We start from the raw sequence: 52,420 nt of genomic DNA, 5'->3' as shown, positions 1-52,420 counted from the left end.
CCCGGACTGGGAACCGATCATGAAGCGGGCCGCCGCGATCGTTACCGATCACGGCGGTCGCACCTCCCATGCGGCGATCGTCAGCCGCGAACTCGGCGTTCCCGCCGTCGTCGGCACCGCCGTCGCCACGAAGGTCCTCGACGACGGGGCCGAGGTCACCGTCTCGTGCACGGAGGGAAGCCGCGGCAAGGTCTACGCGGGCCTGGTGCCGTACGAGGAGACCGAGACCGACCTCGCGGCCCTGCCCGCCACCCGGACCCGCGTGATGCTCAACCTGGCCGACCCGTCGGCGGCGTTCCGCTGGTGGCGGCTGCCGGCGGACGGCGTGGGCCTGGCCCGCCTGGAGTTCATCGTCGCCCACCAGGTCAAGGTCCACCCCATGGCCCTGCTGCATCCGGAACGGCTGGACGCGGGCGACCGCTGCGCCGTCGACCAGCTCACCGAGGGCCGTCTCGACCGCACCCGGTACTTCACCGACCGCCTTGCCCACGGCATCGCCCGGATCGCCGCCTCCCGGTGGCCGGACCCCGTCATCGTGCGCACCAGCGACTTCAAGACCAACGAGTACGCCAAGCTCCTCGGTGGCCGGCCGTTCGAGCCGGTCGAGGCCAACCCGATGATCGGATGGCGGGGAGCCAGCCGCTACTACAGCGACGGCTACCGGGACGGCTTCGCCCTGGAATGCAGGGCGCTGCGCCGGGTCCGCGACGCGATGGGCCTGACCAACGTCATCGTCATGATCCCGTTCTGCCGCACCCTGAAGGAGGCCGACAAGGTCCTCGACGTCATGGCCGCCGAAGGACTCCGGCGGGGCGAGAACGGGCTCCAGGTCTACGTGATGGCGGAGATCCCCGCCAACGTGCTGCTCGCCGAGGACTTCGCGGAACGCTTCGACGGCTTCTCCATCGGCAGCAACGACCTCACACAGCTCACCCTGGGCGTGGACCGGGACTCCGAGGCGCTCGCCGACGTCTTCGACGAGAACGACCCCGCCGTCACCCGCCTGATCGGCCTTCTCGTCCCGCGGGCCCACGCCGCAGGCCGCCCCGTGGGCCTGTGCGGTCAGCGCCCGAGCGACGACCCCGGCTTCGCCGCCTTCCTGGTCGGCGTCGGGATCGACTCGCTCTCCGTGGCCCCGGACAGCTTCGCCGCCGTCAAGCAGCACGTCGCCGCGGCCGAGGAGCGGCGCCGCGACGGGGACCGAACGGCCCCGGTCGGGATCCGTCCGGCCCATGCGCAGCCGCCGCCGGCCGCGTGACAGTGGCATCGGCCCACACGGACGAGACGAGGAGGCCCCGCCATGACCGCCAAGAAGGTCCTGGTCGCCTACGGGACCCAACACGGAGCCACCGCGGGAATCGCCGAGCAGATCGGCAGGACCCTCCGCGAGGACGGCCTCGATGCCGTGGTGCTGCCCGCGGGCAAGGTGCACGACGTCCGCGCCTACGACGCGGTCGTCCTCGGCGGTTCCCTCTACGCCGGCCACTGGAGCGGCAAGGCCAAGCGCTGCGCCGAACGCAACGCGGAGTCCCTGAGGCACCGTCCCGTGTGGCTGTTCAGCAGCGGCCCGCTCGACCGCTCCGCGGAGGACCACGACATCCCCCCGGTCCCCGCCGTCGCCCGGCAGATGCAGCTCATCGGCGCGCGCGAACACAAGACGTTCGGCGGCAGCGTCACGGCCGGCACCCCCGGGCTCGTCGCACGCTCGATGCTGCGCCAGGGCAAGGGCGGGGACTATCGCGCTCCCGAGCACATCCGGTCCTGGGCCCACCACATCAGCGCCGAACTCGCGGCGGCCTGACCGGGCGGCCCGCCACGGCAGCCGTGCAACGCGGAGGTGAGCCATGGACGACGACCGGACGCCAGGGGCGGCCAATCCGCTCCGCAGGAAGGCCGACCGCACCCGCGTGCTCCTGCACGCCGCCTTCGCCGTCGCCTGCCTCCTCGCGGTGGTCTGCGGTATCGCCGTCGGCCGGGCCGTGTGGATCGACGCCGGCCATGCCGCCGAGACCCTGGCCCGGCACCGGCACGTCGTCACGGCCACCGCCGTCGGCGAAACCAGCTACCGGACCGGACCGCGCCCGGGCGACAGGCCCGTCGTGGTCGCCCCCGTCACCTGGCAGTACCCCGCCGACCGCAGGCATGCCGACACCGTCCCCGTGCCGGCGCAGACCCGAAAGGGCGACACCGTCGCGGTGTGGGTCGACGACCGGGGCGACGCCGCCACGGCGCCCCCTGTGACCGCCGACCTCGCCCTGCGTGCCTTCGGCTTCGGCGCCGCGGTGCTCACCGGGATCGTGCTGCTCGCAGGAGCCCTCGTCCGCCTGGGGATCCGGGTCGTCGACGCCCGCAGCGCCCGGGCGTGGGAATCCGAATGGGAAGAGGTCGAGCCCCTCTGGACCGGCCGTCTGCACCCCGGCCCCGGAGCGGACGATGGCTGACGGCCTCGCCGACAGGGGGCTCGCGCGGGACGTCGTGCCCGATCCCCTGGAGCCCCTTCCCCTGCTCCGCCGGGAACTCCACACGGGGCCCGCGGGGCTGTCGAGCCGGGAAGCCGCACGGCGGCTGGCGGTCTACGGGCCGAACGAGGTCCGCCCCGCCGCAAAGACCGGCGTCCTCCAAGAACTCCTGCGCCAACTGGCCCACCCGCTGGCGCTGCTGCTGTGGGCGGCCGCCGCGCTCGCGTTCATCGCCGGCATCGACGTCCTCGGCTGGGCGATCGTCGCCGTGGTCCTCGTCAACGCCGCGTTCGCGCTCGTCCAGGAACGGCAGGCCGAGAAGGCCGTCGAGACCCTGGCCCGCTACCTCCCGGCGCAGGCGCGGGTGATCCGCGACGGGCAGCCGCGGCACGTCCCGGCCCGGGACCTGGTCCCCGGCGACCTCATCGTCCTGGAGGAGGGCGACCGTATCGCCGCCGACGCCCGTCTGACCGAAGGCGGGATCGAGGCGGACCTGTCCATGCTGACGGGGGAGTCCACGCCGGTGGAACGGCTGGCCGGTCCCGGCCTGCAGGCGGTGCCGGTGCTCCAGGAGCCGAACCTCGTCTTCAGCGGAACCAGCGCCACCGAGGGCCAGGCGCGGGCGATCGTCTTCGCCACCGGGGACCACACGCAGCTCGGCCGGATCGCCGCCCTCAGCCAGCGCACCCGGCGCGAACCCAGCCCGCTGGAGAAGCAGGTCAAGAAGGTCGCCTGGCTGATCGCGGCGGTCGCCGTCGCCATGAGTGCCGTCTTCCTCGTGACCGGCGTCGCGGTGGGCCTGCCGCTCACCGACTCGATGATGTTCGCGATCGGCCTGCTCGTGGCCAACGTGCCCGAAGGGCTCCTGCCGACCATCACCCTCGCCCTCGCCGTCGGCGTCCGGGTCCTCGCCCGACAGGGCGCGGTGATCAAGCGGCTCAGCGCCGTGGAGACCCTCGGCTCCACCAACGTCATCTGCACCGACAAGACCGGCACCCTCACCCGCAACGAGATGCGCCTGAACGCCCTCTGGACGCCCGAGCACGGCACGGAGCCCGGGCCCGGCAGCACCGCCCTCGTCCGGGCGGCGGCCCTGTGCACCACCGCCGCACGCGAGCCCGACGGGCCATGGCACGGCGACCCGACCGAAATCGCCCTCGTGGACGGAGCGGCGCAGCGCGCCGTCCCGGCGGATCCGGCCGACCGGGACGCCCACCGCCGCGCCTGCTTCCGCTTCGATCCGCGCCTGCGCCTGATGTCGGTGGTCCAGGCGGCGGACCGGGGCCGCCTGCGGGTCATCACCAAGGGGGCTCCCGAAGCCGTCCTGCCCCTCCTGGCGGGCGGAGAGCCGACCCGGCGCGCGCAGGACGCGGCAGACACCCTGGCCGAAGCGGGCATGAGGGTGCTGGCCGTAGCCGAGCGTGACCTGCCGGACGGTGCCGGCGTGCCGTCGGGGCGGCAGCAGGCCGAACGGGACCTGCACCTGCTGGGCCTCGTCGGCCTGTACGACCCACCGCGTCCGGAAGTCGCCGCCGCGGTCGAACGCTGCCACCGGGCAGGGCTGACCGTCCACATCGTCACCGGGGACAACGGCGCCACAGCCGCCGCGGTGGCCCGGTCCGTCGGCATCGGCGTACCGCACCTGCGGGTGATCGCCCAGTCCGAGGCGATCGACGACCACGAGCTCGACCACCTGCTGCGGCTGCCCGGCACGGAGATCGTCTTCGCCCGCTCCTCACCCGAGACGAAACTGAAGGTGGCTGACGCCCTGCGGGCCCACGGGCAGATCGTCGCCATGACCGGCGACGGGGTCAACGACGCGCCCGCCCTCCACCGTGCCCACATAGGCGTCGCCATGGGACGCTCCGGCACCGACGTGGCACGCGAAGCCTCGACCATGATCCTGACCGACGACAACTTCGCCACCATCGTCACGGCCATCGAATCCGGGCGACGCGTCTACGACAACGTCCGCAAGTTCATCGTCTACATCTTCGCCCACCTCACCCCCGAGGTCGTTCCCTTCCTGGTGTTCGCCCTGTCCGGCGGCACCGTCCCCCTGCCGCTGACCGTGCTCCAGATCCTCGCCATCGACCTCGGCACCGAGACCCTCCCCGCGCTCGCCCTGGGCCGCGAGCGCGCCGAGCCGGGAGTCATGGCCCGCCCGCCCCGGCCCCGTACCGAGGGCGTGATCAACAAGGACATGCTCGTCCGCAGCTGGGGCTGGCTCGGCACCGTGTCCGCCATCCTGGTGATGACCGCCTTCTTCTACGTGCTGTGGCAGGCCGGATGGCATCCCGGCGACCCCACCGGCCCGGGCACCCCCCTCCACCACGCCTATCTCACCGCCACCACGGCCACCTTCGCCGGCATCGTCACCTGCCAGGTCGGCACCGCCATCGCCGCCCGCACCGACCACGCAGCCCTCCGCGACATCGGCCTCCTCACCAATCCGCTGCTGCTCGCCGGCATCGCCTTCGAACTCGCCTTCACCGCGGCGCTCGTCTACGCGCCCCCGCTCCAGCACCTCTTCGGCACCGCCGCCCTGCCGGTGGACGTCGTCCTCCTCATCGCCCTCTTCCCCCCGCTGGTCTGGGGGACCGACGAAATCCGCCGGTGGGCCCGGCGCCGCCGCCGCCCCACCTGAAGCACCGGAGGAACACCATGTCCCACACCATCGAGTGGAAGTCCCGCGTCTACCTCTTCGAGGAGGACGGCACCACCAAGGTCCGCGTCGAGCTCGACACCGGCTCCAACCGGCTCACCGGCCACGGAACCGCCCGCTGCAACCCCACGGACCGGGACGTGCCCGAGATCGGTGACGAACTCGCCGCCGCCCGCGCCCTGGAGGACCTCGCCCACCAGCTCACGCGGATCGCCCACCGCGACATCGCCGACTCCGGCGCACCGCCGCAGGGCTCCCTCAAGCCCTACGGCGGCTGGACGGACAGCTCGGCAATCCGGTGAGACGCGCCGGCCCACATCGCACCGCGGCACCGCGCACACCCCCGCGTGAGCCGGTGGCGGCGGGAGCACAGGCCCGCGACGGAGTCATGGACGACGTGCCGGCGATCGAGGTGACCGGCCTGACCAAGAGGTACGAGGACGTCACGGGAGTCGACGGACTCAGCCTGACCGTGCGCACCGGGGAGGTCTTCGGCTTCCTCGGACCGAACGGCGCCGGGAAGACCACCACGCTGCGATGCCTCACCGGCCTCCTGCGGCCGACCGAGGGCCGCGTCAGGGTGCTCGGGCTGGACCCGCTGGGCGAGCACCTCCGGCTGGCACCGCGGATCGGATACCTGCCGGGCGAGCTGCGCCTGTATCCGGAGCTCTCCGGAGCGGAGACCCTCGACCTGCTGGCAGCCCTCCAGGGCGCCCCGGTGCCCCGTCGCGCCGAATTGTGCGACCGGCTGGGCCTGACCGCGCCGATCCTCGCCCGCCCCGTCTCCGGCTACTCGCGGGGGATGAAACAGAAGCTGGGGCTGGTGCAGGCCCTGCAGCACGATCCGCGGCTGGTCGTGCTGGACGAACCGACCGAAGGCCTCGACCCGCTGGTGCAGGAGACGTTCTTCGCCCTGCTGGGGGAAGCCGCGGCCGGCGGACGGACCGTCCTGCTGTCCAGCCACATCCTGCCGGAGGTGCAGCGCACCTGCGGCCGGGTCGCGATCGTGCGCGACGGACGGCTGGTGACGGTGGAGAGCGTGGCCGGGCTGCGCGAGGCACGCGCCCGACGGATCCGGCTGACCTTCGACGACGGGCAGGGGCGCCGGCCGCTGGGCGCCGCCGAACGCTGGGCCCCGCAGTGGCAGGACGACCGGGTGGACCTGCTCGTACCACCGAGCGAGGTGGTGGGCGCTCTGCGCGGACTGCTCGCCCTGCGCGTCGCGGACGTCACGGTGGAGGAAGCCGGTCTCGACGAGGCGTTTCTCGACCTGTACCGCGACGGCGGCCCGGAGGAGGAAGCGTGAAGGACCGATGGCCCCTGTTCTGGCTCGCCCTGCACCGCCGGCGCAGGATGCTGGGGGCCCTGCTGCTGGGGATGGTCGCCTTCGAGGCACTGATCGTGGTCGTGGCAGGCGCCCTCGCTCCCGGAGATCTGTTCTCCTCCGGCGGGAAGGGCCCGCCCTCCGCCTACCAGGCGTTCAGCGGCTCCAGCGGGAACGTCTCCATCGCCAGCTACCCGGGCTTGCTGGGTGCCGGCCTCACCCACCCCTTCTGGATCGCCATGCAGCTCACCGCGATCGGTTCGCTCGCGGCGGCCGCCGTGGCGGCGGACGTGGAATCGGGAACGGTGGAACTGGTGATGGTGCGGCCCGTCAGCCGCAGCCGGCTGCTGGCCGAGAGGACCGCAGCGCTGCTGGCCGTGGTGCTGGCCCTGAACGCGGCCGCGACGGTCACGGTCGCGGCCGGGGTGGCACTGTCCCCCGGGATCCACCGGGCGGTGCCGCTGAGCGGGGTCTTCGCCGCCGGGTTCATGGGCATCGGCTTCGCCCTGTGCATGATCGGCCCGGCCATGGCCGTGTCGGCGGCAGGACGCCGACGCTCCCAGGTGATCGGCGCGACCATCGCCATCGCAGCGGTGGGATTCGCCGTCAACTTCATCGCGCTGGCCTGGACGCCGGCGGCGCCGCTGCGGTTCCTCAGCCCGTTCCACTACTACACCCCGGGCGACGCCCTGGCCGAAGGCGGTGTCCTGTGGCCGCAGTTCGGGATCCTGGCAGGGGTGGGGCTGCTCGGTCTCCTGCTGGCCCACGTCCTCCTCCGCCGTCGGGACCTCGCTCCCTGACCGGGACAGCCCTTAGGCCCGGTCGGCGGCGGCCGGGACGGAGGTCAGTCTGTTGTCGACATCGACGACGCCGTCGACGCTCTGGCACAGGCGTACGATCACGGGCAGCAGCTCCGCCCGGTGGACGGTGCCACTCAGCGTCACCAGCCCGTCCTCCACGTCGACGGTGACCGAAGAGGGCGCTATCCGCAGGACGCGGGTCAGGACGTCCTCCACGATCTCCTCCTGGATGGCGTGGTCGTGGCGGAGGAACAGCCGGATCAGATCGCTCCGGCTGAGCACGCCGGTGATCCGCCCGTGCGCGTCGACGACGGGCAGGCGTTTGACCCCGTGGCGTTGCATCACCCGGGCGGCGCGGACCACGCTCCACTCGGGGCGGGCCGTCACGGCCGGACTCGTCATGAGGTCCCCGGCGGTCGACGCACCGCCGGGGAAGCGCCGACGCAGGAGGTCGGCCTCGGACACGACGCCGACCGGGCACCCCGTCCCGTCCACGACCGGCACGGCGGTGATGTCGTATTCCTGCAGCAGCCGGGCGATCTCCTTGAACGCCGTGGCGGGGCGGACCGTGACGGCCGTGGGAGTCATCAGTTCGGCGACGCTGCGGTGCCTCATGAGCACAACCCCTCATGCGGAAGCCGGGACCGTGAAGTCGGCCTTGACGTCCACGACCCCCGGTACGGAGCCCACCGCGCGTACCACGACGTCCTCCAGCGCCGGCTCCGGCATGGATCCGTGCAGGTAGACGGTGCCGTTGTCGACGTGGACGTGGACGTCGGACGAGCCGTGCGGCAGCAGCCGGAGCCTGATCAGGTCCCGGATCTCGGTGCCGATGTCCGCGTCCGGGCGCAGATACACCTTCAACAGGTCTCCGCGGCTGACGACGCCGACCAGGCGGCCGTCGCGGTCCACCACGGGCAGGCGCTTGAGGTGGCCGCGCGCCATCAGGCGGGCCGCCGCCGGGATGGTGGCGGTCGTCTCCACCGTCACGGCGGGACACGTCATCAGCCGCTCAGCGGTGGTCGCCCGGTCCACAGCGGGGGCTTGGGTGCTGAGCAGCAGGTCGGCTTCGGAGACCACCCCGGACACGTGCCCGTCCTCGTCCAGGACGGGGAGGGCACTGATGCTCCACATGCGCATCGTCTCCACGATGTCCTTGAACACGGTTCCGCGGTCGACGGAGACGGCCGCGCGGGTCATGACGTCGGCCACGGTGCGCAGGTGTTCCATGACGCTCCTCGATGCCGGATCCGCAGGCGCGCGGACTTCAGGGATGGGCGACGACGGCGACCGGGGCGGCCGTGTGGTGGAGCACCGCGTGGGTGACGGGGCCGAGGTGCGGGCCGAGGGGCGAGTGACGCAGATGCCGGCCCACCACGACCAGGCCCGCTCCCCGGGAGGCCTGGACGAGGCGCTCGCTCGCGGATCCCTCGTACACCCCGGTCGAGACGTCCACGTCCGGGAACCTGCGCCGCCAGGGCAGCAGCATGTCCTCGACCGTTCGCGCCACGCTCCGCTGGATGTCCCGTTCGTTGTCGGAGTCGAAAAGGGGGACGTAGCTGTACGCGGGAGGCATCTTCCAGGTGTGTACGACCTGTAGCGTGCAGCCGCGGCGCTCCGCCTCCTCGAAGGCGAAGGTGAGGACCCGGTCGCAGGCCTCCTGGATGTCGATCCCGACCACGATGCCGGCCCCGGCGCCGGGCTCGGCCTCGGACTCGGAGGCCGTGTCCGGTTCGCCCGTGCTGCGGACGAGGACCACCGGGGTGTCCGTGGCGGCCACGGTGGACAGTGCCACCGAACCCACGAGGAAGCCGGTCAGGCCGCCCAGGCCGCGGGACCCCAGGACCAGCAGCGCGCAGTCGACGGCTTCCGCGGCGAGGGCGGCGGCGGGGCGCCCCGTCGGACAGCGGGTCGTGATCTCCAGGCGGGGGTGACGCCGGCGCAGTTCTTCCGCCGCCTCGGCCACGGCGCGGTCCGTCCAGCTGTCGGCGTCCTGCCGGCCGACGCCCGGGAGCACCGGGTCGAGGAGCCAGTCGACGGCGTGGACGAGCCTGAGCGGCACCTGGCGCACAACCGCTTCGCGCGCAGCCCAGCGAGCCGCCGCAAGGCTCTCGTCGGAGCCGTCGACCCCGACCGTGACGTGGTTCTTCATGCGTGTGGTCCTCCGATTCGGGCCTGGTGCGTCACCACGGCACGGACGTGTGAGCGGTACGGGTGTTCGCCGGGTCGTCGGAGCCGGCCGTGATGCGCGGTGCGACGGCCACGACCCCGTCGATCCGTTCGACGAGCGCGACGAGCAGGCGGACCCGGGTCGGATGGTGCACCGTGCCCTCCAGGGTGACGATCCCGTCCACCACATGCACCTCGACGGCTTCGGCCGATACGCCGGCGAGTTCCGCGAGCACCTCCTGGACGCGGCGGCGGATCTCCGCGTCCGGGCGGAGGAAGGTACGAAGGAGGTCACGCCGGGTGACGATGCCGACGAGGCGGTCCTCGACGTCGACGACGGGCAGCCGCTCGATACCGCGGAGGGTCATCAGCCGGGCGGCGGCTCCCGCCGTCTCCTCGGCGCGGACGGTGACGGCGGGGGCGGACATGAGGTCGCGCGTCGTGGGGGCCCGGGAGGGCGGCGCGATCCGTTGTCCCGGACCGGGCACCGCCGTGTTGCGGGCGAGCAGGTCGGTCTGTGAAACGACGCCCACGACGCGGTCCTCGTCGTCCACGACGGGCAGGCCCGAGACGTCGTACTGGGCCAGCAGCTTCGCGACCTCCTTGAACGGGGTGGCCGGCGTCACGGAAGCGACCTCGTCGGTCATCAGGTCTGCCACCTTGATGTGCTTCATGGGGCTCCTCCTGCGGTTTCCGAGCGCGTGAGGCCGATGCCCTGTGCGTGACAGTGAGCGTGTGCCCTTCACGTTCCGCCGGAGCGCAGGCAGAAGCGAGGGCCGAACGGCCCCGTCCGGGGACCGGACGGGCCACCCGGCCCACGGGCCGGTGCGGCCGTCCGACGATGGGGACCTTTGGTCCCCCGGGCGGCCCCGGGCGGCCCTCCTGCCAGGGCGCCCGGGCCGGTCACCGTGGGGGTGTCCCCATCGGCCTCTCGGTTGGGAGTCACCGTGGAAAGCACCATCCGTACTCCGGACAGCAGCTCGGTCACCGTCGGCGTCGACGGTTCCGAGCCCGCCCGCCACGCTGCCCTGTGGGCTGCGGGGGAGGCCGCACGCCGGGGCCGTCCGCTCCACATCGTCTACGGCGCGGACACCGACGGCAGGGCCTTGTACGTGTCCGTGGAGACCATCGAAAAGGTCCGGGCCGCCGGCCGGGAACTGCTGGACGACACGGCGAAGGCCGTGGCCGCCGAGTATCCGGGTCTCAGCGTGACCACGGAGTTCAGCCGCTCGGACGCCATCACCAGCCTGAAGCGGGCCGGCGGCCTCTCCAGCACGATCGTCGTCGGCAACCGCGGCCTGGGCGGGTTCGACTCGCTCATGCTCGGCTCCGTCGGCCTGGGCATCGCAGCCGCCGCCAGCACTCCCGTCATCGTGGTCCGCGGCATCGACGAGGCGGAGGAGCGGGGCACCGTCCTCGCCGCCGTCCGCGACGAGCACGACCTCGTCTGCGCCCGCTACGCCGCCCGCGAGGCCGAGCTGCGCAAGGCGTCCCTGCGGCTCCTGCACGTCTGGAACATCCTGCAGTCCGTCGGCATCGTCGTCCCCATGCTCGACACCGTCGACGCCATCGGCGGGGAGCACGCGGAGGCCCTGCGGGCCGTCACCGCCACCATCCGTGCCGAGTTCCCGGACCTGACCGTCGACAGCGACGGGGAGAAGAACTTCTCGGTGGCCGGAGTCCTGGTCGAGGCGAGCCGCCACGCCGACCTCCTGGTCATGGGCGGCCGCCGCCGTCCCACCCCGCTCGGGCTTTCCCCCGATCTCGGCAGGGCCACACACAGCCTCGTGCACCACGCTCACTGCCCCGTCCTTCTCATTCCACGGCTCCGCGCGGGATCCGGGAGCGGGTCATGACCGGCGCACGGGAGGCCGTTCGCGGCATCGTCGTGGGGATCGACCCGGACAGGAACTGGCACCTTCCCCTGGCCTGGGCGGCCGACGAGGCATTCCGCCGCAGGCTTCCCCTCCGCCTCGTGCTGGCGGTCCCACCCCAGCACGACGCCCAGCACGTCGACGACACCCCACGGCAGACCGCCCTGCGAGGAGCGGGCGCCGAGCGGCTGGAGCAGGCCCGGGACTGGGTCCGGGAACGGCATCCCGAGCTGGCCGTCGCCACCGACCTGCGGGGCGGGTTCCCCGCCCCCGTCATAGCGGCGATGGCGGAGCAGGCCCGCCTGGTGGTGCTCGGCTCCCGGCACCTGGGCCGCGTCGCGGAGGTGCTGAGCGCCGGATCGCTCGTGCTCCCGGTGACGGCGCAGGCTTCCTGCCCCGTCGTCGTCGTGGGCGACGCCGAGCACATCACGCAGCGGCCGCTGTACATCGTCGTCGGCATCGACGGGAGCAGCGCCTCGGCCGCAGCCCTCGAGTTCGCCTTCGACGCTGCGGACCTGCGCGGAGCACAGGTCCGGTCCGTCTCCGTGTGGCAGCCGCCGGTCTTCCTGCTGCACGACGAGGAAGCAGCCCTTCAGGCGCAGCGCGCCCTGCTGGCCGAGACCACCGCCGGCCTGTCCGAGAAGTATCCGGACGTACTCCTCACGCACGAGGTACTGGTCGGCCATCCCGTCGAGGAACTGGCGCGCGCGGCCGAGCACGCGCTGGCCGTCGTCGTGGGCCGCCGCGGCAGGGGCGGCTACACCGGCATGCGACTGGGATCCACCGCGCACGGTCTCCTGCACCGGGCGCACTGCCCGGTCATCACCGTCCCCACCGGATGAGGCGGACATGACCACCCGTACGACCGACGCACCTGCCGCCCGCGCCCCGGGCCACCCGGGGCTGACCCAGGCCGAAGCCGAACGCCGGCTGGCCCGCCACGGCCGCAACGAGGTACCGCCGCCCAGGCCGACACCCCTGTACCGCCGGGTGCTGGCACAGCTGCGAGACCCGTTGATCCTGGTGCTGCTGGGTGCCGCCCTGCTCACCATCCTGATCGGGGACTACCCCGACGCCGTCGTGATCGGACTCGTGGTCGTCGTCAACACCACCGTCGGGGTGGTCCAGGAGGTCCGTGCCGACCGTGCCGTCGCCGCGCTCACCGCCCTCTCGGCCCCGCACGCCCGCGTCGTGCGCGACGCAGCCGCCCACGAGATACCCGCCGCCCTCGTCGTCCCGGGGGACACCCTGCTGCTGGGTGAGGGCGACATCGTCGCCGCGGACGCCGATCTGGGCGACGCGTCCGCGCTCCTGATGGACGAATCCATGCTCACCGGCGAGTCGGAACCGGTCGACAAGTCCGCGGGGGAGACGGTGTCCGCGGGGACCGTCGTGGTCCGCGGTCGCGGCACCGCCACCGCCACGGCCACCGGTCCCGCCAGTGCCCTCGGCCGGATCGCCGCGCTGATGGACGGCAACGGCCACGAACCGACCCCGCTGCAACGCCGGCTGGCCTCCCTCGGCCGTATGCTCGCCCTCCTCACCATCACCCTGTGCGTGCTCTTCTTCGCCCTGGGCCTGGTACGGGGCCTCGCACCCAGCACGATGGCCGTCACTGCCATCAGCCTCGCCGTCGCCGCCGTGCCCGAATCCCTTCCCGCCGTGGTCACCCTCGCCCTGGCCCTGGGCGCCCGACGGATGGCGGCCAGAGGGGCGCTCGTCAGGCGCCTGCCGGCCGTCGAGACGCTGGGCTCGGTGAGCGTGCTGGCCACCGACAAGACCGGCACCCTCACCGAAGGCCGCATGGTCGTCCAACACCTGTGGACCCCGTCCGGGGCCGCCGACGTATCGGGCAGCGGCTACGACCCCCGCGGCGAACTGACCCGTGACGGGCGTCCCCTGACGGCCGAGCAGCTACGACCGTTCCAGGAACTCCTCACCACGGCGGCCCTGTGCAACGACGCCGTCCTCAAGCCGTCGGGAACCGGACCGGACGCGTGGGCCGCGGTGGGTGACCCGATGGAGGCGGCGCTGCTGGCCGCCGCTGCCAAGGCCGGCTGCCCCGACCCCGCCGAGCTGCACCGCGACTGCCCCCGGATCGCGGAAGCACCGTTCGACAGCATGCGCAAGCGCATGACCACCCTGCACCACCTGCCCGACGGGAACGTGCTGGTCTGCCTCAAGGGAGCCCCCGAGGCCGTCCTCACCGCTTCCGTGCTGGCCGAACCGCCCGCTCTGCTGGAGCAGGCCCGTGAGCGGGCCGCCGCGCTGGCCGGCGGCGGCTTCCGCGTCCTGGCGGCGGCCGGCACCGAGCGGCTCTGGCAGCCGCTGCCCGTGACCGGGGCGGAGCGGGAACTGCGGCTTCTGGGCCTGATCGCCATCAGCGACCCTCCGAAAGCCGCGGCGCCCGCGACCCTCTCCGCCTGCCGGGCGGCCGGAATCAACCCGGTGATGATCACCGGTGACCATCCGGCGACGGCACGAGCCATAGCCGAGCGCACCGGCCTCGTCCGGGCGGGAGAGACCGCCGAGATCCTCACCGGCGCCCAGCTGGCCGCCGCGCCCGACACCGACCTCACGGGCGTCCGGGTCTTCGCCCGGACCGACCCCCAGCAGAAGGTGGACATCGTCCACGCCTGGCGGGCCCACGGCGCCGTCACGGCCATGACCGGCGACGGCGTCAACGACGGCCCCGCCCTGCGCCAGGCGGACATCGGCGTCGCCATGGGCGCCCGCGGCACGGAAGTGGCACGCCAGGCCGCCGACCTCGTCCTCACCGACGACGAACTCGCCACCGTGGTCACGGCCGTCGAGGAAGGCCGCCGGGTGTACGACAACATCCGCCGCTTCCTCGTCTACGCCATGGCCGGCGGTGCCGCCGAGATCCTCGTCATGCTGATCGGTCCGCTGCTCGGCCTGGCCCTACCGCTGCGCGCCGGGCAGATCCTGTGGATCAACCTCCTCACCCACGGCCTCACCGGCGTGGCCATGGGGGCCGAACCCGTCTCGCCCGATGCGATGAGCCGGCCGCCGCGGCCGCCGAGGCAGCACATACTCGCCGCGGGGGTGTGGCAGCGCCTCCTCGTCCTGGCCTCCGCCGTCACGGTGGTCAGCCTGCTGGCGGGCCTCGCCGCCCGAGCCGTGGGCCTGCCCTGGCAGAGCGTGCTCTTCCTCGCCCTGCTCGCGGCGCAGCTCGGCGTGGCCCTCGGCCTGCGCGCCCGCCTGATGACCAGGCAGAACCTCTTCCTGCCCGCTTCCGTGGCCGGATCCGCCGTCCTGGCGGTGGCGGCCCTGCACGTCCCAGCCCTGCGGTCGCTGCTGGACACCGACCCCGTCGGCTGGACCGGCATGTGGCTCGCCGCAGCCGCCGGGGTTTCCGCTTTCACAGCCGCCCGGCTCCTGCGGGGCGCATTCCGTGGAAAGGCAAAGCCATGAATCTCTACGCAACCGAGCACGGATCCGGGATCCACGCCGAGGTCGGCGACCAGATCGTCGTCGGCGGGCCCACCGTGGGCCAGCCCGGCCGCGACGGGGAGGTCATCGCCCTGCATCACGCCGACGGCACCCCTCCGTACGACGTGCGCTGGTCCGACACGGGCCGTACGACGGTGTTCTTCCCCGGCCCGGACGCCCACGTCCGGCATCTGCACGAAGGGCCGGCGAACTGAACGACGCACCCGGGCGGCGTGCGGGACACCAGCGCGCACGTTCCGGCGCTCCCGCCCCGGGCCGAATGGTCCCGTAGCTGCCCCGACAGGCCCAAGCGGACCGCGAGCAGACGGGCCGACAGTGGTGGCAGAAACCACACGAAGGCGCCCGCCGCAGGCGTCGGAGATTCAGGAGCACCCCATGGCAGGCACGCAGATGGAGCGGAGGCGCAGCCTCTTCCCCGACTTCACCGACTGGTTCGGCGCCGACTTCCCGCGCTTCCCGATGTGGCGGCCGGCCCTCGACACCCACCCCATCCCGATCGAGGTGAGCAACAACGACGGCATGTACACGCTCCGCGCCGAAATGCCCGGGCTGGACCCGGAGAAGGACGTCCGGATCACCGTGGACGGCGACACCCTCACCGTCAGCGCCGAGCACACCGAGAGCAAGGAGGAGAAGGACCACTCGGAGTTCCGCTACGGGTCCTTCCGCCGCAGCGTCCGGCTGCCCGACCGGATTCCCAGCGAAGGGGTCGAAGCCGCGTACGAGGACGGCATCCTCACGGTACGGGTCCCGATGGAGCCCGAACCCCCCGCAGGGCGGCGCAGTATTCCCGTCAGGCGTCCCCAGGACCCGCAGACGGGTGAGCCGTCATGAACTCCAAGAGGGTGCTGGTCGCATACGGCAGCAGGCACGGCGCGACCGCCGGCATCGCCTCGGAGATCGGCAAGGCCCTCCGCGAGGACGGCTTCGACGCCGTGGTGCTCCCGGCGGACGACGTGGAGGACGTCCGAGGCTTTGACGCGGTCGTCCTCGGCGGGTCCCTGTACGCCGGGCACTGGAGCGGCAAGGCCCTGCACTGCGCCGAACGCAACGAGCAGTACCTCAAGCACCGCCCGGTGTGGCTGTTCAGCAGCGGCCCGGTCGACAGTTCCGCCGAGCAGCACGAGATCCCGCCCGTGCCGGCCGTGGCCAGGCAGATGGAACGGCTCGGCGCCCGTGAACACGCCACGTTCGGAGGCAGCATCACCGCGTCCACACCCGGGCTCATCGCCAAGGCACTGGTCCGGCACGGCAAGGGCGGGGACTTCCGCAACTCGGAGCGGATCCAGGCCTGGGCCCACCACATCGGCAGCGAACTCGCCGCGGCCGCCTGAGCGGCCGTACCCCGCAGCCGACCCGCCGACCGGCGGGCCGGCTGCGTCGTACGCCCGGGCCGTGGTGCGGTGAAGGTGACGGAAAGAGTCCCGCGAGGATGCGGGAGAAGCGGCTGACGGCCGTGCACCGCACCGTCAGGAACCGCGAGAAGCGGGTGGACTCTTTCCGTCCGTTCCTGCGGGTGCGCGTGCGCCGATCTCGTCCCGGGGCCCCGGGGGCTCCTCCAGGACGCTCCAGGCGACCGGCCCGAGCAGGTCCGCCACCCTGCGGAAGACGTCCATGAGCAGGTCGTCCACGGTCAGCATGCCCACGACTCGCTGCCCGTCCAGAACGGGCAGGCGCCGGACGCCGCTGGTGCGGAACGTCCGGTACGCCGCGTGGACGTCCTCGGCGGCGCCGACGGTGACAGCCGGAGTGGTCATGACCGCTCCCACAGGAGCGTCGCGGTCGAACCCTCCGGCCACGGCGCGCACCGCGATGTCACGGTCGGTGACGATGCCGCGCAGGACTTCTCCGTCCGTGACGACCACACATCCGACGCCGTGCAGGTCCATGCACCGGGCCGCCTCGCCGATGGTCGTGGTGGCCGTGACGGACACGGCGGGGGCGGACATGTATGCGGACACGTCCATCGTCCGGCTCCTTCCCACTCGATCCATGGGGCCGACCGTAGGCCCGAGCGCCGCAGCAGGCGAGGGCCGAGCGGACCCCCGTCATGGGACCGCATGGCCCTGTGCGGAGTCACCCCCGAGGGGGACCATGACATGCAGACAGCCGACATCCCTGCCTGTTCCGAGGTGATCCGAGATGGCATCCATGACATGGACCACCCCAGGTGTGTTCACCGGCTCCGGCGGGGTGCTCACCGCCGAGGCAGGACCTCTTACAGGGGAACTGACGGTCCGCACCACCTGGGAGGCGGAGCAGGCACACGTCGCCGTCCAGTACGCGGGCGATTCCAGGTGGTGCACGCTGGTCGGCAGTCCTGTGCCCTGTCCCTCCGAAGCGGCCCGCTCGGTGCACCAGTGCGCGGTGGACACCGTACGCGCCGGGGGACTTGCCCCCTTCGAGCCCTGGCCGCTCACCCCCGCGACCCCCCGTCGAACGGACGAGGTGCCGGCTCGCGCAGCCCACTGACTCAGCGACGTGTGTCGATGTCGTCCGTCTCCCACGCGAGTCGATCCGTGACGCTGACCACGCCGTCGACGGTCCGGCACAGTCGCTCGACGGCGGGGATGAGGCTCCGGAAGCGCACCACGCCGTTCAGGGTCACCTTTCCGTCGACCACGTCCACCGTCACGGCGGCGGGATCCAGGTGCAGGGTCCGGTCCAGGACGTCCCCGGTGATCTCGTGTCGGATGGCGTCGTCGTCGCGCAGGAAGATCCGCAGCAGGTCGCCGCGGGTGACGATGCCCACGAGGACGTCGGCGTCGTCGACGACCAGCAGCCGCTTGACCCGCTGACTTTCCATGAGCCGCGCCGCCTCCGCCACCGTCCAGTCCGGCCGGGCGCAGACCGGGGGCGCCGACATCAGCTCCTCGGCCTTCGTACCGGCGGCCTTCTCGCTCTCCCAGCGTTCGGGGTGCGGCAGTGAGCGGAACCAGTCCCCCTGATCGGCGGGCTTGGGCAGCAGATCGCCTTCGGAGATCACCCCGAGCGGGTGGCCGGCGGGGTCGGTGACCGCCACCGCGGACACCTTGTGCTCGTCGAGCGTACGGATGACGTCCTTGAACGTGGCCTGCCCGGCAACCGTGACGACGTCACGGGTCATCAGCTCGCCCACTTCTCTGTGCCTCACCGGAATGTCCTTTCTCGTGCGATGTCGGCGTCAGGCCGGAGGGAGACGCCCGGCGGTAACGGGTGCGACGCGTCGACCGGGACGACGGCGTGCGTCATGACGTCGTGCACGGTGCGCAAGTGCTTCATGGTTTCCTCCTGCCGCTGGGTTCCAGGGCTCTATCAGCCTGGCCGTACGGGCGCCCGGGGGAGTAGGGCCGACCGGGGCATGGGGCGGGGGCTGACCGGACCGGCCCTACGAAGGCGCCGCCGGCGGGCCTCCGGTGCGGGATGCCACGTAGTCCGCGCAGCCATCGAGGGTGGCGAGGGCGCCATAGTCCTGCTCCGGCAGGGCGAGCCCGGTCCGTCCGCCGAGCAGCTCGACGAAGGTGAGGAAATCCAGGGAGTCCATCTCCAGACGCTCCCGGAAGGGCTCGTCGGGCGGCACGGCCGCGAGGTCGGCGCCGGGGACGGCCTCCTCGATCACGGCCCTGATCATCGCGAGGGCTTCGTCGTGGGTCACAGGTCCTCCGGATGCTGGAGCAGGCGGTCGAGCGCGGTGAGGAAGCGGGCGCCGGTCGCGCCGTCGCTGGCCCGGTGGTCGGCGGACAGGGTCGCGGTGACGGTCGGGTGCACGGCGAGCATGCCGTCCACCGCGACAGGCCGGTCGGTCACCCTGCCGAGGCCGACCATCGCGACCTGGGGCGGGTAGATCACGCCGAGGACCGACTCGACTCCCTGGTCGCCCAGATTGGTCACGGTGAGCGTCGGGTCAGCAGTCTCCGAGGCACGGAGCCTGCCGCGCCGGGCCCGCAGGACGAGGTCCTTCATCGCCGCCATCACGTCCGCCAACGGCATGCGGTCCACATCCGCGAGGGCGGGCGCGACCAGACCACCTCCGCGCAGCGAGACCGCCGTACCGAGGCGGACACCCGCCGCGGGCACGAAGCGGTCCTCGCGCCAGTGGCCGTTCAGCTCAGGCACCTCCCGCGCTGCCCGAGCGACCGCCTTCAGGAGGAGCGCGGCCGGGACGAGTCGTTCCGTGACGGGGAGCGTGCTGTTCCGCCGGTGCATCCACTCCAGGGCGGCAGCGAGGTCGACGGTCGTCGACAGGTAGTAGTGCGGGATCTCCCGCTTGGCGCGGGACATGAGCCGGGCGATGGCGAGCCGGTCACCGGCAGGGCGCGCAGCGGGGGTCTGCGTGGCTGCGGGTCGCGGACCGGCCGGTTCCCCCACGGCGCCTCGACGAGCGGGCTTCCCGCCGCCGGTCCCGGCCGCGGCGCGGACGTCGTCGGCTTTGACGGCGCCCCTGCTGCCGGTGCCCCTCACGGTGGAGAGATCGACACCCAGGGACTCGGCGAGGCGTCGCGCGAGAGGCGACGCGATGACTCTCGCCGGCCCGGAACGGGCGGCCTCGGCCACGTCCGCACGCCTGATCCGGCCGCCCCTGCCGGTGCCGTGGACGGCCTGGAGGCTCACGCCTTCCACCGCTGCCTGATGCCGGACGAGGGGAGTGGCCGGCACGGCCTCGGCGGGCACGGCCTCGGCGGGGACGGGGAGGGGCACGGGCGGTCCGGGCGCAGGCGTCGGCCCCGCGGGGGCGATGACGGCCAGGGGCGTTCCGACGGCGACGGTCGTGCCCGGCTCGATCAGGAACTCGGTGACCGTGCCCGACTCGAAGCACTCCACCTCGATGGTCGACTTGGCCGTCTCCACGACGGCGATGACGTCACCCCGGGCCACCTCGGCGCCCCGGGTGACCAGCCACTCGACGAGCGTGCCCTCGTCCATGTCGGCGCCGAGGGACGGCATGGTGAACTCGCCCACCTCAGGCCACCGCCTTTCGGGCCGCCGCCACGATGGAGGCGGGCTGCGGCAGCGCGGCCTCCTCCAGCTGCCGCGCGTAGGGCATCGGCACCTCCTGGCTGCACACGCGGCGGAGCGGTGCGTCGAGCTCATAGAAGGACTGCTCCGTGATGCGCGCCATGACCTCCGCCGAGATGCTGCCGCTGCGCCATCCCTCGTCCACGATCACGGCCCGGTGGGTGCGGGCCACCGATTCCAGCACGGTCGCGTCGTCCAGAGGGCGCAGGGACCGCAGGTCCACCACCTCCGCGCTGATGCCGTCCTCCGCCAGCGTTTCGGCGGCGGCCAGCGCCTTGGGGAGGGACCCGCCGTACGTGATCACGGACACGTCGGTGCCCGGGCGGCGGACCGAAGCGGAGTCCAGGCCGACGGCGTCGATCGTGCCGTCCAGCACTCCTTCCGCGTTGTAGAGGCTGCCGTGTTCGAAGAGCAAAACGGGGTCGGGGTCGGCGAGGGCCGCTGCCAGCATGTGCCGGGCGTCGTCCAGGGTCGCGGGCGTGAGGACCCGGATACCGGGGATGTGGGCGTACCAGCCCTCCAGGCTGTGCGAGTGCTGGGCGGCGAGCTGGCGTCCCGCACCGGTGGTCATCCTGATCACGATCGGCACGTTGAGCTGTCCGCCGGACATGTGCAGCAACGTGGCGGCGTTGTTCATGATCTGGTCGAGGGCCAGCAGGCTGAAGTTGACGGTCATGATCTCCACGACCGGACGCATCCCGCCCAGCGCGGCACCGATGCCGGCCCCCACGAAAGCCGACTCCGACAGGGGGGTGTCGCGGATCCGGTCGGGCCCGAACTCCTCCAGCAGGCCGAGGCTCACGCCGAAGCAGCCGCCGTAGCGGCCCACGTCCTCGCCCATGAGGAAGACCCGGTCGTCCTGGCGGAGCGCCTCCCGCAACCCCTCGCGCAAGGCCTCCCGATACGTCGTACGGGTGGCTTCGGCCGTCCCGGCGGACTGACGGGTGTTCATCTCGTGCTCCCGGTCGTGCTCGTCACGAACCGCAGCAGGTCCGCGACCGGTTCGTACGGGGCGGCCCCGGCGGACCGCACGGCCGCGTCGATCTCGGACGTCACGTCCTCCTCCAGCCGCTTGGTCGCCGGGTCGTCCAGGATTCCCTCGGCGCGCATCCGCTGCTCCAGCTCCACCAGCGGGTCACGTGCCTTCCACCGCGCAATCTCGTCCTTGCTCCGGTAGCGGTCCGGGTCGTACATGGAGTGCGCCCGGAAGCGGTACGTCCGCGCTTCGAGGAAGTGCGGGCCGCCACCCGAACGCACGGAATCGGCCGCCCGTCGTGCCACCGCCTCGACGGCCGTCACGTCCATGCCGTCGACGGTCCAGGCGGGCATACCGTACGACGCGGCGCGCATCGCGAGGTTCGTTTGCGCGTGTTCCCGCGCCAGACTGGTCCCCATGGCGTACAGGTTGTTCTCGCAGACCAGCAGAAGGGGCAGCTGCCACAGCGCGGCGAGGTTGGCCGTCTCGTGGAATTCGCCCTCCGCGTAGGCCCCGTCGCCGAAGAAGCAGCACGTCACCCGTTCGGTGCCGCGCATCCGGTCGGCCAGTGCCAGCCCGGCGGCCAGCGGCAGTCCGCCGGCCACGATGGCGTTCCCGCCGTAGAACCGCCGTTCCGCGTCGAACAGGTGCATGGACCCGCCGCGCCCGCGGCTGCACCCGGTGACCTTGCCGAACATCTCGGCCATTACGGCATCGGACGGCACACCCCGGGCGAGGGCGTGGCCGTGCTCGCGGTACGTGGAGACGACGGCGTCCTCTTCCCGCAGGGCCTGGCCGACTCCGACGGCGACCGCCTCCTCACCGATGTACAGGTGGACGAAGCCGCGGATCTCCGCCGCGCTGTAGAGCTCGACGCAGCGTTCCTCGAAACGGCGGATCAGCAGCATCTGCCGCAGCACCTCCAGCCGATGGTCGCGGCCGGGCCGCGGCTCGTCCGCCGGTGGCCCGGACGGCCGACGACTCCCGCCCGCCCGCTTCGGACCGGAGGCTCGCTTGGTGGTGGTGCTCATGGTCGTGCCCTTCCTCACGTGCCGTCAGACCGGCTCTCCAGGGTTGACAGGTCGCCCTCGGGCAAGCCGAGTTCACGAGCGCGCAGGAGTCGGCGCATCACCTTGCCGCTGCGGGTCCGCGGCAGGTTCTGGTCGAACGCGATCTCGCGCGGTGCCACGGCCGGCCCGAGCCGCCGCCGGGTGAACGCCAGGAGCTCGCGCCGGAGGGCGTCGTCCGGCCGGCACCCGGGGCGCAGCGAGACGAACGCTTTCACCACAGCCCCCACGACCGGGTCCGGGCGGCCGATCACGCCCGCCTCCGCCACAGCCGGATGCTCCATCAGCGCGCTTTCGACCTCGAACGGTCCGATCAGGTGCCCGGCGGACTTGATCACGTCGTCGGCGCGCCCGACGAACCAGAACCACCCGTCCTCATCGCGTCTCGCCAGGTCACCGGTCAGGTACCAGCCGTCGGCGAAGCAGGCGTCGTACCGCCCCTGTTCGTTCAGGTAGCCGCGGAACATCGAGGGCCAGCCCGCCCGGAGTGCCAGTTCACCCTCCACACCCGGATGGGGGACCTGCCGTACGTGTCCGCCGGTGACCGCAGCGCGTCCGTCCTGCCCGCGTTCGAGGATCGCCGCCCGGACGCCGGGCAGCGGGCGTCCCATGGATCCGGGACGGATGTCGCCGGAGGCATAGTTGGCGATCATGATGGCGCCGGTTTCCGTCTGCCACCAGTTGTCGTGCACCGGGAGGCCCAGCACCTGCTGTCCCCACACCACGGCCTCGGGGTTCAGCGGCTCGCCGACACTGGCGACGAATCGGAGGGAGGACAGGTCGTACGGTCCCGGGAGGCCGTGGCCGTCCCGGGGCGTGGCGCGCATCAGCATGCGGATCGCCGTGGGCGCCGTGTACCAGATGGCGACCTTCTGGGAGTCGAGGATGCGGTACCAGCGGTGCACGTCGAACTCGCCCTCGTCCACCACCAGCGTGGCGCCGTGCGTGAGCGGGGCGATGATCCCGTAGGAGGTGCCCGTCACCCAGCCGGGGTCGGCCGTGCACCAGTACACGTCGCGAGGTCCCAGATCCAGTGCGAAGGCGGCCGTGGCGTGGTGTGCCACGACCGCCTCGTGCACGTGCACGGCCGCCTTGGGCGTGCCGGTCGTGCCGCTGGTGAAGTGGAGGAGGGCCATGTCCTCGGGGCCGGTCGGCGGCACGGAGAACACCGGGGAGGCCCGCGCCATGAGGCGGTCCAGCACGGCCGTGCCCGGTGGCGGGTCGGCGACGGGGCCGACCAGCAGCACGTGGGCCAGTCCGGGCAGCCGGTGGCGGATCTCCTCGACCTTGCGCCGGTACAGGGCCTCGGTGGTGACCAGGACCCGGGCGTCGCCCAGGGCGAGCCGCTGTCGCACCGGCTCGGGACCGAACGCCGAGAACAGCGGGCACAGGACCCGTCGTGAACGCAGTGTGCCGAGGGCCGCCGTGTACAGCTCGCGGCGCCGGCCCAGCAGCGTGAAGACCCGCTCCTGCGGGGCGGCGCCCAGGTCGTCGAGAACATGCGCGAACCTCGATGCGTCGGCGGCGAGGTCCGCGTAACTCACATGGGTCACGGAGTCGTCGGCGGCCACGCACCGCAGGGCCTCCCAGTCGCCGTGACCGGCCTCGACGTGCCGGTCGACCGCCTCGAAGCCCATGTTCAGGCCGCCCCCCGGCAAGCCGCTCATCCGGGACCGGGCCTCGTCCCAGGTGAAGGTCGCGCAGGTCCGGTCGTAGTCGGGAAGCCGCCAGGCGCCGTGTGGGTGACGCTGTGCTGCGATGATCGTGTAGGCCATGAGGGGCTCCTCGTCCACCCCGAGGTATCCGCACGGGTCAGGTGACGCCCGTGTCGGCGTCGCGTTACGCGCTTCCCTACGTCGGGGCCGTGACCGCCCCGTCGAGTTCCATGCGGACGTCGACGACCCCCTCCACGGCTCGGACGGCGCGGGCCAGCAGGGGGATCAGAGCGCGGTCGTGCAGCCCTCCCCGCAGAGTGACGACACCGTCCAGTACCGAGAAGTCCAAGGGCGCGCCGGGCGCGAGCTCGTTCATCACGGCCTGGCGGATCTCCTCCTGCAGTTCCTCGTCCGGTCGCAGGAACACCTTCAGCAGGTCGCTGCGGCTGACGACGCCCTCCAGCATGCCCACGCTGTTCACCACAGGCAGGCGCTTGACGTGCTTGCGGGCCATGATGCGGGCCGCCTCGGCGATGGTGGCACCCGGATGGACGGTGACCGCCGGGCTGGACATCAGATCCTCGGCCAGGACGGCGCCGGCTTTGGAGGCTTCGTCCAGCTGCTCCGGCAGGCGGGGCTCCTCGCGGCGGAATTCCTCTTTGGGCAGCAGGTCGGCCTCGGAGACGACTCCGACGACGCGGCCCTCACCCTCCAGGACGGGGACCGCACTCACCTTCCATTCGCTCATCAGCTCGACTATCTCCTTGTACGACGCCTCCCGGCCGATGGCTACGGCAGTGTGCGTCATGACGTCGCTGACGGTGTAGCGCGATGCAGGCATGACCAGCTCCTTCACAGCGTTCGGTCACGGGTACGGGCACTCGCCCCGTGCGACGTGCAGGTCTCCCCGATCGGACCCTTCTCCCATCCCAGCACTCGCGCGCACCCCTGCGCAGGGCCCTGTGGGCCAAGGGGGAGGTCCAAGTGGTCCCCGGCGCGTGCGTCCAGCGCGCTGCCGCCCGCGGCTACGGCCGGCGACGGCGGGGTCGCGCTGAGTCGAGGTCCGCGAGGGAGCCGGCCTTGCGGCCCCGTGGTCGGCGCTCCCGCTGTTCCGGCAGGGGGGCCGGCCGTCAGCTGACGGCCGAGGTGGGCAACTCGGCGGCGACCGGCGGCTCGTGTCCCGCCATGGGCAGCGTCAGGACCATGGTCAGCCCTCCGCCGGGAGTGTCCTCCGCGGCCACGGTGCCGCCGATGGCCTCGGTGAAGCCGCGGGCCACGGCGAGGCCCAGGCCGACTCCCGCGCCGCGCGGGGCGTCGCCATGGCGCTGGAAGGGTTCGAAGATGCGCTCCTTCGCCTCGTCCGGGATGCCTGGGCCCCGGTCCACCACGCGGAGTTCGACCCGGTCGTGCAGGGCACTGGCCGTGACCAGGACCGGTTCCCCCGCCGGGCTGTACTTGACGGCGTTCTCGACGATGTTGGCGACCGCGCGTTCCAGCAGCCCGCGGTCGACGGCGATCATGGGGAGGGTTTCGGGAATGTCGAGTTCGACGCTGTCCTCGGGTACGCCTCCCAGCGCCATCGGCACGACCTCGTCGAGGTCGGTCTCACGGATGAGCGGCACGACGGTGCCGGTGTTGAGCCGGGACATGTCCAGCAGGTTGCCGATGAGCTGGCCCAGCCGGTCGGCGCCCTCCTCGATGCCCTCCAGCAGGTCGGCCCGGTCCTCCTCGGACCACTCGACGTCGTCGGAGCGCAGCGAGCTGACGGAGGCCTTGATCCCGGCGAGTGGGGTGCGCAGGTCGTGGCTGACCGCCGCGAGGAGCGCGGTGCGGATCCGGTTCGCCTCCGCGAGCCGACGGGCCTCCTCGGCCTCTCCGACGAGCCGCTGCCGGTCGAGGACGACGGCGGCCTGGGCGGCGAAGGCGCCGAGCACCCGCCGGTCCTCGGCGGGCAGCACCCGGCCGGACAGGGCCAGGGACATGTTCTCGCCGACGGGCATGTCGACGTCGGCGTCCTCGGGCCGGCTGACCGGATGGCTGCCGACGCTTGCTGCGAGGGTCCAGGGTTCGACCTCGCTCGCGCGTTCCAGCAGCGCCACGGAGTCCATCGTGAAGGTCTCGCGGAGGCGTTCCAGCAGGGCGTCCAGGGAGTCCTCGCCGCGCAGGATGCTGCCGGCGAGGAAGGACAGGATCTCGGACTCGGCCCGCAGGCGCGCGGCCTGGTGGGTGCGGCGGGCCGCCAGGTCCACCACGGAGGCCACCGACACCGCGACCCCCACGAAGATCGCGATGGCCACGATGTTCCTGGGGTCGGCGATGGTGAACCGGTAGAGGGGCGGGGTGAAGAAGTAGTTCAGGAGCAGGGAGCCGAAGGCCGCCGAGGCGAGCGCAGGCAGCAGTCCGCCCAGGAGGGCGGCCGCCACCGTGCAGGCCAGGAAGAGGAGCATGTGGTTCGCGAGCCCCAGGTCGGGCAGGGCCTGGCTGAGCAGCAGGGTGAGCAGGGCCGGGCCGGCGATGCCGATCAGCCAGCCCCAGATGATGCGGGACCGCCCCAGCCGCGCCTTGCGCGGGATCGGCAGGCCGCGCCCCTTGGCGGCGGCGTCATGGGTGACGATGTGCACGTCGAGGTCCGGCCCCGACTCGCGCGCCACGGTCGCGCTGACTCCGGGCCCGAACACGTACTGCCAGGAGCGGCGCCGGCTCACGCCGAGGACGATCTGCGTGGCGTTCACCCCGCGGGCGAATTCCAGCAGGGCGTCGGAGACGTCGTCGCCTATGACGTGGTGGAAGGTGCCGCCGAGGTCCTCGACCAAGGTGCGCTGGACGGCGAGCTCCTTGGGCGAGGCGGTGCTCAGCCCGTCGCTCGCGGCGATGTACACCGCCAGCACCTCTCCGCCGGCGCCCTTCTCGGCCAGCCGGGCGGCCCGGCGGATGAGCGTACGGCCCTCGGGCCCGCCGGTGAGGCCGACGACGATGCGTTCACGGGCCTGCCAGGTGGTGCGGATGTTGTGCTCGCCGCGGTACTCCCGCAGGTACTCGTCGACCCGGTCGGCGGTCCACAGCAGGGCCAGCTCGCGCAGGGCGGTGAGATTGCCGGGGCGGAAGTAGTTCGACAGGGCGGCGTCGACCTTGTCGGCCTTGTAGACGTTGCCGTGCGCCATGCGGCGGCGCAGCGCCTGGGGGGACATGTCGACCAGTTCGATCTGGTCGGCCCGCCGGACCACCTCGTCGGGCACGGTCTCCCGCTGCCGTACCCCGGTTATGGTCTCGACGACGTCGCCGAGGGACTCCAGGTGTTGGATGTTCACCGTCGAGATCACGTCGATGCCGGCCTGGAGCAGTTCCTCGACGTCCTGCCACCGCTTGCCGTTGCGGGAGCCGGGGATGTTGGTGTGGGCCAGCTCGTCCACCAGGGCCACCGCCGGCCTGCGGGCGAGGATCGCGTCCACGTCCATCTCCGCGAACGTGGTGCCCCGGTACTCCAGGTCACGCCTCGCCACCAGCTCCAGGCCGTGCAGCATCACCTCCGTCCGCGGCCGGTTGTGGTGCTCGACGAAGCCGACCACACAGTCGGTCCCTCGCTCGATCCTGCGGTGGGCCTCGGACAGCATGGCGTACGTCTTGCCGACGCCCGGTGCCGCGCCGAGGTAGATACGGAGCTTTCCGCGTCCCATGATGGTGACTCTTCTTCTGCTCAGGGTTCGAAGCGGTAGCCCATGCCGGGCTCGGTGATCAGGTACCTGGGGTGAGAGGGATCCGCCTCGAGCTTGCGCCGTAGCTGGGCCATGTAGACGCGCAGGTAGTTCGTGTTCTCACTGTAGGTCGGCCCCCAGACCTCCAGCAGAAGGTGACTCTGCGAGACCAGGTGGCCCGGATGGGTGACGAGGATCTCCAGCAGGTGCCATTCGGTCGGAGTGAGCCGCACGGTGCGCTCGCCGCGCCGGACCTTCTTCGCGAGCAGGTCGATGGTGAACTCGTCGGTCGTGACCTGCGTGACGCCGCCTGCCCGTCGTCCCGGCTCCGCCTGTCGGCGGGAGGCGGCCCGCAGACGGGCCAGGAGTTCGTCCATGCTGAATGGCTTGGTGACATAGTCGTCGGCGCCGGCGTCCAGCGCCCGGACCTTGTCCTCGGAGGTGTGCCGGGCCGACAGCACCACGATCGGGACCCGGCTCCGGTCGCGCACGCTCCTGATGACCTCGATGCCGTCCATGTCCGGCAGCCCGAGATCGAGGACGATGACGTCGGGTTTGCGGGCCGCGGCGAGCCGCAGGGCGCTGCCGCCGTCGGAGGCGTGCTCGACATCGAACTTGCGTGCCTGGAGATTGATCCTCAGCGCGCGGACGAGCTGGGGATCGTCCTCCACCACCAGCACCCGGGTCATCGGTGCGCAGCCTTCCCTTCGTTGTGGGCAACACAGTGGCGAACCGGCGGGGCGCGGGACTCCCCGCCCCGCCGGTTCCGGGTTCACAGAGGACGGGCCATCACTTCCGGGACAGGTCCCTCAGAGCGGTGTTGAGCTCCAGCACGTTGACGCGGGGCTCGCCCAAGAAGCCGAACTGCCGGCCCTGCGTGTGGTCCTCCACCAGCTTCTCGACCTGCTCGACGTCGAGGCCGTTCCTCTCCGCGACGCGGTGGACCTGGAGTTCGGCGTAGGCGGGGGAGATGTGCGGGTCCAGTCCGGAGCCGGAGGAGGTGACGGCCTCGGCCGGCACGTCCTGCGGTGTGACCTGGTACGTCGCGGTGGAGTTGGCGGCGACGACGGCGGCCTTGGCGTCGGTGACCCACGTGACCAGCTCCTCGTTGTCGCCGGCCCGGTTCGTGGCGCCGGAGAGGATGAGGGAGTACTGCGTGTTGACGCTGTTGGAGCCGAGGCCGCCCGAGGGGCGCGGCTGGAACCACTTCAGGTCCGGCTCGGCCGCTTCCTCGGGGTCGTCGCCCGCCGTTGAATCAGAAGCAGCCTGCTTGGGCAGGTTGTAGGTCTGCCCGATGAGGGAGGAGCCGACGACGGTGCCGCTCCTGTCCTTGATCTCGGAGCCGTCGGCCTTGTCGTTGAACAGGGCCTGGGCGATGCCGGTGACGGCGAGCGGGTAGAGCACACCGCACACGAGGGTCAGGACGAGCAGGGCTCGCAGGCCCGCACCGATCAGGCGCGCCGTGCTGGCTACTGAGTTGTTCATGGTCGTCTCAGCCGATTCCGGGGATGAGGGAGATGAGCAGGTCGATGAGCTTGATGCCGACGAACGGGGCGATCAGGCCGCCGAGTCCGTAGAGCCCCAGGTTGCGGCGGAGCATCTTGTCGGCGCTGGTGGGCCGGTACTGCACACCCTTCAGGGCGAGCGGCACGAGCGCGATGATGATCAGCGCGTTGAAGATGACGGCGGAGAGGATCGCGGAGTTGGGGGAGGACAGGCCCATGATGTTGAGCTTGTCCAGGCCGGGGTGGACCACGGCGAACATGGCCGGGATGATCGCGAAGTATTTCGCGACGTCGTTGGCGATGGAGAAGGTGGTCAGGGCTCCGCGGGTGATGAGGAGCTGCTTGCCNNCTGCCGCCCGCCTGCTCCCGCTTGATGAGGGCCATCTTGTCCTCGGGCGTGGCCTCCGCGAGGAAGTCGTCGACGCCGGCCTCCTCGGCGATGGCCTTCGCGGTGAGGGGGTTGTCGCCGGTGATCATGACGGTCTTGATGCCCATGCGGCGCAGCTCGTCGAAGCGTTCGCGCATGCCGTCCTTGACCACGTCCTTGAGGTGGATGACACCGAGGACGCGGGCGCCCTTGTCGTCCTGGACGGCGACCAGGAGCGGGGTGCCGCCCGCTTCGGAGATGCGGTTCGCGAGGAGGTCGGCGTCGTCGGACACCTGGCCGCCCTGCTCGCGGACCCAGGTGATGACGGAGCCGGCCGCGCCCTTGCGGGTCTTCCTGCCGTCGACGTCGACACCGGACATGCGGGTCTGGGCGGTGAAGGCGATCCACTCGGCCTGCACGAGTTCGCCCTGGTGGCGTTCGCGCAGCCCGTACTTCTCCTTCGCGAGGACCACGATCGAGCGCCCCTCGGGGGTCTCGTCCGCGAGGGAGGAGAGCTGGGCGGCGTCGGCGAGTTCGGCCTCCGTCGTCCCCTTGACGGGGACGAACTCCGACGCCTGACGGTTGCCCAGCGTGATCGTGCCGGTCTTGTCGAGCAGCAGCGTGGACACGTCGCCGGCGGCCTCGACCGCACGCCCGCTCATCGCGAGGACGTTGCGCTGGACGAGGCGGTCCATTCCGGCGATGCCGATCGCGGACAGCAACGCCCCGATGGTGGTGGGGATCAGGCAGACCAGCAGGGCCGTGAGCACGATCATCGACTGCTCGGCGCCCGCGTAGATGGCGAACGGCTGGAGCGTGACGACCGCGAGCAGGAAGACGATCGTGAGGGACGCGAGGAGGATGTTCAGCGCGATCTCGTTGGGCGTCTTCTGCCGGGCGGCGCCTTCGACGAGGGCGATCATGCGGTCGATGAAGGTCTCGCCGGGCTTCGTCGTGATCTTGATGACGATCCGGTCGGAGAGCACCTTCGTGCCACCGGTAACGGCCGAGCGGTCACCGCCCGACTCCCGGATGACCGGGGCCGATTCACCCGTGATGGCGGACTCGTCGACGGAGGCGACGCCTTCGACGACGTCACCGTCGCCGGGGATGACGTCCCCCGCCTCGCAGACCACCAGGTCGCCGATCCTCAGATCGGTGCCGGGGACCTGCTCCTCGCCCGTGCCGTCGCTGCTCAGACGGCGGGCGACGGAGTCGGTCTTGGCCTTGCGCAGGGTGTCGGCCTGGGCCTTGCCGCGGCCCTCGGCGACGGCCTCGGCGAGGTTCGCGAAGATCGTCGTGAGCCACAGCCAGGCGGTGATGGCCCAGCCGAACCAGTCCGTCGGGTCCTTCACGGCCAGGACGGTCGTGACGACCGAGCCGATGAGGACGACGAACATGACCGGCGACTTGACCATGATGCGGGGGTCGAGCTTGCGGACCGCGTCGGGGAAGGACCTCAGCAGCTGCCTGGCGTCGAACAGCCCCCCGCCGACGCGGCCGGCAGGCGGCTTGTGGCCGGTCGGCAGGTCCTCGTGCGGGGCACGGGTGGGTGTAGCGGTGCTCATGCTGCGAGCCCTTCGGCGAGCGGGCCCAGCGCCAGGGCCGGGAAATAGGTCAGACCGGTGATGATGAGGATGGTGCCGACGAGCAGGCCCGCGTAGAGCGGCTTGTCGGTGCGCAGGGTGCCCGCCGTCTCCGGGACGGGCTTCTGCTCGGCCAGCGAGCCGGCCAGCGCGAGGACGAAGACCATGGGCAGGAAGCGGCCCAGCAGCATGGCGATGCCGATGGTGGTGTTGAACCACTGGGTGTCGGCGTTCAGGCCGGCGAAGGCCGAGCCGTTGTTGTTGGCGCCGGAGGTGTAGGCGTAGAGGATCTCGGAGAAGCCGTGCGCGCCGGTGTTCGTCATCGAGTTGGCCGGGGTGGGCAGGGCCATGGCGGCCGCGGTGAAGCACAGCACCAGGGCGGGCGTGATGAGGATGTAGCAGGCCGCGAGCTTGATCTCGCGGGTGCCGATCTTCTTGCCCAGGTATTCGGGGGTGCGGCCGACCATCAGACCGGCGATGAACACCGCGATGATCGCCATGATCAGCATGCCGTAGAGGCCGGAGCCGACACCGCCGGGCGCGATCTCGCCGAGCTGCATGCCCAGCAGCTGGATGCCGCCGCCCAGTCCCGTGTACGAGGAGTGGAAGGAGTTGACGGCACCGGTGGAGGTGAGCGTCGTCGCGACGGAGAAGATCGAGGAGGCGGCGATGCCGAACCGGGTCTCCTTGCCCTCCATGGCACCGCCCGCGATGTCGAAGGCCGGGCCGTGGTGGGCGAACTCGGTCCACATCATCAGGCCGGTGAAGGTGACCCAGATGATGCCCATCGTGGCGAGGACGGCGTAGCCCTGGCGCAGGTTGCCGACCATGCGGCCGAAGGTGCGCGTCAGCGCGGAGGGGATGAGCAGGATCAGGAAGACCTCGAACAGGTTCGAGAAGGGGGTGGGGTTCTCGAAGGGGTGGGCGGAGTTGGCGTTGAAGTATCCGCCGCCGTTCGTGCCCAGCTCCTTGATGACCTCCTGGGAGGCCACCGCGCCGCCGTTCCACTGCTGGGTGCCGCCCGCGAACTGCCCGACCTCGTGGATCCCGGCGAAGTTCTGGATGACGCCGCAGGCGACGAGGACGAGCGCGCCGATCACGGAGATCGGCAGCAGGATGCGGACCGTGCCGCGGACCAGGTCGGCCCAGAAGTTGCCCAGCTCACCGGTGCGGGAGCGCGCGAAGCCCCGTACGAGGGCCACGGCGACGGCCATGCCGACGGCCGCGGAGACGAAGTTCTGCACCGCCAGGCCGCCGGTCTGCACGACGTGGCCCATGGCCTGCTCGCCGGAGTACGACTGCCAGTTCGTGTTGGCCACGAAGGAGGCGGCGGTGTTGAAGGCCTGGTCGGGGTCGATCGAGACGAAGCCGAGCGAGCCGGGCAGGCTGCCCTGCAGGCGTTGCAGCAGGTAGAGGAAGAGGACGCTGACGGCGGAGAAGGCGAGGACGGCGCGCAGGTAGGCGGGCCAGCGCATCTCGGCCGACGGGTTGGCGCCGATGGCCTTGTAGATCCACTTCTCCGGCTTGTAGTGCTTCTCGGAGGAGTAGACGCGGGCCATGTGGTCGCCCAGCGGGCGGTACGCCAGCGCTAGCGCGGCGATCAGTGCGAGCAGCTGGAGCACACCAGCGGTCACGGGGCTCATATCAGTGCTCAGAACCTCTCCGGCTTGACGAGGGCGAGGACGAGGTAACCGAGCAGGGCGGCGGCGACCAGCAGGCCGACGATGTTCTCGACGTTCACAGCTTCGCCACCCCCCGGGCGATGAGGCCCACCAGCGCGAAGATCGCGACCGTGGTGACGACGAAGGCCAGATCGGCCATCGTGAGCTCCTGAGATGAAGTGATGAGATGGAATCGGCCGGAGTGGCCGAGACTGAGCAAACCGTGCAGGAGCCCGCGCGTTAAGAGGCCTTGATGAGGTCCATACGGGGGCAGGGGCGCCTTTAACGCACCCCTTACGCCGACCGCGGGCACCTGACGCGAAGTGCGGCTTTCATCCCTTTCGGGCCGTCCCCGCGCACGCACGCGACCGGCGCGCGGCACCGCCGGTGCCCTGCGGCGGTGACGGCGACCTTCGTGCGTCGGTCCCGCGCCGGCAGCGCTGACGCACTCTTGACGGCGGCCTGACACATCCCGTGCGCCACCGTCAAAAGGCCGCCAATTCCCCCACCGGCAGCGGGGGGTGCCGATCGGCCGGCGGTACGTTCCAGCGTGTTGCGCTGCCGGAAACCCTGACTCCATGACGACGGCTGAGGGTGCCGAACGTGGCGGGTTCCGGCAGCGCCCCTTCCCTTTCACGGCCCCTGCCCGCCCGCGCGCGAGCAGGGGCCGCCCTCTCGCTTCCACTCAGAAGGACACCGATGTCTTCCGCTGCCGCGCAGCACGTGCCCTCCGATCCCGGGACCCGGCCGCAGCCCCCGGTCACCCGGCCGCCCCGCAAGCGCCCCGGACCGGCGAACATGCTCGAACCAGGCCGGCTCGCGGCCTCCGCACGAGAGGCCGTCGCCAAGCTGCACCCCCGCGCGCTGGTCGGGAAACCGGTGCTCTTCGTCGTAGCCGTCGGATCGCTCCTCACCACCCTCTCCGCACTCATCCACCCGTCCGTGTTCACCTGGGTGATCAGCGTCTGGCTGTGGCTGACCGTCCTCTTCGCCAACTTCGCCGAGGCGGTCGCCGAGGGCCGGGGCAAAGCCCAGGCCGCCTCCCTCCGCAAGGCCCGCACGGACACCGTCGCCGTGCGGCTGCGGCATTGGACGTACGGGGCGAACCTGCGCACCGCGGAGAGCGAGGTGGTCACGCCGGCCGAGCTCCAGCCCTTCGACTTCGTGCTGGTGGGGGCGGGAGAGCTGATCCCGGCGGACGGCGACGTCGTGGACGGCGCGGCCATGGTCGACGAGTCGGCCGTCACCGGCGAATCCGCCCCGGTCCTGCGGGAGTCGGGAGGAGACCGGTCCGGCGTCACGGCCGGCACGACCGTCCTGTCGGACGCGGTCGTCGTCCGCGTCACCTCCCGCCCGGGCGAGAGCTTCATCGACCGGATGATCGCCCTCGTCGAGGGCGCCTCCCGGCAGAAGACCCCCAACGAGATCGCGCTCAACATCCTGCTGGCCGCGCTCACCGTGGTCTTCGTCATGGTCGTCGTCAGCCTCGAACCGATGGCCGGCCACGCGAAGGCCGGCCAGTCGACCACCACCCTGGTCGCCCTGCTGGTCACCCTGATCCCCACCACCATCGGCGCCCTGCTCTCCGCCATCGGCATCGCGGGCATGGACCGGCTCGTCCAGCGAAACGTCCTGGCCATGTCCGGTCGTGCCGTGGAGGCCGCAGGTGATGTCAACACCCTCCTCCTCGACAAGACCGGCACGATCACCCAAGGCCACCGGGAGGCCGTCCGGTTCATCCCGCTGCCGGGCATCGACCACGGCACCCTGGCGGACGCCGCGCAGCTGTCCTCCCTGGCCGACGAGACCCCCGAGGGCCGGTCGGTGGTCCAGCTCGCCGCGCGTCACGGACTCCTGCCGCCGGCCGAGCACGAGCTCGCGAACCCGCGCTTCGAGCAGTTCAGCGCCCGCACCAGGATGAGCGGCGTCAACCTGAGCTGGGACAACGGTGCCGGTGTCGCCATCCGCAAGGGCGCGGCCGCACAGGTCATGGACTGGGTGGCGATGCGTGGCGGAACGGTGGAGGCGGAGGCCGCCGCCTGGTCGGCGCAGGTCTCGCAGTCGGGCGGTACGCCGCTGCTGGTCGCGGTCCACGACTGGGAAGGACCGCGGATCCTCGGGATCATCCACCTCAAGGACATCGTCAAGGACGGCATCGGCGAGCGCTTCGCGCAGTTGCGCCGCATGGGCATCCGCACCGTCATGGTGACCGGGGACAACGAGCTGACCGCCCGCGCCATCGCCGCCGAGGCCGGTGTCGACGAGTACCTCGCGGAGGCCACGCCGGAGGACAAGATGGCCCTCATCAAGCGGGAGCAGGCGGGCGGCAGNNGGCAAGCAGCTCCTCATCACCCGCGGAGCCCTGACCACCTTCTCGATCACCAACGACGTCGCGAAATACTTCGCGATCATCCCCGCGATGTTCGCCTCGGCCTATCCGGGCCTGGAGGCGCTGAACATCATGGGCCTGCACAGCCCCCGGTCCGCCATCACCTCGGCGATCATCTTCAACGCGCTGATCATCATTGCGCTCATCCCGCTCGCCCTGCGCGGAGTCCGCTACAGGCCCGCATCCGCCCACGAGCTCCTGCGCCGCAACCTCGCCGTCTACGGCCTGGGCGGCCTCGTCCTGCCGTTCGTCGGCATCAAGCTCATCGACCTCATGGTCTCCGCCCTGCCGGGCCTCGGCTGAGCGCTCCCGAGCCGGCTCACCGGCTTTCGCGGGCGTCGTCGCGGGTGGCGGTGTAGCGGCTCGGATCGGCGTCGAAGGCGGCCGCGCAGTGGGCGGAGCAGAAGAAGTACTCGCCTGCGTCGGTCATGCGGTGCTCCGCGGCGTCCCTCGGGTCGATCCGCATGCCGCACACGGGGTCCACGACCTGTCGCGCGGTACCCGCGCTGTCGGAGGCCCCGTGCTCCCGGCCGGCAGACGGGTGGGGGCGGTCGGCCGTCGTCTCGACCCGGGGCTCGACGCGGGCCGGTGCGCCGTGCGGCAGGGGAGCGGGGCGCCAGCGGCGCAGGCGGGAGGCGTTGGTCACGACGGACAGGGAGCTCAGCGCCATGGCTCCGGCGGCGATGATGGGGCTGAGGCGGATGCCCCACAGGGGGTAGAGGGCGCCGGCGGCGAGGGGTACGCCGATGGCGTTGTAGACGAGGGCGAAGAACAGGTTCTGCTTGATGTTGCGCATGGTGGCGCGGGAGAGGCTGACGGCGGTGACCACTCCGGTGAGGGAACCGGAGATCAGCGTGACGTCGGCGGCTTCGATGGCGACGTCGGTCCCGGTGCCGATCGCCAGGCCCACGTCGGCGGCGGCCAGGGCGGGGGCGTCGTTGATGCCGTCGCCGACCATGCCGACGGTACGGCCTTCGGCTTGGAGCCGACGGATCTCGTCGGCCTTGTGCTCGGGCAGCACCTCGGCCAGGACCCGGCCGATGCCGACCTGAGCGGCGATCGCGGCGGCGGTACGCGCGTTGTCGCCGGTGAGCATGACCACCTCGATGCCGAGGCGTTGCAGGGCGGCGATGGCGTCCGCGGAGTCGTCCTTGACGGTGTCGGCCACGGCCAGCACCCCCGCCGGCCTGCCGTCGATCCCGACGAGCACGGGTGTCTTCCCCTCGGCCGACAGACGGGCCGCCTCCGTGCTCAACGCGCCGGTGTCGATGCCGGCGCCCGCCAGGAGGCGGGGGGAGCCCACGAGGACCGCGTGGCCGTCGACGGTGGCCCGGACGCCTTGGCCGGTGACGGAGTCGAAGTCCGAGACGGAATCGGTCGGCGAGGTCACACCCCGTTCGCGGGTACCGGCGACGACGGCCTGTCCGAGCGGGTGCTCGCTGGGCTCCTCTGCCGCGGCCACCAGCCGCAGCAGCTCGGTCCCGTCGGCGCCGTCGGCGGTGTGGACGTCGGTGAGGACCGGCTTTCCGGCGGTGACGGTGCCGGTCTTGTCGAGGACGACGGTGTCGAGCTTGTGGGCGGTCTCCAGGGCCTCGGCGGAGCGGATGAGGATACCGGCCTGGGCGCCCTTGCCGGTGCCGACCATCACCGACAGGGGCGTGGCCAGCCCGAGCGCGCAGGGGCAGGCGATGATCAGCACGGCGACGGCTGATACGAGGGCCAGGGTGAGGGCCGGGGCGGGCCCGACGGTGAACCAGACGGCGAACGTGGCGACGGCGATGGCGATGACCGCGGGCACGAAATAGGCGGAGACGGCGTCGGCCAGGCGCTGGATGGGCGCCTTGGACGCCTGCGCGGCCTGCACGAGGCGGATGATCTGGGCGAGCATCGTGTCCGAGCCGACCTTGGCGGCGCGTACCCGCAGGGAGCCGGTGGTGTTGACGGTGGCGCCGATGACGGTGTCCCCGGCGCGCTTGGTGACCGGCATCGGCTCGCCCGTGACCATGGACTCGTCCACGGCGGAGGATCCGCTCAGGACCTCGGCGTCGACCGGGATCTTCTCTCCCGGCCGGATCACGATCTCGTCGCCGACGGTGACGTCCTCGACGGGGATCTCGCTCTCGGTACCGTCCCGTACGACACGCGCGGTGCGGGCCTGGAGCCCCAGCAGGGAACGGATGGCCTCGCCCGTGCCGGCCTTCGCGCGGGCCTCCAGCAGCCTGCCGAGCAGGATGAGGGTCAGGATCACACCGACGGCCTCGTAGTACACCTCGCGCACGTCCTGCGGAAGCAGGCCGGGGGCGAGGGTGACCAGGAGGCTGTAGCCGTAGGCGGCGCTCGTGCCGAGGGTGATCAGCGAGTTCATGTCGGCGCTGCGGTGGCGCAGCGCGAGCCAGCCGGTCACGTGGATCGGCCACCCCGTGTAGAACATCACCGGGGTGATCAGAGCCAGCTGGAGCCAGTGGTTCAGCATCCATTCCGGTACCCAGGCCGCCCCGAACAACTCGTGCGCCATCACCGCGAACAGCACCGGGGCGGTGAGCACCGCACCGGTGGCGACCCGGCGGGTCAGGTCCGCGATCTCCGCCCGCCGCTCGGCGACGTCGGCGGCCTCCGCCTCGGCCGCCGACCGCTCCACGGGGGCTGCGGGGGCGCCACCGGCCGCGGCGCCGGCCCGGTCGGCAGCTGGTGGGGGTGCCGCGGATTCCGGCCGGCCGTCCGGTTCGACGAGCAGGGTGCCGTGGATCATGTTCATGCCGCAGGCGAAGCCGAACGTGCCCGGTGTGTCCGGGCTCAGCCGCACCGTGGTGCGTGTGTGGGCGGGCAGCCCGGCGCTCACGTGCAGATCCGGGAAGACGACCCGGGAGGTGCACTCCCCAGACTCCTGCCGGTCGAAGACCAGCTCCAGAGGCGTGCCCTGGCGGACCTTGATCAGGTTGGGGCTGTAGCCGCCCCGCACGACCACGTCCACCCGCTGCACCCCGTCCTCCAGCCGGGCGGATCCGGCCCGGCGGGGCCCGAAGAAATACCAGCCCAATCCGCCGATCACCGCCACGGCGGCCACCACGACCACGACGTCGAGGGCGCCCATGGGTTCTCGCCTCCCTGTTCGGCCCGTCCCTTCCAGCATGCGCCCGCTCCCCGCACCGCGCGGCAGGGACCGGGCGGCCCCGGAACGGGCCCGTTCGGCCCCCTGCCGCGCAGCCCGGTCGGCGTGATGATGCAGACAGGACGAACCCCGTCGGCGAAGGAGGTGAGCGGCGATGATGTTCTGGCACGTCCACGACGTCAGCGGGTGGGGCTGGTTCGCGATGTCGGCCGGAATGGTCCTGTTCTGGGGGCTGATCATCACCGGGGCCGTGGTCCTCTTCCGGGCCCTGGACCGCCCTCACGAGGACATGCACACCCCGGCCGCCCCCACACCCGAACACATCCTCGCCCAGCGACTGGCCCGAGGCGAGGTCGACGAGGACGAGTACAAGCGGCGCTTGGCCGCCCTGCACACCCCCGCGGAACGCCCCTCGGCCCGGCCCACGGGTGAACCCGGCCGGGGGTAGCCACGGCTTCGGCGAGGGCCTGAGCCGGCGGTCGATGCGCCATGCCCGCCCCGGATGCCGCGCACAGCGTGCTCGTCGGCTCCTGCGTCTTGTCCGGTGTGCGCCGGCGGGAGTATGTTCGCGACGGAGTGCCGGGAAGCCTGGTCGGCGATGAGGGGCCGTGTGCCCGCCGCGCCGAACCGGAGGCCCCGCATGGTCTCGAACGCCGTTTCCACGCAGTCCCTGAGCAAACGCTACGGCCGTGTCCTGGCCCTCGACGGACTGGACCTGAGTGTCCCGCGCGGCGAGGTCTTCGGCTTCCTCGGCCCCAACGGCGCCGGTAAATCCACGACCATCCGGCTGCTCCTCGGCCTCGCCCGCCCCACGAGCGGCCGCGCCTCGGTCTTCGGCGACGACGCGCGCGACGTCGCCCTGACGCACCGGCGCCTGGCCTACGTGCCCGCCGACGTGGCGCTGTGGTCGCAGCTGACCGGCGCCGAGATCCTCGAACTGCTGGCCCGCACGGGCCCGGGAACCGACCGGCCCTACCGGGACGAACTGGTGCGGCGGTTCGAACTCGATCTTTCCAAACCGGGACGGGCGTACTCGACGGGCAACCGGCAGAAGGTCGCGCTGGTGGCGGCGTTCGCCACCCGGGCGCCCCTGCTGGTGCTGGACGAGCCGACCAGCGGCCTCGATCCGCTGATGGAGCGCGCGTTCCGGCACGCCGTCCACGAGGCCCGCGACCACGGCCAGACCGTGTTCCTCAGCTCCCACCAGCTCGCCGAAGTCGAGGCGGTCTGCGACAGGGTGGCCATCCTGCGCGCCGGGCGTCTCGTCGACGTCGCCGCCGTGACGGAGCTGCGGCGCCTGCACCGCACCGAGGTGACGGTGTCCTTCGCCGGCACACCGCCCGACTTGAGCCGGGTGCCGGCCGCGGAGGCGGTCGAGGTGACCGGCCCGGCCTCGCTGCGGTTCACTCTCACCGGCCCGCCCGGTCCGGCGCTGGAGGCACTGGCGGCAGCGGACGTCACGAGCCTGGCGGTCAGGGAGCCCTCTTTGGAGGAGATCTTCCTCGGCTACTACGGCGGGACCCCGCAGTGACGCCGGCATCCGCCCGGGTGGGTCCCGTCCCGTACGACCAGGCGCCGTGGCGGGCGGTGACGGCACTGGCCTGGCGCCAGGTCAGGCGCGGCGCGCTCGTCGTCACCGCGCTGACGGCCGCGATGTCGGCGACGGCGGTGGCAGCCCACCGCAGCGCCGTCCAGGACCTGGAAGATGCCGCAGCGCTGGAGGCACTGGCAGGGAATCCCGCGATCCGCACCCTGTTCGGCGAACCGGTCTCCCTGGACGATCCGGGCGGCTTCGCCGTGTGGCGCACGGGCACGGCACTGGCGGTCGTACTCTCCGTGTGGGGGCTGCTCGCCGCGACGCGGATCATCCGGGGCGAGGAGGACGCAGGCCGGTGGGAGGTCCTGCTCGCCGGCCGCGTGCCGGTCACGACCGTCGTGGCACGCCACGTCACCGTCCTGGTCGCGGCGCAGGTCCTCGCCGGCGCAGCCGCGTTCGCAGGCCTGGCCGCCATGGGCGCCGCCGCGGCCGGTGCCGCGGTCCACGGCGCCGGACTGGCTCTGTGCGGCATCTTCTTCACCGCGGTCGGCGCGCTGACCGCGCAGGTCTTCGCGACCCGGTCAGCGGCCACCGGCGCGGCGGTGGCCGCCTTCGGCGCGAGCATGCTGGCGAAGATGGTCGCAGACGGTCTGCCCGCCCTGGGATGGCTGCACTGGCTCTCCCCGTTCGGCCTGACCGCTCTGAGCCGCCCCTACGGCGGGGCCTCGCTCTGGCCGCTGCTCCTCCTGGCCGCGGCAGGGCTGGCGGTCGCCGTCACAGCCGCGGCTGCTTCCGGGCGACGCGACATCCGCGGCGGATACCTGAGCCCTCCCTCCGGTCGGGCCCCGCGGTTGCGGCTGCTCGGCTCGGTCCAGGCCTTCGCCGTACGGCGAACGCTTCGGCCCTTGGCCGCCTGGTCCGCCGGGATCGGCGCCTACTACCTGCTCATCGGGGTGCTGACCCTGTCCATGACGGCCTTCCTCACCGACAACCCGCGCTTCGCCGAGCTCGCCGCACAGGCTGGCTTCGCCGGACTCGGCACCGTCCACGGATACACGGCAACCCTGTTCGCGCTGCTGGCCGTGCCGGCAGGAGCCTTCGCGGCCGTCCGCCTGGCCGCCCTCGCCGCCGACGAGGCCGACCGACGGCTGACCCTCCTGTTCGCCCAACCCGTCACCCGGACACGCGTGCTCGTCGCCGAGACCGCTGCCGTGTGCGGAGGGCTTGTGGTGCTCGTGACGGTGGCCGGTCTCGCCACATGGGTCGGGACCGAGGCCGTAGGCGCCGACCTCGGCCTTCTCGCTGCGCTGCACGGTGCCTGGAACGTGCTGCCCATCGCGCTGCTGTGCCTGGGCGCCGGTGCCCTCGCCCTGGGCTGGGCACCCCGGGCCGTCGCGTTCATCGGCTCCCTGCCCGCTGCGGGCGGATTCCTGCTGAAGGTCATTGCCGACAGCGCGGGACTGCCGGCGTGGGTCGCCCTGCTGTCCCCGTTCGCGCATCTCGCCGCCGTTCCCGATGCTCCGGCCCATGGGCAGGCCTCCCTCCTGATGACCGCCGGCGCGGTGCTCGCGGCCACTGCCGGCCTCGTCGGCTACCGGCTGCGCGACCTGCACCTGTGACCGGAGGGGCCAGACCCGCCACACCACACGGTGCCGCTGCCCGGTCAGGACGAGGCGTCCGGCCAGCCGAGCAGCCGCGCCCCGATGACCGCGGTCTGGAGGGTGTAGCGGTGCCGGGGGTCCCCGGGGTCGGTCTGGGTGAGGGAGCGGATGCGCTCCAGCCGGTACGTCAGCGCGCGCACGCTGAGCGAGAGGCGGCGGGCCGCCTCGACGGCGACGCAGCCGCTGTCGAAGTAGGCGGAGAGCGTGTCGATCAACGGCTGCGCCCCGCCGCGGGCCCCCCGCAGCGGGCCGAGGGTGGTCTCCACGAGGTCGGCCATCGCCTGGCGGTCCCGAGCCAGAACCGGATAGACGAGCAGATCGGCAGCGTGCAGGACGGGCCCTTCCAGGCCCATCCGGTCGGCGAGGTCCAGGGCGTTGAGGGCCTCCTCGTAGGAGTGGACGACACCGCCCGGTCCCGGATGGGTGCGCCCCACGGCCACCCGGCCGCCGTCGGTCGCCGCGTACGCCTGCTTGGCGAAGAACGCCAGGACGTCGGGCTGATCGCCCGGGGCCACACAGATCAGACGGCCGTCCTTGGTGGCCAGCAGGGTGTGCCGGTTCCCGAAGCGGGCGTGGACGGCCGATTCGATGCCCCGGGCGACGGGATAGCCGTCCCCGTACGGCTCGGGTCCGATGGCGACGGCCACCGCGTGGGCCCGGGACAGGCGCAGGCCGAAGCGTTCGGCGCGCTCGGCGAGGCGGCCGAGGTCGCTGCCCCCGCCGAGGAGGTCGTCGATGAACTCGCGCCTGGCCGCCTCCTCCTGACGTACAGCCAGCTGGGGCGCCCGTTCGAAGCCCTCGGCGAAGGCGTCCACGGCCTGCTCGACCACGGCGAGCAGGCCGGCGACCCGGGGCGTGGTCAGCGCCTCCTGGACTCTGCGCGCCTCGGACAGGTGTGCGCGGACGAGGACGCGAAGCCCCAGATTCGCCTCGGCCGCCCGTTCGCCCTCGGCGCGGCGGACATCCAGTTCGGCCCGGGTGAGGCGGCGGCCGGTGCTGCAGGCGTCCAGCAGTATCTGCGCGTACCCCGCCAGATACTCCTCCGCCACGGTGCGTTCCGCCATGCTTCCTCCCCGATTCCGACGCGTCCCTGACACGTCCTTGACGCCGGACAAGGGTGACATGCTGCAACGGCGCTGCCGACATCGGCATCAGAGCGGCGTGAAGACTGCCTGCCACCGGCAGTGCGGATACCTGCCGGACAGGTGCAGGATCGGGGTGTGAACCACTTCCGTGCCGCCGCGCCTGCGTGCCGGGAGCCGCGGTGGGTCACACGCCGCCGGGGGAGTCGGGGGGCTCCGGCGGTGGGGGAGGGGCGGCGGCAGGGCGGACGGCCCTGCCGTCCCCCGTCCGCCCGGTGCCTGCGGGCGGCAACGCGCAGCGCATCCGGACCCGTTCGGGAAGCGGCCCTCGGGAAGATCGGGGGTTGCGGTGCGTTCGGTGCGTTCGGTGCATTCGTGGGTCGCGTCATCGACGTCTTCACCACGCCGACACCCGGACACGGGTGGCCGGATGGTCGTCTGCGGGGACGACGGACTGGCCCATCGCCTCACGGCTGAGCTGCGCGACGTCTACCGGGAGCGGGTGACCCTCGTGGTGCCCGCGCGCCCGGCCGGCCGGACGGGGCCGGGCCTGTTGGCCCGCGTACCTTCTGCACGGCCTCGCAGGCCGGGTTCCGCCGAGCGCCGGACGGCGGGAGAAGTGCGGTGGGTGGAGGCGGTCGAGCCCACCGAGGAGGTGCTGACCGCTGCCGGGGTCGCCGGTGCTTCGGCGCTGGCGCTGGTCTACGAGGACGACGAGACCAACCTGCGTGCGGCGCTGGTGGCCCGGAGGCTGAACCCGAGGCTGCGGCTGGTGATCCGGCTCTACAACCGAAAACTGGGTCAGCACCTGGAGGAGCTGTTGGACCAGGCGGCGATCGTCGCCGACCCCGGCATCGACCTGCGGGAGCTGGATTCCTCGACCACCGTGCTCTCGGATGCCGACACGGCGGCGCCCGCGCTGGCGGCCACCGCGGTCGCGGGCACGGGCAAGGTCGTCCAGGCGGACGGGCTGCTGCTGCGTGCCGTGGAGCGCACACCGCCCGGCCGGGGAGAAGTGGCCGATCCCGGGCTGTGCACCCTGGCCCTGCTGTCCGCGACGACGGCCGACCCGGCCGGCGCCGAGGGAGCCGAGGACAGCGGGGAGCGGGGCCCGCAGCTGCTGCCGGACGACCGGGCGGTCGCGGCGGCGACAGGCCGGGGCGTCGTCGCCCTGGAGGCGGTCTCCTACGCAGGCCGGCAGCAGAGCGGCACCCGGCTCGCCGCGGCGGCGCTGCCCATGGGCTCGCTGTTCTCCCGGCGCCTGCGCCGGGTGCTGTTCGGCCTGGGGGCCGCGGTCGGCGCGTTGGCGCTGGCCGGCTGGGTCATGACGGGGGAGCATCCCCTCCACGCCGCCTACATGACCCTCCTCGACATCTTCGCGATCAACGATCCGGCTGTCGAGGAATCTGTCGGCCGCCAGCTGCTCCAGATCCTCGCGGGCTTGGTCGGCATGCTGATCCTGCCCGTGCTGGTGGCGGCCGCCTTGGAGGGGCTGGGAGCGTTCCGCACGGCCGCGGTCCTGCGCCGCCCGCCGCGCACGCTGTCGGGGCATGTCGTCCTGCTCGGGCTGGGCAAGGTCGGCACCCGGGTCCTGGCCAGGCTGCGGGAGCTCGAGATCCCGGTGGTGTGCGTGGAGTCCGACCCCGACGCCCGGGGGCTGGCGCTGGCCCGCGGTCTGGGGGTCCCGGTGGTGCTGGGTGACGTCACGGAGGAAGGAGTCCTGGAGACTGCCAGGATCCACCGCGCGGAGACCCTTCTCGCGCTGACCAGCTCGGACACCACGAACCTCGAAGCAGCGCTGTACGCCCGATCGCTGAAGGCGGACCTGAGGGCAGTCCTGCGTCTGTACGACGACGACTTCGCCACAGCGGTCTACCGCACCCTCCGGGCCGCCCACCCGGAGGCCCTCACCCGCAGCCGCAGCGTCACCCACCTCGCCGCTCCCGCCTTCGCCGGAGCGATGATGGGCCGCCAGATCCTCGGTGCGATCCCGGTGGAACGCCGGGTCCTGCTCTTCGCCGCCATCGAGGTCCGCGGGCATCCGCAGCTGGAGGGCAGGACCATCGCCGAGTCCTTCCGTCCGGGCGCCTGGCGGGTGCTCGCCCTGGACACCGCCGCCCCGGAGGACCGCCGCCCCGACCTGGCCTCGACCCCCGACACCAGGACACCTGGCCAAAACCCCGGCCTGGTGTGGAACCTGCACCCCGGCTACGTCCTGCGGCCCGAGGACCGCGTCGTGCTGGCCGCCACCCGCCGCGGCCTGGCCGAACTCCTCGGCCGTCCGCAGGACACCGCCGGCCCCGCACCAGCGGTGCCCGGGGGAACACCGCCACGCGGCGACGCCTGAGACCCGGCTTTCCCCCTTCTTGTCGTTTTTCCGCTGCTCCGGGCGACCACGCGGTGGAACGCCGTGCCCCGGCCGGCCCGGGCCCCGCGGGACGGGGTGGGCGGTGTGGCCTGCGGCGGGCGGTCAGCTGAGCTCGGCGAACGATTCGACGGCCCGGGTCTTGCCGGTGACGATGATGACGTCGCCCTTCTCGACGACCGTCTCGGCGGTGGCGTGGGTGAAGTCCTGCCCCGGCCGCTTGATGCCGACGACCGTGATGCCGTAGTGGGTGCGCACGGCGCTCTCGCCGAGCGGGACGCCGGTGATCGTCGTCGGGGTGATCGTCTTGACCAGCGCGTAGTCGTCGTCGAACTCGATGAAGTCGAGCATCCGCCCCGTGACGAGGTGGGCGACCCGCTCGCCCATCTCGTGCTCGGGCAGGACGACGTGGTGGACGCCGAGCCGTTCGAGGATCTGGCCGTGCTGGCGGCTGATGGCCTTGGCCCAGATGTTGGGTACGTTCTCGTCCAGCAGGTTGGAGGCGACGAGGATGCTGGCCTCGATGTCCGTACCGATGCCCACCACGACGCTGGGGAAGTCCCCTACACCGAGCTGGCGCATGACGACGGGGTCGGTGCAGTCGGCGACGGCCGAGTGGGTCAGGATGTCACTGTGCTGCTGGACGAGTGTGGGGTCGGTGTCGATCCCCAGGACGTCCCAGCCCCGGCGGGTCAGTTCGTTCGCCAGGGAGCTGCCGAAGCGGCCCAGGCCGATGACGGCGACGCGCTGGTCGGCGGCCACGTGACCGGTGGAGTCCCGCAGGTGCTTGTGTCGGCGTCGGCGCAGGTTGTGCAGGTAGTTACCCAATGACGGGTCGCTCCTCGGGTAGCTGGTAGCGGCGCGCTCGCTCGCGCAGGGCGAGCGAGGAGACCAGGGTGATCGGGCCGAGCCGGCCGATGAACATGAGCAGGATCAGGATCAGCTGCCCGGCCACGGGGATGTCCGCGGTGATGCCCGTGGACAGTCCGACCGTGCCGAAGGCCGAGACCGCCTCGAAGAGGACCGCCTCCGCAGGGGCCTTGGTCACGGTCAGCAGCGCCAGTGTGGCGGCGATGACCAGTCCGATGCCCAGAAGGGCCACCGTCAGGGCTTGCCGCAGGGCGTGCGGCGCGAGCCGGCGGCCCATGACGGTTGAGTTGGGCTCGCCGCGTACCTCGGCCGCCATGGCGGCGGCCAGGACGGAGAAGGTGGTGACCTTGATACCGCCGGCCGTGCCCGCGCTGCCGCCGCCGATGAACATCAGGGTGCAGGTGAACAGGAGCGTCGAGGCGTGCAGGGCGCCCATGTCGATGGAGTTGAAGCCGGCGGTGCGGCTCATCGCCGAGTAGAAGAAGCCGTTCATGAGCTTCTGGCCCCAGTCGAAGGCGCCGAGCGTGGCGGGGTTGGTCCACTCGAGCAGGCAGGTCAGCACGGTTCCGACGACCAGCAGGGCGGCGGTGGTGACCAGGGTCAGCCGGGTATGGAGCGTCCAGTTGCGCAGACCGGTCTGCCGGCGCCGGTTGCGGTGGCGCAGGAGCTCCAGCAGTACGGGGAAGCCGAGGCCGCCCAGGATCACGGCCACCGCGATGGGCAGCGTGATCCAGACGTCCTGGGCGTAGCGGGTGATGCTGTCGCCGTGCAGACCGAACCCGGCGTTGTTGAACGCCGAGATCGAGTGGAAGACGCCCGAGTAGAGGGCCTCGCCGTAGCCGAGGTCGTAGCCGAATCGCAGCCGGAGCGCGAGGAACGCGCCCACGGCCAGTTCGACGATGAGCGTGCAGCCCGCGACGCCGAGGAGGACACGCCGCACGTCGCCCAGGCCCAGACTCTTGGTCTCCGCTGCCGCCGTCAGCTGCATCCGGAGCCTGAGCCTGCCGGAGACCAGCAGGGCGAGCAGCGAGGCCATGGTCATGATCCCGAAACCGCCGACCTGGATCAGCGCGAGGATCAGCAGTTCCCCGAAGGTGGACCAGTGCTCGGCGGTGTCCACGACCACCAGGCCGGTGACGCACACGGCCGAGGTCGCCGTGAACAGGGCGGTGAGAGGGCTGGTGACCGAACCGTCGGCCGACGCCGCGGGCAGCATCAGAGCAACCGTGCCAAGGGCGATGACCAGCGCGAACGCCGACACCACCGTGCGGGCCGGGTGGGCGGAGAAGACCGCCTGCCACCCCCGCGCGTTACGTCCAGCCACCTACCGGCCCTCTCCCGTGTTACGACACCGTCATTGGGCCGGAGGATCAAGGCCGCGTCAAGGACCAGCGGCTTCCGACCTCCCCGAAGATTCGAAAACGCCGCTTCGGCGGTGCGTCCCGATCCCGGCGGGACCGATTCTCACCGGGCGGGGCGCTGCCCCGTCGCCCCGACACCGCGTTCGCTCAGCAGAACCTCAGATCCGGATAACGATCGCATCACCGAACCAGGGCAAATACCGCAAAGGATCGGGCTTTGTGGCGCAGGTCACTAAAGAAGGGATAAAAGGCGTGCTAAGAATGCGCAACTCCACTTCGGCCCACCCCTTGCCGGAGCGGGAGCCGCCGGCACGCACCGGCCCACCACCCAGCACGACCAAGGCGTCCTCCCCGGTTCCGAGTCCGCGGAACCGGCGGCGCCACGGGTCGCCGACCGGACAACGGCGTTCGCTCAAAGCCCGCATTTGCCACCGTCGCACCGCACTGCGTCGGTCCTGCGCCATCGAGGTTCTTCCAGATGTCACTCGATTCCATCACCACGTCCGTCGACCAGGCGGTCAGCGGATTCTTCGAGCCCATAGCCAAATGGCTCGGTGAAGTCGTCTTCTACTCCGTCCCTGTGGGCGGCACGCAACTTCCCCTGATCGTCGCCTGGCTGGTCGTCGCCGGTGTCGTCTTCACCGCCTGGTTCGGGGGCGTGCAGGTCCGCAAGTTCAAGCTCGCCGTCAACGTGGTGCGCGGAAAGTACGACGAGAAGGGCTCGACCGGCGAGGTCAACCACTTCCAGGCACTGACCGCCGCCGTCTCCGGTACCGTCGGCCTGGGCAACATCGCCGGTGTCGCGGTCGCCGTGTCCATCGGCGGCCCCGGGGCCACCTTCTGGATGATTCTCTGCGGTCTGCTCGGCATGGCCACGAAGTTCGTCGAGGTGACCCTCGGCGTGAAGTACCGCGAGGTGCACGCCGACGGCACCGTCTCCGGCGGCCCGATGCACTACCTGCCCAAGGGCCTCGCCGACCGCTTCGGCGCCCGCGGCAAGACCCTCGGCAAGGTCCTGGCCGTCCTGGCCTCCGCCTTCGTGCTGTTCTTCGGCCTCTTCGGCGGCAACCTCTTCCAGGTCAACCAGTCCTACGCCCAGCTGGTGTCCGTCACCGGTGGTGAGTCCGGCATGCTCGGCTCCTCGGCCGGCGCGCTGTTCTTCGGCGTCCTGATCGCCGCCCTGGTCGGCATCGTGCTCCTCGGCGGCATCCGCTCCATCGCCTCCGTCACCAGCAAGCTGGTCCCGGCCATGGCCGGCATCTACATCGCCGCCTGCCTCGTCGTCATCCTCGTGAACGTCACCGAGGTCCCGGCCGCGATCTCCACGATCATCGAGGGCGCCTTCAACCCGCAGGGTGTCGCCGGCGGTGTGCTCGGCGCGCTGATCATCGGCTTCAAGCGGGCCGCGTTCTCCAACGAGGCCGGCCTCGGCTCCGCCCCGATCGCGCACTCCGCGGTCAAGACCAAGCACCCCGCCTCCGAGGGCCTGGTCGCGCTGCTGGAGCCGTTCATCGACACCGTGATCATCTGCACCATGACCGCGCTGACGATCGTGATCGCCAACCCGGCCAGCTACGTCGAGCTCCGCAACGGCGGTGAGTCGATCGGCGGCGTGACCATCACCTCCGACGCCTTCGCGACCGTCCTGCCCTGGTTCCCGTACATCCTGACCATCGCCGTCATGCTGTTCGCGATCTCCACGGTGCTGACCTGGGGCTACTACTGCATGAAGGCCTGGACCCACCTGTTCGGCCGCAGCAAGGCCAGCGAGGTCACCTTCAAGGTCATGTACACCCTCGTCGCGGTGGCCGGCTCGCTGCTGACGCTGCAGACCCTCATCGACATGGCCGACGCGGTGCTCTTCATGCTCGCCGTCATCAACATCATCGGCCTGTACCTGCTGGCCCCCGTCGTCAAGCGGGAGCTGAACAACTTCCTCGACTTCGTCCGCCGCCGCGACGCCGGCCTGGAGACCGAAGCCGACGACGACGAAGACCAGGAGCCGGTGAAGACCACCGTCTGACCGCCCCCGGCGGCCCGTCTCCTCGCGGCGGGCCCGTGAGCACCTCGCGCCTTGGTGCCCACGGGCCCGCCGCCCTCTGTTCCAGCACGTGAAAGCCCCCCTGGCGGCCACCCCGCACGCCCGATAGGGTGTAAAGAACGCGTCAAAATGCTTATCGCACCGATGAGCCGGCGCGGGGTGTGCCGGGAAGTCTGGTCGGCGTTCTTGGGGCCGTGTGCCCCTTTACCGTCGACGCCCCGGAGGTATTCCCCATGAACGCTGCCCCGCCCCCACAGCGCTCCCCCTTCCTCGGCCTCCTCCCCTGGCCCGAGCGCCGCGCCATCGCCGAAGCCCTGCGCACCGAGACCATCGGCGGGCTGGTGCTCCTGGCCGCCGCGGTCATCGCGCTGATCTGGGCCAACAGCCCCCTCGGGGACGTCTACCAGCAGATACGCGACTTCCACTTCGGCATACCCGCCCTCGGCCTGGACCTCTCCGTCGGCCACTGGACCGCCGACGGCCTGCTCGCCGTCTTCTTCCTCGTCGCAGGCATCGAGCTCAAGCGGGAACTCGTCGTCGGCGAGCTCCGCACGCCGGCCACGGCCGCGCTGCCGGTCGTCGCAGCCCTCTGCGGCATGGCCGTTCCCGCCGCCCTGTACGCCCTCACCGCGACGGCCGGCGGCGGCAGCCTCGACGGCTGGGCCGTCCCCATGGCCACCGACATCGCCTTCGCCCTCGCCGTCCTGGCGGTGATCTCCACCCACCTGCCGGCCGCCCTGCGGGCCTTCCTCCTCACCCTGGCCGTCGTCGACGACCTCGGCGCCATCCTGATCATCGCGATCTTCTTCACCTCCGACCTGAACTTCTGGGCCCTCGGCGGCGCCTTCGCCGGCCTGGCCGTCTTCTACCTGCTCCAGCGCTTCCGGGTGCGCGGCTGGTGGTGGTACGTCCCCCTCGGCATCGCCACCTGGGCCCTGATGTACAACAGCGGCGTCCACGCCACCGTCGCCGGCGTCGCCATGGGCCTGATCCTGCGCACCACCACCGACAAGGGCGAGGACGCCTCCCCCGGAGCCCGCACCTCCCACCTCCTCCACCCGTTCTCCGCCGGGGTGGCCGTCCCCCTCTTCGCCCTCTTCGCCGCCGGTGTCACCATCTCCGGCGACGCCCTCGGCAAGGTGTTCACCACGCCCGAACCCCTCGGCGTCGTCATCGGCCTCGTCCTCGGCAAGGTCGTCGGCATCTTCCTCGGCACCTACCTCGCCGCCCGCTACACCCGCGCCCGCCTCAACCCCGACCTCGCCTGGGCCGATGTCCTGGGCCTCTCCGTACTCGCCGGCATCGGCTTCACCGTCGCCCTCCTCATCGGCGAACTCGCCTTCCCCACCGGGGAGGCCGGCGAACACGTCAAGGCGGCCGTCCTGATCGGCTCCCTGACCGCGGCCCTGCTCGCGGCGGTCCTCCTGCGCCGCCGCAACCAGACGTACCGCCGCCTCTACGAGGAGGAAACCGCTGACGCCGACGCGGACGGCATCCCCGACATCTACCAGCGGACCGCGGCTCCCACCTCGGGCACCGGCGGCTGAGTCCGCCGCCCGGCGGACTGACTACCGTCGACGTGCGAGGAGGCGGTGCGCGCGGCGCCGGTGCCTCGCCTTCGCCGTACGGGAGGCTGGTCGCGGAGCCGAAGGAGGGCAGGGATGGGCTGGCTGCTGAATCTGCTGGGTGCGGTCCTTGTGCTGTCCGTGCTGCGCGACGTGTTCAACACCCTGTGGCACCCCACACGCCATGGCGGGCTCAGCCGACTGGTCATGGTGGGCCTGTGGCGGCTTTCGGCAGTGCTCCCGGGACGCCGACACGCCTCAGGGCTGACCGGCCCCCTGGCGATGGTGGCGGTGGTCGCCGTCTGGGCGCTGACCGTCGTGCTGGGTTGGGCCCTGGTCTACGCACCCCACATGCCGGACGGCTTCACCTACACCGCCGGCCTGGAGCCCGCCGATCACGCGCGGTTCCTCGACGCGCTCTACGTCTCACTGGTCACGGTGTCCACCCTCGGCCTCGGCGACATCGCACCCGGCGACGGGTGGCTGAGGATCCTCGCCCCCGTGGAAGGACTCGTGGGTTTCGTCCTGCTCAGCGCGACGGTCTCCTGGACCTTGGGCATCTATCCGGCCCTGGCGCGCCGCAGAGCCCTCGCCCTGCGCCTGTCCCACCTCGCGCGCACCCACCCCACGACCGAGCAGCTCGACGCGGACGCGGGAGCGGCGATCCTCGACGGACTGGCCGCGGGCATCTCCGTCATCTCGGTGGACTTCATGCAGTACGCCGAGTCGTACTACTTCCACGACGGCGACGACCGTACTTCTCTGGCCCGCACCATCACGTACGCCGAGGACCTCGCGGACCGGGCTGCGGCGGCCCGCCACCCGGACGTCCGCCTGGCGGCCGCCGTTCTGCGTGCGGCACTCGAAGACCTCGCGCTCATCCTCGACCAGCGCTTCCTGCACACCCGCGGAACGTCCCGACAGGTCTTCGCCGCGTTCGCACGCGACCACGGGGGCGACTGAGGCAGTGCCCCGTGAGTTCATCCGGGGGGGCGGCTCGGCGGCTGCTCGCACTGCTCTCGGCAGCCCGGAAGGCGTACGACGGGCTGAACGGGTGACGGTGAAACCTTCCTGCCGTGGCGAGCGGGCGACCTGGAATCGCTGCCGGGGATGGTGGCGCTGCCCCACACGTGTTTCCTTCGGAGGGACAGACCCATGCGTTTGCGTAGCGCCCTGGCCGCCGCCGTCGGCGGCCTGCTGCTGTCAGTGGCCCTGCCGTCGTCGCCCGCTGCGGCCGCCAACGGCGAGTTCGTGTACACGTACGTCGGCCTGAACGGCGTGAGCCTGCGCGGTGCGCTGCCCGACCCGGAGAGCCGGGTGTGCATCACTATCCCCGAGACGGTCGATTCAGCCCTGCCCGCCTTCGCCCCCGGCAACTTCACGGACGCCACCGCCACCGTCTTCCTCGACGCCGACTGCAACGGGGACACTTTCTACGTGATGCCCCCGGGCAGGAGGCTCGGCGACCGCCTGCGGCTGCGCTCCGTCGTATTCAGCTGAGGCGCTGGGCGGCGCCGCGCGTACCGTCCGTCCGGCTTCCGGCCCGTCCGGACCACCACACCGTCAAACCCGCGGAAATCTGATTCAGCCGGAGTAGACATTGTGTGGTGGCCCGGTTATGGTTTCCTTCGCCGCTTGGACAGTGGCCCCACGGTGTCGAACACCGGGTGGGCGGAAAAGGCCGGCTCCGAACTGGCGTAGACCGATCGTGTGAAGTTCCTTGGGGGCCTCGGTGCCGTACGGCGCCGGGGCCATTTTGCATGTTTCAGAACGAGGTGCAATGACAGCAGAGAATCCGACAGGCCCGCTCGGCGGGCATCTGGACGACGACGACTACCCTGCCTACACCATGGGCCGCGCCGCCGAGATGCTCGGCACCACCCCGGGTTTCCTCCGCGCCATCGGCGAAGCGCGCCTGATCACGCCGCTCCGCTCCGAGGGCGGCCATCGCCGCTACTCCCGTTACCAGCTGCGTGTCGCAGCCCGCGCCCGTGAGCTCGTCGACCAGGGCACCCCCGTCGAGGCGGCCTGCCGCATCATCATCCTCGAGGACCAGCTCGAGGAGGCCCAGCGCCTCAACGACGAGTACCGCCGGGCCGCCGGGCCGTCCGGTGCGCCGACGGCGGACTGAGTCGAGCGGCCCGCCGGCCCGCCGGTCCCGGCGGTGCCTG

Annotated in this window: 43 protein-coding genes and 4 pseudogenes; 24 read left to right on the top strand and 23 right to left on the bottom strand. The window is 71.8% G+C overall.

From position 1 onward, the window contains the following. The 7 genes from AVW11_RS22315 to AVW11_RS22285 all read left to right on the top strand — a co-directional run. A partial coding sequence (locus tag AVW11_RS22315; RefSeq protein ID WP_240528233.1) for a putative PEP-binding protein occupies positions 1 to 1,258 on the top strand: 1,258 nt, incomplete at its 5' end. A 42-nt stretch (positions 1,259 to 1,300) separates the two neighbouring features. After that, positions 1,301 to 1,801 carry a flavodoxin domain-containing protein gene (locus AVW11_RS22310; protein ID WP_060177381.1) on the top strand — a complete coding sequence of 167 codons (501 nt, stop codon included), beginning with the start codon at positions 1,301 to 1,303 and terminating at the stop codon, positions 1,799 to 1,801. A 43-nt stretch (positions 1,802 to 1,844) separates the two neighbouring features. After that, the gene (locus AVW11_RS22305) at positions 1,845 to 2,441 is read left to right on the top strand and encodes an Rv1733c family protein (RefSeq protein ID WP_060177382.1); all 597 of its coding nucleotides are present in this window, start codon (positions 1,845 to 1,847) and stop codon (positions 2,439 to 2,441) included. Then, positions 2,434 to 5,106 carry a cation-translocating P-type ATPase gene (locus AVW11_RS22300; RefSeq protein ID WP_076045517.1) on the top strand — a complete coding sequence of 891 codons (2,673 nt, stop codon included), beginning with the start codon at positions 2,434 to 2,436 and terminating at the stop codon, positions 5,104 to 5,106. The genes AVW11_RS22305 and AVW11_RS22300 overlap by 8 nt, the downstream gene beginning before the upstream one ends. A gap of 17 nt (positions 5,107 to 5,123) precedes the next feature. Next, positions 5,124 to 5,426, top strand: a complete 303-nt coding sequence (locus AVW11_RS22295) for a DUF1876 domain-containing protein (RefSeq protein ID WP_030844009.1) — start codon at positions 5,124 to 5,126, stop codon at positions 5,424 to 5,426. 86 nt (positions 5,427 to 5,512) lie between these two features. Then, entirely contained in the window at positions 5,513 to 6,430 is a 918-nt protein-coding gene (locus tag AVW11_RS22290) for an ABC transporter ATP-binding protein (protein ID WP_076045515.1), read from the top strand. Then, positions 6,427 to 7,248 carry an ABC transporter permease subunit gene (locus tag AVW11_RS22285; RefSeq protein WP_060177385.1) on the top strand — a complete coding sequence of 274 codons (822 nt, stop codon included), beginning with the start codon at positions 6,427 to 6,429 and terminating at the stop codon, positions 7,246 to 7,248. The genes AVW11_RS22290 and AVW11_RS22285 overlap by 4 nt, the downstream gene beginning before the upstream one ends. 12 nt (positions 7,249 to 7,260) lie before the next feature. Here the strand turns inward: AVW11_RS22285 and AVW11_RS22280 are convergent, their stop codons facing one another. Genes AVW11_RS22280 through AVW11_RS22265 form a run of 4 tightly spaced genes read right to left on the bottom strand, consistent with a single transcriptional unit; the run spans position 7,261 to position 10,091 of the window. Further along, entirely contained in the window at positions 7,261 to 7,863 is a 603-nt protein-coding gene (locus AVW11_RS22280) for a CBS domain-containing protein (RefSeq protein WP_030844005.1), read from the bottom strand. A 12-nt stretch (positions 7,864 to 7,875) separates the two neighbouring features. Then, positions 7,876 to 8,478: a CBS domain-containing protein gene (locus AVW11_RS22275; protein WP_076045513.1), complete on the bottom strand. Its 603-nt coding sequence runs from the start codon at positions 8,476 to 8,478 to the stop codon at positions 7,876 to 7,878. Between the two features lie 37 nt (positions 8,479 to 8,515). After that, positions 8,516 to 9,400, bottom strand: coding sequence for a universal stress protein (locus tag AVW11_RS22270; protein WP_060177387.1), 885 nt, complete (start codon positions 9,398 to 9,400; stop codon positions 8,516 to 8,518). A gap of 31 nt (positions 9,401 to 9,431) precedes the next feature. Beyond that, positions 9,432 to 10,091 carry a CBS domain-containing protein gene (locus AVW11_RS22265; protein WP_060177388.1) on the bottom strand — a complete coding sequence of 220 codons (660 nt, stop codon included), beginning with the start codon at positions 10,089 to 10,091 and terminating at the stop codon, positions 9,432 to 9,434. 273 nt (positions 10,092 to 10,364) lie between these two features. Here AVW11_RS22265 and AVW11_RS22260 point away from each other — a divergent pair, with 273 nt between their 5' ends. The 6 genes and pseudogenes from AVW11_RS22260 to AVW11_RS22235 all read left to right on the top strand — a co-directional run bounded on the left by AVW11_RS22260 (position 10,365) and on the right by AVW11_RS22235 (position 16,099). Further along, the gene (locus AVW11_RS22260) at positions 10,365 to 11,273 is read left to right on the top strand and encodes a universal stress protein (protein WP_060177389.1); all 909 of its coding nucleotides are present in this window, start codon (positions 10,365 to 10,367) and stop codon (positions 11,271 to 11,273) included. After that, positions 11,270 to 12,133 (top strand): universal stress protein, encoded by an 864-nt coding sequence (locus AVW11_RS22255; RefSeq protein WP_060177390.1) that lies wholly within the window; start codon positions 11,270 to 11,272, stop codon positions 12,131 to 12,133. Before AVW11_RS22260 ends, AVW11_RS22255 begins: the two co-directional genes overlap by 4 nt. Before the next feature lie 7 nt (positions 12,134 to 12,140). Beyond that, positions 12,141 to 14,726 carry a cation-translocating P-type ATPase gene (locus AVW11_RS22250; RefSeq protein WP_076045511.1) on the top strand — a complete coding sequence of 862 codons (2,586 nt, stop codon included), beginning with the start codon at positions 12,141 to 12,143 and terminating at the stop codon, positions 14,724 to 14,726. Positions 14,727 to 14,755: 29 nt separating this feature from the next. Beyond that, positions 14,756 to 14,938 (top strand): annotated as a pseudogene (locus AVW11_RS22245) (DUF1918 domain-containing protein); the annotation flags it as partial. A gap of 202 nt (positions 14,939 to 15,140) precedes the next feature. Continuing rightward, positions 15,141 to 15,599 (top strand): Hsp20/alpha crystallin family protein, encoded by a 459-nt coding sequence (locus AVW11_RS22240; RefSeq protein WP_076045509.1) that lies wholly within the window; start codon positions 15,141 to 15,143, stop codon positions 15,597 to 15,599. Continuing rightward, entirely contained in the window at positions 15,596 to 16,099 is a 504-nt protein-coding gene (locus AVW11_RS22235) for a flavodoxin domain-containing protein (protein ID WP_060177393.1), read from the top strand. The genes AVW11_RS22240 and AVW11_RS22235 overlap by 4 nt, the downstream gene beginning before the upstream one ends. A 135-nt stretch (positions 16,100 to 16,234) precedes the next feature. On the opposite strand, the gene AVW11_RS22230 is transcribed toward AVW11_RS22235, so the two are convergent. Beyond that, a complete protein-coding gene (locus tag AVW11_RS22230; RefSeq protein WP_060177394.1) occupies positions 16,235 to 16,732 on the bottom strand; it encodes a CBS domain-containing protein in 498 nt (165 codons plus the stop codon). 175 nt (positions 16,733 to 16,907) lie between these two features. Here AVW11_RS22230 and AVW11_RS35975 point away from each other — a divergent pair, with 175 nt between their 5' ends. Beyond that, positions 16,908 to 17,237, top strand: a complete 330-nt coding sequence (locus tag AVW11_RS35975) for a hypothetical protein (RefSeq protein WP_240528232.1) — start codon at positions 16,908 to 16,910, stop codon at positions 17,235 to 17,237. A 1-nt stretch (position 17,238) separates the two neighbouring features. Here the strand turns inward: AVW11_RS35975 and AVW11_RS22225 are convergent, their stop codons facing one another. The 14 genes and pseudogenes from AVW11_RS22225 to AVW11_RS37770 all read right to left on the bottom strand — a co-directional run bounded on the left by AVW11_RS22225 (position 17,239) and on the right by AVW11_RS37770 (position 32,489). After that, positions 17,239 to 17,898, bottom strand: coding sequence for a CBS domain-containing protein (locus tag AVW11_RS22225; RefSeq protein WP_076045507.1), 660 nt, complete (start codon positions 17,896 to 17,898; stop codon positions 17,239 to 17,241). A 234-nt stretch (positions 17,899 to 18,132) separates the two neighbouring features. Continuing rightward, positions 18,133 to 18,399: an acyl carrier protein gene (locus AVW11_RS22220; RefSeq protein ID WP_225885015.1), complete on the bottom strand. Its 267-nt coding sequence runs from the start codon at positions 18,397 to 18,399 to the stop codon at positions 18,133 to 18,135. Beyond that, a complete protein-coding gene (locus AVW11_RS22215; RefSeq protein ID WP_076045505.1) occupies positions 18,396 to 19,703 on the bottom strand; it encodes a dihydrolipoamide acetyltransferase family protein in 1,308 nt (435 codons plus the stop codon). The genes AVW11_RS22220 and AVW11_RS22215 overlap by 4 nt, the downstream gene beginning before the upstream one ends. Before the next feature lies 1 nt (position 19,704). Beyond that, positions 19,705 to 20,712 carry an alpha-ketoacid dehydrogenase subunit beta gene (locus AVW11_RS22210; RefSeq protein WP_076045503.1) on the bottom strand — a complete coding sequence of 336 codons (1,008 nt, stop codon included), beginning with the start codon at positions 20,710 to 20,712 and terminating at the stop codon, positions 19,705 to 19,707. Continuing rightward, positions 20,709 to 21,767 carry a pyruvate dehydrogenase (acetyl-transferring) E1 component subunit alpha gene (pdhA, locus tag AVW11_RS22205; protein ID WP_173675291.1) on the bottom strand — a complete coding sequence of 353 codons (1,059 nt, stop codon included), beginning with the start codon at positions 21,765 to 21,767 and terminating at the stop codon, positions 20,709 to 20,711. Before pdhA ends, AVW11_RS22210 begins: the two co-directional genes overlap by 4 nt. Before the next feature lie 14 nt (positions 21,768 to 21,781). Continuing rightward, positions 21,782 to 23,578: an acetate--CoA ligase gene (gene acsA, locus AVW11_RS22200; RefSeq protein ID WP_076045501.1), complete on the bottom strand. Its 1,797-nt coding sequence runs from the start codon at positions 23,576 to 23,578 to the stop codon at positions 21,782 to 21,784. Positions 23,579 to 23,654: 76 nt separating this feature from the next. After that, complete coding sequence (locus AVW11_RS22195; RefSeq protein ID WP_030843967.1) at positions 23,655 to 24,299, bottom strand: CBS domain-containing protein; 645 nt, start codon at positions 24,297 to 24,299, stop codon at positions 23,655 to 23,657. A 289-nt stretch (positions 24,300 to 24,588) separates the two neighbouring features. Beyond that, the gene (locus tag AVW11_RS22190) at positions 24,589 to 27,132 is read right to left on the bottom strand and encodes a sensor histidine kinase (RefSeq protein WP_076045499.1); all 2,544 of its coding nucleotides are present in this window, start codon (positions 27,130 to 27,132) and stop codon (positions 24,589 to 24,591) included. Positions 27,133 to 27,152: 20 nt separating this feature from the next. Continuing rightward, positions 27,153 to 27,839 (bottom strand): response regulator, encoded by a 687-nt coding sequence (locus AVW11_RS22185; protein WP_060177399.1) that lies wholly within the window; start codon positions 27,837 to 27,839, stop codon positions 27,153 to 27,155. A gap of 100 nt (positions 27,840 to 27,939) precedes the next feature. Continuing rightward, positions 27,940 to 28,635, bottom strand: a complete 696-nt coding sequence (locus AVW11_RS22180) for a potassium-transporting ATPase subunit C (RefSeq protein WP_060177400.1) — start codon at positions 28,633 to 28,635, stop codon at positions 27,940 to 27,942. A gap of 7 nt (positions 28,636 to 28,642) precedes the next feature. Then, positions 28,643 to 30,590: pseudogene (kdpB, locus tag AVW11_RS22175) on the bottom strand (potassium-transporting ATPase subunit KdpB). Next, positions 30,587 to 32,251: a potassium-transporting ATPase subunit KdpA gene (gene kdpA / locus AVW11_RS22170; protein WP_076045497.1), complete on the bottom strand. Its 1,665-nt coding sequence runs from the start codon at positions 32,249 to 32,251 to the stop codon at positions 30,587 to 30,589. Before kdpA ends, kdpB (AVW11_RS22175) begins: the two are co-directional and overlap by 4 nt. A gap of 8 nt (positions 32,252 to 32,259) precedes the next feature. Next, complete coding sequence (gene kdpF / locus AVW11_RS36700; protein ID WP_037832802.1) at positions 32,260 to 32,349, bottom strand: K(+)-transporting ATPase subunit F; 90 nt, start codon at positions 32,347 to 32,349, stop codon at positions 32,260 to 32,262. Next, complete coding sequence (locus tag AVW11_RS37770) at positions 32,346 to 32,489, bottom strand: hypothetical protein (protein WP_167389238.1); 144 nt, start codon at positions 32,487 to 32,489, stop codon at positions 32,346 to 32,348. The genes kdpF and AVW11_RS37770 overlap by 4 nt, the downstream gene beginning before the upstream one ends. A 479-nt stretch (positions 32,490 to 32,968) precedes the next feature. Here AVW11_RS37770 and kdpB (AVW11_RS22160) point away from each other — a divergent pair. Next, positions 32,969 to 34,961 (top strand): annotated as a pseudogene (gene kdpB / locus AVW11_RS22160) (potassium-transporting ATPase subunit KdpB). 16 nt (positions 34,962 to 34,977) lie between these two features. Here kdpB (AVW11_RS22160) and AVW11_RS22155 read toward each other — a convergent pair. Next, on the bottom strand, positions 34,978 to 37,749 hold the full coding sequence (locus tag AVW11_RS22155) for a heavy metal translocating P-type ATPase (RefSeq protein ID WP_076045494.1): 2,772 nt from the start codon (positions 37,747 to 37,749) through the stop codon (positions 34,978 to 34,980). A 172-nt stretch (positions 37,750 to 37,921) separates the two neighbouring features. Between AVW11_RS22155 and AVW11_RS22150 the strand changes: the two genes are divergently transcribed. The 3 genes from AVW11_RS22150 (at position 37,922) to AVW11_RS22140 (ending at position 40,923) form a co-directional block, all read left to right on the top strand. Next, on the top strand, positions 37,922 to 38,215 hold the full coding sequence (locus tag AVW11_RS22150) for an SHOCT domain-containing protein (protein WP_206281917.1): 294 nt from the start codon (positions 37,922 to 37,924) through the stop codon (positions 38,213 to 38,215). Between the two features lie 192 nt (positions 38,216 to 38,407). Beyond that, on the top strand, positions 38,408 to 39,298 hold the full coding sequence (locus tag AVW11_RS22145) for an ABC transporter ATP-binding protein (protein WP_076045492.1): 891 nt from the start codon (positions 38,408 to 38,410) through the stop codon (positions 39,296 to 39,298). Then, positions 39,295 to 40,923 (top strand): polyketide antibiotic transporter, encoded by a 1,629-nt coding sequence (locus AVW11_RS22140; RefSeq protein ID WP_076045490.1) that lies wholly within the window; start codon positions 39,295 to 39,297, stop codon positions 40,921 to 40,923. Before AVW11_RS22145 ends, AVW11_RS22140 begins: the two co-directional genes overlap by 4 nt. Positions 40,924 to 40,967: 44 nt before the next feature. Here AVW11_RS22140 and AVW11_RS22135 read toward each other — a convergent pair whose 3' ends face one another. Next, positions 40,968 to 42,029: a PucR family transcriptional regulator gene (locus tag AVW11_RS22135; protein WP_030843943.1), complete on the bottom strand. Its 1,062-nt coding sequence runs from the start codon at positions 42,027 to 42,029 to the stop codon at positions 40,968 to 40,970. 442 nt (positions 42,030 to 42,471) lie between these two features. Here AVW11_RS22135 and AVW11_RS22130 point away from each other — a divergent pair. Continuing rightward, positions 42,472 to 44,394: pseudogene (locus tag AVW11_RS22130) on the top strand (NAD-binding protein); the annotation flags it as partial. A gap of 123 nt (positions 44,395 to 44,517) precedes the next feature. On the opposite strand, the gene AVW11_RS22125 reads toward AVW11_RS22130, so the two are convergent. After that, the gene (locus AVW11_RS22125; RefSeq protein WP_078095731.1) at positions 44,518 to 45,240 is read right to left on the bottom strand and encodes a potassium channel family protein; all 723 of its coding nucleotides are present in this window, start codon (positions 45,238 to 45,240) and stop codon (positions 44,518 to 44,520) included. Beyond that, positions 45,233 to 46,606, bottom strand: a complete 1,374-nt coding sequence (locus AVW11_RS22120; RefSeq protein ID WP_060177409.1) for a TrkH family potassium uptake protein — start codon at positions 46,604 to 46,606, stop codon at positions 45,233 to 45,235. Before AVW11_RS22120 ends, AVW11_RS22125 begins: the two co-directional genes overlap by 8 nt. Before the next feature lie 515 nt (positions 46,607 to 47,121). On the opposite strand from AVW11_RS22120, the gene AVW11_RS22115 reads away from it, so the two are divergent. The 5 genes from AVW11_RS22115 to AVW11_RS22095 all read left to right on the top strand — a co-directional run bounded on the left by AVW11_RS22115 (position 47,122) and on the right by AVW11_RS22095 (position 52,380). Next, on the top strand, positions 47,122 to 48,666 hold the full coding sequence (locus AVW11_RS22115) for an alanine/glycine:cation symporter family protein (RefSeq protein WP_076045488.1): 1,545 nt from the start codon (positions 47,122 to 47,124) through the stop codon (positions 48,664 to 48,666). Between the two features lie 251 nt (positions 48,667 to 48,917). Next, positions 48,918 to 50,231, top strand: coding sequence for a Na+/H+ antiporter NhaA (gene nhaA, locus AVW11_RS22110; protein ID WP_060177411.1), 1,314 nt, complete (start codon positions 48,918 to 48,920; stop codon positions 50,229 to 50,231). A 114-nt stretch (positions 50,232 to 50,345) separates the two neighbouring features. Beyond that, a complete protein-coding gene (locus AVW11_RS22105) occupies positions 50,346 to 51,212 on the top strand; it encodes a potassium channel family protein (protein ID WP_076045486.1) in 867 nt (288 codons plus the stop codon). Positions 51,213 to 51,404: 192 nt separating this feature from the next. Next, a complete protein-coding gene (locus AVW11_RS22100; RefSeq protein WP_030843927.1) occupies positions 51,405 to 51,749 on the top strand; it encodes a hypothetical protein in 345 nt (114 codons plus the stop codon). A gap of 280 nt (positions 51,750 to 52,029) precedes the next feature. After that, a complete protein-coding gene (locus tag AVW11_RS22095; RefSeq protein WP_060177413.1) occupies positions 52,030 to 52,380 on the top strand; it encodes a MerR family transcriptional regulator in 351 nt (116 codons plus the stop codon). Positions 52,381 to 52,420: the final 40 nt, after the last annotated feature.

The organism is Streptomyces amritsarensis (assembly GCF_001953875.1).
GTDB lineage: Bacteria > Actinomycetota > Actinomycetes > Streptomycetales > Streptomycetaceae > Streptomyces > Streptomyces amritsarensis.
The sequence above is the reverse complement of the archived record's forward strand: the minus strand, read 5'-3'. Positions and strand labels throughout refer to the sequence as shown.

Excerpts from the sequence above, each read along its gene's own strand:
- AVW11_RS22310 (WP_060177381.1), top strand. The coding sequence starts at position 1,301 with ATGACCGCCAAGAAGGTCCTGGTCGCCTACGGGACCCAACACGGAGCC.
- AVW11_RS22305 (WP_060177382.1), top strand. The coding sequence starts at position 1,845 with ATGGACGACGACCGGACGCCAGGGGCGGCCAATCCGCTCCGCAGGAAG.
- AVW11_RS22300 (WP_076045517.1), top strand. The coding sequence starts at position 2,434 with ATGGCTGACGGCCTCGCCGACAGGGGGCTCGCGCGGGACGTCGTGCCC.
- AVW11_RS22295 (WP_030844009.1), top strand. The coding sequence starts at position 5,124 with ATGTCCCACACCATCGAGTGGAAGTCCCGCGTCTACCTCTTCGAGGAG.
- AVW11_RS22290 (WP_076045515.1), top strand. The coding sequence starts at position 5,513 with ATGGACGACGTGCCGGCGATCGAGGTGACCGGCCTGACCAAGAGGTAC.
- AVW11_RS22280 (WP_030844005.1), bottom strand. The coding sequence starts at position 7,863 with ATGAGGCACCGCAGCGTCGCCGAACTGATGACTCCCACGGCCGTCACG.
- AVW11_RS22275 (WP_076045513.1), bottom strand. The coding sequence starts at position 8,478 with ATGGAACACCTGCGCACCGTGGCCGACGTCATGACCCGCGCGGCCGTC.
- AVW11_RS22270 (WP_060177387.1), bottom strand. The coding sequence starts at position 9,400 with ATGAAGAACCACGTCACGGTCGGGGTCGACGGCTCCGACGAGAGCCTT.
- AVW11_RS22265 (WP_060177388.1), bottom strand. The coding sequence starts at position 10,091 with ATGAAGCACATCAAGGTGGCAGACCTGATGACCGACGAGGTCGCTTCC.
- AVW11_RS22255 (WP_060177390.1), top strand. The coding sequence starts at position 11,270 with ATGACCGGCGCACGGGAGGCCGTTCGCGGCATCGTCGTGGGGATCGAC.
- AVW11_RS22250 (WP_076045511.1), top strand. The coding sequence starts at position 12,141 with ATGACCACCCGTACGACCGACGCACCTGCCGCCCGCGCCCCGGGCCAC.
- AVW11_RS22240 (WP_076045509.1), top strand. The coding sequence starts at position 15,141 with ATGGCAGGCACGCAGATGGAGCGGAGGCGCAGCCTCTTCCCCGACTTC.
- AVW11_RS22235 (WP_060177393.1), top strand. The coding sequence starts at position 15,596 with ATGAACTCCAAGAGGGTGCTGGTCGCATACGGCAGCAGGCACGGCGCG.
- AVW11_RS22230 (WP_060177394.1), bottom strand. The coding sequence starts at position 16,732 with ATGGACGTGTCCGCATACATGTCCGCCCCCGCCGTGTCCGTCACGGCC.
- AVW11_RS35975 (WP_240528232.1), top strand. The coding sequence starts at position 16,908 with ATGGCATCCATGACATGGACCACCCCAGGTGTGTTCACCGGCTCCGGC.
- AVW11_RS22210 (WP_076045503.1), bottom strand. The coding sequence starts at position 20,712 with ATGAACACCCGTCAGTCCGCCGGGACGGCCGAAGCCACCCGTACGACG.
- pdhA (WP_173675291.1), bottom strand. The coding sequence starts at position 21,767 with ATGAGCACCACCACCAAGCGAGCCTCCGGTCCGAAGCGGGCGGGCGGG.
- acsA (WP_076045501.1), bottom strand. The coding sequence starts at position 23,578 with ATGGCCTACACGATCATCGCAGCACAGCGTCACCCACACGGCGCCTGG.
- AVW11_RS22195 (WP_030843967.1), bottom strand. The coding sequence starts at position 24,299 with ATGCCTGCATCGCGCTACACCGTCAGCGACGTCATGACGCACACTGCC.
- AVW11_RS22190 (WP_076045499.1), bottom strand. The coding sequence starts at position 27,132 with ATGGGACGCGGAAAGCTCCGTATCTACCTCGGCGCGGCACCGGGCGTC.
- AVW11_RS22185 (WP_060177399.1), bottom strand. The coding sequence starts at position 27,839 with ATGACCCGGGTGCTGGTGGTGGAGGACGATCCCCAGCTCGTCCGCGCG.
- AVW11_RS22180 (WP_060177400.1), bottom strand. The coding sequence starts at position 28,635 with ATGAACAACTCAGTAGCCAGCACGGCGCGCCTGATCGGTGCGGGCCTG.
- kdpA (WP_076045497.1), bottom strand. The coding sequence starts at position 32,251 with ATGAGCCCCGTGACCGCTGGTGTGCTCCAGCTGCTCGCACTGATCGCC.
- AVW11_RS22155 (WP_076045494.1), bottom strand. The coding sequence starts at position 37,749 with ATGGGCGCCCTCGACGTCGTGGTCGTGGTGGCCGCCGTGGCGGTGATC.
- AVW11_RS22150 (WP_206281917.1), top strand. The coding sequence starts at position 37,922 with ATGATGTTCTGGCACGTCCACGACGTCAGCGGGTGGGGCTGGTTCGCG.
- AVW11_RS22145 (WP_076045492.1), top strand. The coding sequence starts at position 38,408 with ATGGTCTCGAACGCCGTTTCCACGCAGTCCCTGAGCAAACGCTACGGC.
- AVW11_RS22135 (WP_030843943.1), bottom strand. The coding sequence starts at position 42,029 with ATGGCGGAACGCACCGTGGCGGAGGAGTATCTGGCGGGGTACGCGCAG.
- AVW11_RS22115 (WP_076045488.1), top strand. The coding sequence starts at position 47,122 with ATGTCACTCGATTCCATCACCACGTCCGTCGACCAGGCGGTCAGCGGA.
- nhaA (WP_060177411.1), top strand. The coding sequence starts at position 48,918 with ATGAACGCTGCCCCGCCCCCACAGCGCTCCCCCTTCCTCGGCCTCCTC.
- AVW11_RS22105 (WP_076045486.1), top strand. The coding sequence starts at position 50,346 with ATGGGCTGGCTGCTGAATCTGCTGGGTGCGGTCCTTGTGCTGTCCGTG.
- AVW11_RS22100 (WP_030843927.1), top strand. The coding sequence starts at position 51,405 with ATGCGTTTGCGTAGCGCCCTGGCCGCCGCCGTCGGCGGCCTGCTGCTG.
- AVW11_RS22095 (WP_060177413.1), top strand. The coding sequence starts at position 52,030 with ATGACAGCAGAGAATCCGACAGGCCCGCTCGGCGGGCATCTGGACGAC.